Below are 57,671 nucleotides of genomic sequence, written 5' to 3' on the forward strand. Positions count from 1 at the left end.
AAGAACTCCAGCGTCTCGTCATAGTTCGTGCTGGCGACGCTGTAGGCCCGCAGCAAGGGCTTCTCGCCGACCTTCAGCCCGATCATCGTGAACTGGCCGTTCTTGAACCGGAACGTCGTGTCGCGCGTCGTCGTGAAGCTGAACAGCGTATCCGTCCAGTGATGCACGCTCAGGACCTGTTCCTCGTAGAAATGGCTCATCGCATCGTCCTTGAAAGTCCGGCGGCGGGCTGGCGGGTGCCTTCACCGGCGGGTCGTGGGATTCGAGGGTTAAGTTGCTGCCGGATCTCCGTTTCCGACAGAAGAATTGCCGGCAAAGTAAATCCTATGCGTCGAGGGCCTCGGGCAGGAATTGCAGCTTGTCCGGGACGCCCTTCCAATCCTCGGCATCGGCGGGCGCGTCGCGCTTGTCGGTGATGCCGGGCCATTGCGCGGCAAGCCGGCCGTTGAGGGCGACCCAGCGGGCGGAACCCTCGGCCGTATCGGGGATGATCGCCTCGGCCGGGCATTCGGGCTCGCAGACGCCGCAATCGATGCATTCGTCGGGATTGATGACGAGCATCGTCTCGCCTTCGTAGAAGCAGTCGACCGGGCAGACCGCGACACAGTCGGTGTATTTGCAGCGAATGCAGGCTTCCGTGACCGCGTAGGCCATGAGGCTCTCCCTCCTGCTTGACAGGACGAAAAGGGTCCGACAAATTCGTTCGTGTACAAACGATATGACTCGCCGATATGGCTTTGTCAATTGGCGGCGCATAACGTGGAAACGATCAAACCGAGGCGGGCCGATGGCTGAACAATCGACGGCGACAATCACCCCCGACCACAAGCTCGTGGTCCGGAATATCGGCCTCATGCTCAGCGGCGATATCGGCAATCCCATTCTCGAAGCGGATACGCTCATTGCCATCGGCGGCAAGGTCGCGGCGGTCGGTCGGGCCAAGGATCTGGACACCGACAAGGCCGACACCGTCATCGATGCCAACGGCACGGTGCTCCTGCCGGGGATGATCGACAGCCATGTCCACCCGGTCGCGGGCGACTGGACGCCGCGCCAGAACCAGCTCGGCTGGATCGATTCGACCATGCATGGCGGCGTCACCACGATGATCTCCGCCGGCGAGGTCCATACGCCGGGGCGGCCGAGGGATGTCGTCGGGGTCAAGGCGATGGCGATCTATGCGCAGCGCTGCTTCGACGCCTTCCGGCCGGGCGGCGTGAAGATCCATGCCGGCGCGCCGGTGATCGAGCCCGGCATGGTCGAGCAGGACTTCAAGGATCTGGCTGATGCCGGTGTCAGGCTGCTCGGTGAGGTCGGGCTCGGTGGCGTCAAGGATGGCGCCACGGCGAAGCAGATGGTCGCCTGGGCGCGCAAATATGGCATCCAGTCGACAATCCATACGGGCGGCCCTTCGATCCCGGGCTCGGGGCTGATCGGCGCCGACGTGGTGCTGGAAGCCGATACCGACGTTGTCGGCCACATCAATGGCGGCCATACTGCCCTGCCGGACGCGGAGATCCGCTGCATCTGCGAGGGCTGCAAGCGCGGCCTCGAACTCGTCCATAACGGCAATGAGCGCGCCGCTCTCTACACGCTGCGCGTCGCCCGCGAGATGGGCGAACTCAACCGCGTCATCCTTGGCACGGACGGGCCGGCGGGCTCCGGCGTCCAGCCGCTCGGCATCGCCCGCATGGTCTCGCTGCTCTCCTCGCTGGGAGAGGTGCCGGCCGAGATCGCCTTCTGCTTCGCCACCGGCAACACGGCGCGGATGCGCAATCTCGATTGCGGTCTGATCGAGGTCGGGCGCTCCGCCGACTTCGTCTTCATGGACAAGGCCCAGCACTCCGCGGGCAAGAGCTTCCTCGACAGCATCCAGCTTGGCGACCTGCCGGGCATCGGCATGGTGGTGATCGACGGCCTCGTCCGCTCCGGCCGCAGCCGCAACACGCCGCCGGCCGAGAAGGTGCCCTCGGTCCAGGGGCACTGAACGGCCTCGGCTTGGTCACGCCGCCCATCGGCCGATGAGGTTTTCAACGATATAACGATTGCGGCCGATCCGGAATCGTTGTTGTCTCGTTCGTATACGAATGACTTTCGGGGCAGGTGGGTGTCGCGGGACTTGCATTCTCCAGGCGCGGATAGGGTGGGATGAGGCCTGTCGCGCGCGCCTTCACCTTGACCGTCAACGGCGCCGAGCATCGCGTCGAAGGCGAGCCCGACACGCCGCTGCTCTTCTTCCTGCGCAACGACCTTGCGCTCAACGGCCCGAAATTCGGTTGCGGCCTCGGTGAATGCGGTGCCTGCACTGTTCTGCTCGACGGGGTCGCGGCCAGAAGCTGCGTCTATCCGGTTCGCCTCGCCGCCGGCCGCGCCATCGTCACGCTGGAAGGGCTTGGCACGCCGGAAGCCCCGCATCCGATCCAGCAGGCCTTCATCGACGCCCAGGCCGCCCAATGCGGCTATTGCATCAACGGCATGGTGATGACCGCCAAGGCCTTCCTCGACGTGAAGCCTGCGCCGAGCGAGACGGAGGTGCGCGAGGCCCTGCGCTACAATCTCTGCCGCTGCGGAACGCATGTCGAGATCGTGCGGGCGGTGATGCTCGCTGCCGAACGCGGCTGGCGACCCGATGGGGCCGGGCAGTGACGGGCAGGGCGCCTCCACCCTCCCGGCGGGAGCTCTTGAAGCGTGGCGGCGTGATCGCCGTCGTCTCGCCGCGCAAGGACGCCCCCTCGGATGCGGGGCCCGAGGAGGGGCTGGACCTGCATGTCTGCGTGACCGGGGAAGGGCGGGTGTTCGCCTTCTGTGGCCATGTCGATCTCGGCACCGGCATCAGCACGGCTTTGGCGCAGATCGTGGCCGAGGAGCTCGATTTTCCCTTCGATGCGGTCGAGATGGTGCTGGGCGATACGGCCGAGACGCCCGACCAGGGCGCGACGATCGCGAGCGAAACGATCCAGGTCACCTCGATCCCGATGCGGATCGCGGCAGTGCAGATCCGCCGGCAGCTCGTGTCGCTCGCGGCTGCTGCCCTCGATTGCCCGGAAGAGGAGATCGGAATCCGTGCCGGCACTCTTGTCCGGCGCGGCGAGGCGGGCTCTTCGCTTAGTCTCGACGCGCTGCTCGGCAACCGGCGCATCCTGCTGCCGCTGGCCGAAAGCGCGGCCTTCAAGCCGGTCGAGCGCCACGCCATCGTCGGCAAGCCGGTCGAGCGGGTCGATATTCCGGCCAAGCTCACCGGGCGTTTCACCTATGTGCATGACGTACGCGTGCCGGGCATGCTGCATGGCCGGGTCGTGCGCCCGCCCTATGCCGGCCTCGATGGCGGGGATTTCGTCGGGCACAGCCTCGAAGCGGTCGAGCACGAATCCATCGCCGATATCCCCGGCATTCGCGCCGTGGTGGTCGAGGGCGATTTCATCGGCATCGTCGCCGAGCGTGAGGAGCAGGCGGCGGCAGCGGCGCAGGCCCTCAGGACGCATTGGAAGTACTGGCCGGCGCCGGCCGATCTGCGCGATGTCGAGAATGCGCTCCGCGCGCATCCGGCGACGCCCCGCAAGCTGGTCGACGAAGGCGATGTCGAGGCGGCGTTGCTGACCCTCGAGAAGCGGCTCGACCGGACCTATGTCTGGCCCTATCAGATGCATGGCTCGATCGGGCCGTCCTGCGCCGTCGCCGATGTGCGGGAAGACGGCATCACCGTTTGGGCCGGCAGTCAGAATCCCTATCCGCTGCGGGCCGACATCGCCTTGCTGACCGGCCTGCCGGCGGAGCGGATCGAGATCGTTCGCCACGAGGCGGCGGGCTGCTATGGCCGCAACTGCGCCGACGACGTGGCGGCCGATGCGGTTCTGCTGTCGCGGGCCGTGGGCGCGCCGGTACGGGTGCAGCTCACCCGTGAGCAGGAGCATCTCTGGGAGCCGAAGGGCGCGGCTCAGCTCATCGACATCGCCGGCGGGCTCGGGCCGGGCGGTTCGCTCGCGGCCTATGATTTCCATACGCGCTACCCCTCCAATGCGGCGCCGACGCTGGCGCTGCTGCTGACCGGGCGCATCCCCAACACGCCGGCGACGCTGAAGATGGGCGACCGCACCGCGATCCCCTCCTATGCCTATGAGAACATGCGGATCACGGCCTATGACATGCCGCCGATCGTGCGTGCCTCCTGGCTGCGCGGCGTCTCGGCTATGCCCAACGTCTTCGCGCATGAAAGCTATATCGACGAGCTGGCGCATGAGGCGGGCGTCGATCCGGTCGAGTTCCGCCTGCGCCACATCACCGATGCGCGTGCCGCCGAGCTGGTCGAGGCGACGGCCGCCCGCGCCGGCTGGGAGCCGCATGTCGGGCCGCGCCTGCGGGCCGAGGGCGATGTCCTGCACGGGCGCGGCTTCGCCCAGGCCCGCTATGTCCATGGCAACTGGCCGGGCGTGGGGGCCGCCTGGTCGGCCTGGGTCGCGGATGTCGCGGTCAATCGCGCGACCGGGGAGGTGACGGTCAGCCGCGTCGTGGTCGGCCAGGATACCGGGATGATGGTCAACCCGGCTGGCGTGCAGCACCAGATCCACGGCAATGTCCTGCAATCGACCAGTCGTGTGCTGCGCGAGGAGGTGACCTTCTCGGAGACCACGGCCGTCGCCGCGCGCGACTGGGGCGCCTATCCGGTGCTGAGCTTCCCGGAGCTGCCGGCCATCGATGTGATGCTGATGGATCGGCAGCAGGAGCCGCCGCTCGGTGCCGGCGAATCCGCCTCGGTGCCGAGTGCGGCGGCCATCGTCAACGCGGTCTATGATGCGACGGGAGTGCGCTTCCGCGAATTGCCGCTGACGCCCGAGCGTGTGCTGGCCGGGCTGAACGGGCGCCCGGCACTGGCCCCGCCGCCCGCCCGGGGAGGCCGACGCGGCCTCGGCTTCTGGGCCAGAATCGGCGGCATGGCTGCTGCCGCCGCGACGTTTGCGGCTGTCTCGCTGCCGCTCGCGCCGGAGATCGCACCCATTGCCCGGCCGGACCCCGCGACATGGTCCGCAGCCACCATCGAGAAGGGGCGCCAGCTCGCCGCGCTCGGAGCCTGCGCCGTCTGCCATACGGGCAGGGACGGCGTGCCCTATGCCGGCGGGCTCGCGCTGGAGACGCCCTTCGGCACGGTGACGAGCACCAACATCACGCCCGATCCCGAGACAGGCATCGGCAACTGGTCCTATCCCGCCTTCGAGCGGGCGATGCGCGCCGGCATCCATCGCGGCGGGCGCCATCTCTATCCCGCCTTTCCCTATGCGAATTTCGCGAAGACGAGCGATGCCGATCTGCAGGCGCTCTATGCCTTCCTGATGTCCCAGACGCCGGTCATGCGGGTGAATGAACCGAGCCGGCTCATCTTTCCCTTCAACCTGCGCCCGCTGATGGCCGGCTGGAACCTGCTGTTCAACCGGGGCAAGGAAGCGAAGCCGGAACCGGCCCGCACGGCCGAATGGAACCGGGGGCGCTATCTCGTCGACGGGCTCGGCCATTGCGGCGCCTGCCATTCGCCGCGCAACGCGCTCGGCGCCGAGAAGGGCGGCATGGCCTATCTCGCCGGTGGTGAGGCCGAGGGCTGGGAGGCGCCGGCGCTGACGGGCGCCTCGCATTCTCCGATCCCGTGGAGCGAGGCGGATTTCTACACCTATCTGCGCAGCGGTCATGCCGCGAACCACGGCACGGCATCCGGTCCGATGGCGCCCGTCATCGCGGAACTCAAGGAGTTGCCGGACGCCGATATCCGCGCCATGGCCATCTATCTCGCCTCGCTCGGCGCCTCGCCTCCGGAGCCCGAGATCGCGGCGCGCACCGAGGCGATCCTGAAGGCGACGGCATCGGCCGCCAATCCCGGCACGTCGCGGGCCGCGCGACTCTATGAGGGGGCCTGCGCCGCCTGTCATGAAACCGGGCGGATCGCGCCGCTGGCCAATCAGGGGCCGGCGCTGGGGTTGAGCTCGAAGCTTCACGCCGCGACGCCGGCCAATCTCGTCAACCTGCTGCTGCAGGGCGGAAGTCACGGCATGGGCCAGATGCCAGCCTTCGGAAACGCGCTCGACGATGGGCAGGTCGCTGAACTCGCGAGCTATCTGCGCAGCCGTTTCGCGCCGGAGAAGCCGGCTTGGAACGGGGTGGAAGCGGCTATCGCAAGGGCACGCAAGGCCCCTTAGGGGACCGCGCCCCTTACCCCAGCCCTCTCCCGCAAGGGGAGAGGGAGATAGGTGTACCGCCTCAGCGCAGCCCGTCCTCGCCCTTGATCTCGTCGGTCTTCAGGCCGCCGACGCGCGGGAGCGGGCGCCCGGCGCTGGTCAGCACGATCGCGACCATGATCTCGTTGGCGCGCGGCGCGTCGGGAATGCGCACCTCCATGCCGTCGAAATGGCTGCGGACATAGGCCGCCGCCTTGTGGCCGAGCGGCACGTCCAGCACCACGCCGAGCGAGCCGCGCTTCTTGCTGGACGGGATCAGGGCAGGGGCCTTGCCGAGGAGCTTGCGCAGCGGCGCGCCGAGCTTGGGATGCAGGATCGCGGCGGCGTGCTCCAGCTCGCCATCCTCGCCGACGGCGGCGGCCTTGCCGTAGCCTTCGACCTGCTCGCCCGGAATGCCGAGCGCCGCCAGCGCATGGCGGCCGAGCAAATCGCCCAATTCCTCGCCGATCTCGATCAGCGGCGCGAGGTCCGCCTCGTAGCGTCCGGCGAAGGGGTTGGCGATCACCGCGACGGCGGCGGCCCGGCGCACGGCCGGTTCCACCGGGCGGCCCATCTCCGAGCGGGTCTCGTCGAGGATGGTGACGAGCTTGCGGATTCTGGCGCTCATCGCAGGCCGTCCTCCCCCTTGATCTCGGAAGCTTTCAGGCCGCCGACGCGGGCATGGATGCGCGCGCCCGTCGTCATCACCAGCGCGAGCAGCATTTCATCCGCCTTCGGCGCGTCGGTCAGCCCGACCTCGAAGGCGTCGAAATGGCTGCGGACATAGGAAGCATTGATATGGGTGACGGGGATGTCGAGGCGCGTGCCGGGCCCGCCGACCTTCTTGGTCGAGGCGACGATCGCCTTGGCGTCGCCGAGGATCTCGCGCATCGCATAGCCGCCCGGCACGTGCCAGAGCGCGCCGTGCTCCAGCTCGCCGGCCGCGCCGACGATGGCGCCCTTGCCGTAACCCTCGATCGCCTTCGGATCGCCGCCGAGCGCTTCGAGAAGCTGCTTCGCCAGCGAGAGGCCGAACGGCTTGAGATCATCCATGAAACCCTGGATATCCGCGACGTAACGCCCGGCGAAGGGGTTGGCGATGACGGCGAGCGCCGCGCCGCGTCGCAGCGGCGTGGCCGGGGCAGGGCCGCCCTCATGGAAGATCGTCTCGACGACAACGGCGAGCTTGCGAATGGCGATCTCAGGCATGGGCCAGTTTCCTCCGGGTGATATCGGCCAAGGTGGGCAAAGCGAGCGTGCGGGTCCTGCCCTGGAGATGGATGGCGCAGGAGCGGATGAGCCGGCGCGCCTGCAATCCGGCGGCCTGGTCCAGCCCGGCGGCGAGCGCTTCCGCGATCTCCGCTTCGGTGAGCCGGCCGACATGGCGCGTCACGGGAATGTCGCCGAGGTCGCTGTCCGACTGGATCGTGTCGGCCGGAACCCGGACGACGGCCGGATGGCCCGGAAGATCGACGGCATTGGCGATGACGGTCGCCGCCGCATCGGCCATGGCGGCGGTGGGCGCCAGCACCGTCACCGCTTCGGCGATGCCGCGCGAGAAGCTGCGGCCGGGATAACCGCTGGTCGCGACGCCGCCGATGCCGTCGGCGGCCGAGATCGTCGTGGTTCCGAACAGGTTCGGCCGGTCGGGCCGGTCGACGAGACCGATGCGGAAATGCTCGCCTTGCGCCAGATGCAGCGCGATGTCGCCGCCATTGTTGACGAAGGTGCGAGTCAGCGGCGCGGCCGCGAGCATGGCGCCGAGAATCTCCTCGGCGACGGACCCGGCCACGGCGGCCATCGGCGTGATGAAGCCGGCTCCGGCGAACGGAGCCACGGCCGCGTGCATGCGCTGCGCGACCACGCCCTCCGGCGTGGGGCTTGCCTCCGTCACGGGCATGCGCAGCAGAGTGAGCTCGCCGCAGAGTTCCGCCAGAAGCCCATCGAAACGATGCAGAGCGGCCTCATGGGCCATCCGCACGGCGTCGGCGCTGCCCTCCGCCTGAATGACCAGATCGATCGGCCCCTGCTGGAGCAGCAGGCGCTTGCCGTCCGGCAGGAAGCGCGCTGAGGGCCGCTCGAACATCGCGCTACCCGTGCGAGTGCCGCGTGGAATGCGGTGCGAACGGCCAGGGATTGTCCTGGTGCTGCGGCAGCTGGAGGCGCCCGCCGCGCTTGAGCTCGCTCAGCGGCTGGACATGGTCCATATGGCCGCCGAGCTCGCGATAGTCCGAAAGCTTCATCGTGAACTCCAGCGGTGCGACCAGCGCCGGTGTTGGCACATAGCCGAAGGCATTCTCGGGCAGGCGCGTGACATCCACCATGAAAGTAATGCCGCCGCCCGGCCAGATATAGACCGGCGCGCCGCCGCAGGTGACATAGGTCAGCGAATCCTTGACCGAGCGCGTCAGCCGGACCGGGTTCTCGGTCACGCCCGCCCGCAGCGAGCCGCCGGCGCCGCCGATGAACAGCACGGTCGACAAGGCGGGTTCGCAATTCTCCGCGATGCGCTCGACCGGCTCGCGCAGCGGCACCGGGATGTCCATCTCGACCGGCCGCAGATTGTCGTCCAGCTCGTAATAGGCGGCGTGCTCGCCCGTGGTCGAGACCATCAGCAGGCGCAGGCCCGGACGGGCGGTCTTCGGATCGAAGGGGCCGAGGATGGCGAGCGGGTCGCTGATATTGGTGCCGCCCCAGCCGGTGCCCGGTTCGGCGACCTGGAAATAGCGGCCGGGCGTCGAGCGCCGCCCCTTGAGCTTGATCCCGGTCGGCTCCATGCCCAGCAGCTTGCCGGCCTGATGCTCGGAGAGCACGCCCGTGATGTGGTCGTCGACGACGACGACCTCGTCGACCTTGCCATGCCATTGCTTGGCGAAGATGCCGATGGTGGCCGAGCCGCAGCCGACCCGCATCCGGCTCTCGGCCACGCCGTTGACGATCGGGGCCTTGCCGGCCTGGACGACGACCGTCTCGCCGCCGTCGATCGCCATCTCCACCGGCTTGCCGTTGCAGAGCGACAGCAGCGTGTCGCAGGTGACGCGGCCCTCCTTCTTGGAGCCGCCGGTGAGGTGGTGCACGCCGCCGAGCGAGAGCATCTGCGAGCCGTACTCGCCCGTCGTGACATGGCCGACGGCCTCGCCCTCGACCCGCACCGTCGCGGTTTCCGGGCCGAGGAAGCGGTCGGTGTCGATTTTGATCTTCACGCCGCAATAGCTGAAGATTCCCTCGGTCACGACCGTGACCATATCGACGCCGTCGACCTCGGAAGAGACGATGAAGGGCGCCGGCTTGTAGTCGGGATAGGTCGTGCCAGCGCCGATGGCGGTGACGAAGGTGCCCTGCGGGTTGAGGATGTCGCCGCTCCATTCGCGCTCGCCCGCGAAAGACACGACGTCGCCGCCCTGGCCGATCCTGCGGTCGAGCACGACATGCGGATCGACCCGCACCAACGTGCCGTCGACATTGCCGTAGCGATCGCAGGCGCCGACCGCTCCGGGTTTGATGAAGCACATCACCGGGCAGGCATCGCAGCGAATCTTGTCGTCAACGGCCAATGTCGTCGCGTCGGAGCTCATGCTCGCACCCCTGGCGCCGGAAACGCGCCGCTACATTATTTGTATGCAAACAATTTAGCCCTGCAAGCCCGCGCCCGTCAACACGATCGCTGCGCGGGAAGAGCGGGGCTTTCGCCGCTCAAAGCGCGCGAAATACCGGGCGCGGCAATAATGCGGCGATTTTAATCACGCCCTGCCTTCACAAGCCGCGAAACCGAGTTGACACGCTGCTTCGAACTCATCAACTTCGTAGGTATACAAACATTAAAACCATAAAACTTGGAACGGAACGGCGCAACGGCTAATGACGAACGGCTGACCCTCGGCGACAACGCCGAGTCCCGGCAGCCGGATCGCGAACGGGGGAGATTGGCATGACAATGGATCGCAGGCGTTTTCTGGCAGCCGCTTCCGGAGGGGCTGCCGTGCTCGCCGCTCCGTCGCTGGTCCGGGCGCAAGGCGCCGGCTCGATCAAGATCGGCGAGATCAACAGCTATACCGCCCAGCCCGCCTTCCTGAAGCCCTACCGCCAGGGCTGGGAGCTGGCGCTAGAGCAGGTCAACGCCGGCGGCGGCGTGCTTGGCCGCAAGATCGAGACGATCTTCCGCGACGATGCCGGCAAGCCGGAGGATGCCGTGCGCCACGCCGGCGACCTGATCAACGCCGAGAAGGTCGATCTGCTTTCGGGCGGCTTCCTCTCGAATGTCGGCCTCGCGCTCACCGATTTCGCGCTGCAGAACAAGCGCCTCTATGCGGCTTCCGAGCCGCTGTCGGATGCGCTGGTCTGGGCGAAGGGCAACCGCTACACCTTCCGCTTGCGACCCTCGACCTATATGCAGGCGGCGATGCTGGTCGAGGAAGCGGCCAAGCTCAAGGCGCGGAAATGGGCGCTGGTCGCGCCGAACTACGAATATGGCCAGTCGAGCATCAAGTGGTTCAAGGAACTGCTGAAGAAGGCCAGGCCCGATGTCGAGTTCGTGGCCGAGCAATATCCGGCGCTTGGCCGCATCGATGCCGGCGCGACCGTGCAGGCGCTCGAGGCCTCCAAGCCCGAGGCGATCTTCAACGTCACCTTCGCCGTCGACCTGACCAATCTCGTGCGCCAGGGCAATACGCGCGGCCTGTTCGAGGGGCGCGACGTCGTCTCGATGCTGACCGGCGAGCCTGAATATCTCGACCCGCTCGGGGCGGAGACGCCGACGGGCTGGATCGTCACCGGCTATCCCCATGCCGATCTGGCGACGCCGGAACACGTCAAGTTCCGCGACGCCTACAAGGCCAAGTACAACGACTATCCGCGCCTGGGCTCGGTGGTCGGCTTCGACACGATGAACTCGATCGCGGCGGCCCTGGCCAAGGCCGGCACCACCGACAACGAGAAGCTGATCGACGCGATGGAGGGGCTGAAATTCCCCTCCGCCTTCGGTTCGGCCGAATATCGCGCCGTCGACCATCAGTCGACGCTCGGCGCCTTCGTCGGCAAGACCGCCCTCAAGGACGGCAAGGGCGTGATGGTCGACTGGCGCTATGCCGACGGCGCCAAGTACCTGCCATCGGACGACGTCGTGAAGACGATGCGGCCGGCAGGCTGAGTTCATCGCGTTTCCGGCATATGAACCTCCGTCATCCCGGACAAGCCGCGAAGCGGCGCTGATCCGGGATCCATCGGAGGGGGCTGTGCTCTACAATGGATCCCGGATCGACCTGCGGTCGTCCGGGATGACGGCAGAGCTTTGACCTGGACATCGGCAGAATGTTCGACCTCATTCTCACGCAGACATTGAACGGGCTGGCTTCGGCCTCCTCGCTGTTCCTCGTCGCCTCCGGGCTGTCGATCATCTTCGGCGTCACCCGGATCGTGAACTTCGCTCATGGCTCGCTCTACATGCTGGGCGCCTATATCGGCTGGACGCTGGTCACCTGGCTGGGTCCGACGAGCGGGCTTGGTTTCTGGGGTGGTGTCGGGCTGGCGGCACTGCTCGTCGCCATCATCGGCGTGGTGATCGAGGTCGCGATCCTCAGGCGGATCTATCAGGCGCCGGAGCTGTTCCAGCTTCTCGCCACCTTCGGCGTGGTGCTGATGATCCAGGACATCGCGCTGGCCACCTGGGGCGCAGAAGACAAGCTCGGGCCCCGCGCGCCCGGCTTCAAGAGCTTCGTCATCCTGTTCGACAACCGCTTCCCCACCTATGAACTCCTGCTGATCGCAATCGGCCCGCTGGTGCTCGCGCTGCTCTGGTTTCTGTTCCAGAAGACGCGCTGGGGCACATTGGTGCGAGCGGCGACGCAGGATCGCGAGATGGTCGCGGCGCTCGGCGTCAACCAGCGCCTGCTCTTCACCTCGGTCTTCGCCTTCGGGGCCGGCCTCGCCGGGCTGGGCGGGGCGCTGCAGCTCCCGCGCGAGGCGGCAACCTTGCATATGGACCTGTCGATGATCTCGGAGGCCTTCGTGGTCGTGGTCGTCGGCGGGCTCGGCAGCGTGACCGGGGCCTATCTCGCGGCGGTGCTGATCGGTATCCTGCACGCTTTCGGCATCCTGATCTTCCCGAAGATCACGCTCGTGCTCGTCTTCCTGGTCATGGCCGTGGTGCTGGTGGTCAAGCCCTACGGCCTGATGGGCAGGCGCCCCGTCGGCGCCGCGCGCGGGACGGCGACGGCCGAGCCGCTGCTGCGGCCGGCCGACCGGGCGGCCAAGCTCGCCGGCCTCGTCGCGCTCATCCTGCTTGCCGCCGCGCCGCTGGTGACGCCGGACTACCTGCTGCTGACGCTGACGGAGCTCGTGATCTTTGCGCTGTTTGCCGCCTCGCTGCATTTCATGATGGGGCCGGGCGGCATGGCCTCTTTCGGCCACGCCGCCTATTTCGGCCTCGGCGCCTATGGCGCTGCGCTCGCCGTGAAATGGCTGGGCGCGCCGATGGAGCCGGCGCTGATCTTCGCGCCCTTCCTGGCCGGCATCGCGGGCGTGGTGTTCGGCTGGTTCTGTGTCAGGCTGTCCGGCGTCTATCTCGCCATGCTGACGCTCGCCTTTGCGCAGATCGCCTGGGCGACGGCCTTCCAATGGGTCGAGCTCACCGGCGGCGACAACGGCATCCTCGGCGTCTGGCCGTCGCATTGGGCAGTGTCGAAGACGGCGTTCTACTATCTCGCGCTCGCTATCTGCGCGGCCTGCGTGGTCCTGCTCAGGGTCATGGTGTTCTCGCCGCTGGGCTATGCGCTCCGCGCCGCGCGCGACAACCCGCTCAGGACCGAAGCGATCGGCATCGACACCATGCGCGTGCAATGGGTCGCCTTCACCATCGCCGCCTTCGCGGCCGGCATCGCGGGAGCGCTCTTCGCCTTCTTCAAGGGCTCTGTCTTCCCGACCTATATGGCGATCCCGCGTTCGGTCGACGCGCTGCTGATGGTGCTGCTCGGCGGCGTGCAGACCGTGTCGGGTCCGATCGTCGGCGCCTTCGCCTATGCAGGGCTCAGCGAACAGCTGATGAAGATGACGATGTACTGGCGCTTCACGCTGGGGCTTTCGATCGTGCTCCTCGTCGTGCTCTTCCCGCGCGGACTCGTCGGCGGCTTCCTCGCCCTGCGCGAGCGGCGCGATCGAAGCGACAAGGACGGTGCCGTCGTAACCCGGCTCGCGACGGAGGGCGCGCCATGAGCGCCGTCGTTTCTCCCCGGGCGGCAGTCGCCGACGAGGCCGTGCTGGTCGCGCGCGATCTCGCGAAATCCTTCGGCGGCGTCCATGCGGTGCAAGGCGTCTCCTTCTCGGTCGAGGCTGGCCGCATGGTCGCGCTGATCGGCCCGAACGGCGCCGGCAAGACCACCTGCTTCAACATGCTGGGCGGCCAGCTCAAGCCGGATCGCGGCGAGGTCATCCTCGCCGGGCAGGCGATCACGGGGCTCAAGCCCCGCCGGGTCTGGCGCCTGGGTGTGGGCCGCACCTTCCAGATCACCGCGACCTTCACCTCGATGACCGTGCGCGAGAACGTGCAGATGGCGCTGATCTCGCAGGAGGATGGCGTCTGGAATCCGTTCCGGCCCGCCCGGACGCGCCATGTCGCTGCGGCGGACGCCCTGCTCGCACAGGTCGGCATGCGCGAGCAGGCGGAGCGGGCCTGCGGCGTGCTCGCTTACGGCGACCTGAAGCGCGTCGAGCTTGCCGTCGCGCTCGCCAACCGGCCGAAGCTCCTGCTGATGGACGAGCCGACCGCCGGGATGGCCCCGCGCGAGCGCGTCGAGCTGATGGCGCTGACGGCGCGGATAGCGGCGCAGAAGCAGATCGCCGTGCTGTTCACCGAGCACGACATGGACGTCGTCTTCGCCCATTCCGACCGGGTGATCGTGCTCGATCGCGGCCGGCTGATCGCCGACGGCACCGCCGAGGCGGTGCGCCAGGACCCGCAGGTGCGGGCGGTCTATCTCGGCTCCGGCGCCACCTCGGGAGGCCATTGATGAGCGCCCTTCTCGAAATCTCCGGGCTCGACGCCTATTACGGGCGCGCCCATATCCTGCAGGGCGTTGGCTTCGGCATGGGCCGGGGCGAGGTGCTGGCCCTGATGGGGCGCAACGGCGCCGGCAAGTCGACGACGATGAAGGCGGTGATGGGGCTGGTGCCCCCGGCGCGCGGCGAGATCCGCTTCGACGGCCAGCGCATCGAGGGTCGCGAGCCCTTCGAGATCGCGCGCATCGGCATCGGCTACGTGCCGGAGGAGCGGCGCATCTTCTCCGAGCTTTCGGTGATGGAAAACCTCTCCGTCGGCCAGCGCCCGCCGCGCGAGGGCGTGCCGCACTGGACGCCCGAGCGGCTCTTCGCGCTCTTTCCGAATCTCGGGCGGATGCGCGACCGGCCGGGCGGGGCGATGTCGGGCGGCGAGCAGCAGATGCTGACCATCGCGCGCACGCTGATGGGCAATCCGCGGCTCGTGCTGCTGGACGAACCCTCGGAGGGGCTGGCCCCGCTCATCGTCGAGGAGATGGCGAAGACCATCCTGGCGCTGAAGGGGGAGGGGCTGAGCATCCTGCTCTCCGAGCAGAACCTGCATTTCGCCGGCAATGTCGCGGATCGCGCCGCGATCATCGAGAAGGGCATCATCCGTTTCACCGGCACCATGGCCGAGCTCAAGGCGGATGAGGCGATCCGGGCGCAGTACCTGTCGGTCTGAGCGGCCGTCCGGATTTACAGCGTCAGCAGAGCTTCGCCAGTAGCAGCGAGAGTTGCTGCGCTTCCTTCTCTGTCAGGGGCTGCAAGGTCGCGGCCGTGATCGCCGCTGCCCGGGCGAAAAGCTCCGGCATGAGCGCGCGTCCCTGGTCGCTCAGCCGGATCAGAACGCGCCGCTGGTCGTTGGGGTCGGGCAGGCGCTCGACCAGGCCGCGCTCGGCCAGCCGGGTGATCACACCCTTGATCGTGGCGGGGTCCATCGCGGTCAGGCGACCGAGCTGGTTCTGGGAGATCTCCTTGCTCGCGGCGAGCCTGCTCAACGCGGCGAACTGGGTCGGGGTCGGGCCTCCGGGCCCGATCGTCTGCTGGAAGATTGCGATATGGCGCTGCTGCGCCTTCCGCATGAGAAAGCCGACCTGCTCGTCGAGGACATATTTCGCGTTTTCTTTCGACTGAAGCGACGCGTTTTCCGCCACGGCTGAACGCTTCCGCGTCGACATCGGGGCTGCCTCCCAAAAACTCTTGCGTATCACATTTCCGGCGGTGGCCTCCGCGCCACGACCTCGACCGTGAATCGATAGCCCGATTCCGCCTTGTTGGACATTCGACCTTGGCCTGTCTCTATCCATTGGCGCCGCACGCGGCATCGAGACGGGAGTGTCCGCGGAAGGCGTCCGGTTCCGGGGCCGGACCCGGTCAGGTTGAACCAGCCTGACCGACATATGCGTTAGCGATAGCCCATTCTCCGGTTGAGCAGGAGGAGCAGGCTGTTGCACGTCACCGCGACGATGGTCAGCAGCAGCGCCACCGCCATGATCGTGTCGATCTGGCCGATGTTGATGGCGCTGATCAACATGAAGCCGAGACCGCGCTGGGAGGCGAACATCTCGCCGATCAGCACGCCCAGCAGCGTGAGCGAGAACCCCAGCCGCACGCCGGAGATCACCTCGGGAAGGATCGCGGGCAGGATAACCGTGAAGGCCGATTGCGCAGAGGACAGCCGCAGCACCTGCGCGGTGCGCCGATAGACCGGCTTCATCTGCCGGATCGCGTTCATCGAGAACAGGGTGATCGGGATCAGCCCGTGCATCACGCCGAAGGCGATCTTGGCCGAGATGCCGAGGCCGAAGCAGAGCAGCACCAGCGGGTAGAGCACCACCTTGGGGATGGAATAGAGGTTGACGAGGATGGGCTCGGCGACGTTGCCGGCAAGCCGGCGCACCCCGAGCAGGATGCCGAGCGCGATGCCGCCGACCAACGAGATCAGGAAGGCGGCGGCGAAGGCGCGCATGGTCTCCGCGACGTTCTGCCAGAATTCGGCGGTCGCCAGCAGCGAGCCCAGTTTCACGACCGTCTGGAAAGGAGAGGCCAGCGAGGAGGCGCCGACGAGGAGATGGAGCGTCTGCCAGAGCAGCAGGCAGAAGAGCAGGACGAGGGCGGTACCGGTGATCCTCGGCATGGCGATCACCGCTGCCTGCGCGCCTGAAGGCGCTTGTCGACATGGTTGAGCGCCGTGTTGACGATCGTGACGGTCACGAGGATCAGCAGCATCAGCGCGTACATGTGCCGGTTCTCGAAGTTGTTGTAGGCATAGGCGATCGCATAGCCGAGCCCCGAGCCCGACAGGATGAATTCCGAGGCGATCACGCCGATGAAGGCATAGGCGACCGACAGCTTGACGCCGGTGAAGAGGTAAGGGGCCGCGGCCGGCAATTCGATGAGCAGCGCCGTCTTCCAGCGCGGCATGCGATAGATCCGGGCGGTCTTGCGCAGGACGCGCGGGATCCTGTCGATGCCGTTCAAGGTGGCCGTGATCATCGAAACGATCGCCAGCAGCACGGCGATGGCGATGATGGAGGCCGAGCCGACGCCGAAAAGGGTGATGAACACCGGATAGAACACGAAGGTCGGGATGGCGTAATAGCTCGCCAGCAGCGGCTCGAGCGCGTCGCGCAGGCCAGGCCAGGCGTGGATCGCCAGCCCCGCGACGAAGCCGAGGATCACCGAGAGCACCGCCGCGACGACGACATTCGTCAGGCTCACCACGATGTCGGAGGCGTATTCGCCCGAGGCGAGAATCCGGCCGAGCTCCACCACCATCTGCGACGGCGGGATCATGACCGCGAGCGGAATGATGCCCACCCGGCACATCAGCTCGACGGCGCCGATCAGCAGAGCGACGACCAGGACCCGCAGGCGCTTCTCCGACATGGCTCAGGCCTGTCCCGACGACATGATCTTCAGCGCCTCGACCCGCAGCTTGTCCCAGAGGCGGGCGGTGATGTCGCCGAAATGCGGGGTCGAGACGACGCGGCTGTCGCGGTCCCGCTCCCAGCCGGTCTCGACGAAATCGATGAAGGTTCCCGGCCGCGTCGACATCACGCCGACCCGATCCGACAGCATCGCCGCCTCGTCCAGCGCGTGGGTGATGAGCAGCACCGTCGCGCCGGTCTCGCGCCAGAGCCGCAGCAATTCGTCGCCCATCAGCAGCCGCGTCTGCTGGTCGAGGGCGCCGAAGGGCTCGTCGAGCAGGATCAGCCGGGGCTGCATCACGAGTGTCCGTGCGATGCAGACGCGCTGGCGCATGCCGCCGGACAGCTGTGCCGGGTATGAGGCGGCGAAGTCGCGCAACCCCATGAAGCCGACGGCGTAATCGACGCGCCGGGCGATTTCCGCCGGGTCGATGCCGGCACGACGCAGACCGAAGGCGACGTTGTCGCGAACGCTGAGCCAGGGGAAGGAGGCATCTTCCTGGAAGACTACGCCGACGCCGTCCGGCACGTCCCGGATGGGCGCGCCCTCGAATTCGGCGACGCCCGCCTGCGGCCGGCTCAATCCCGCGAGAATGTCGAGCAAGGTGGATTTGCCGCAGCCGGAAGGACCGACGACGGAGAAGAACTCGCCCCTGCCCAGGTCGAGGTCCACGGGGCCGAGCGCATGCAGCTTGCCCTTGGGAAGGTCGAAGACCCGGGTGACGCCGCGGAGCCGGACGTGAACGGCGGCGGGAACCTCGGATATCGCCAAAGAGTCGCTCCGTGCCTTCACCGCCGCGCCGATCATGACTTCGCCTGCAGATCGGGCGGCAGGTAGGATTTGTCCAGGATCGTGGACCAGTCGATGTCGCTCTTGACCTCGCCGATCAGCTTCAAGCCCTCGACCATGCGGTTGAGCTCCTCGACACTGAACTCGCCCTCGCTCCACATATGCGGGCCGATCATGTTGTCGACGGCCTCCCTGGCGATCGGCGGGTCGAGCTTGTAGATCTTTTCGATGATCTTCGCAGTGCCCGCAGGGTCCTGGTAGACGGCCTGCACGCCGGCCCTGCGGCCCGCGATGATGGCCCTCAGCTTCGCCGGCTGCTCCTGCGCGAATTTGCGTGTGGTGATCCCCACCGATGTCGTCATCGGCTTGAGGACCTCGCCGGCCTTGTAGACCGTGCGATACTTGTCCTTGCGGATGATCGACAGCGGCTCGATGAGCACGGAAGCGGCAACGCCGCCCTGTTCCATCATCGTCAGGGCCGGGACATAGCCGCCGGCGGCGACCCGCTGAACCTTGCCCGGATCGATGCCCTTCTCGCGAAGGACCATCAGGAAGAGCATTTCCGAAACGGATTTCGGCGAAGTGATCGCGACCTTCTTGCCGATCAGATCCTCGAGGCTCCTGATGCCGGAATCGGGCATCGTCACCATCGAGGCCTCGGCCACGCTGCGCGTGCCCGTGTTGACGATGACGACGTCGAGGCCTTGCGCCTTGGCGGCGAGCGCCGCTGAGACCGCGACTTCGCCATAGGGCGTGTCGCTGGCGAGGATGTTGCGGACCGTGGTGCCGCCCCCGCCGGAGCCGAGAATGCCGGTGATGTCGATGCCGGCCTGCTTGAACAGGCCCTTCTCCATGGAGACCGCATAGGGGGCGCCGTAGAGGCTCGCGCCCCATTGCGTCACCGAGATCTCTTCTGAATTCGCACTGGACTGAATAAAGAGTGTCGCCAGGGCGACCAGGGCACTCCGCACCTTCCGGTCGGATACGAATTTCATGGCTCTCTCCCGGCTCATCCGCGGCCGCCTTTTGACGTTTCCGCGGGTCTGAAATTCATTTGTATGCCAATAAAAACGCCGATCGGGCGCCTTGTCAATCGAAGGATTCGAGGCCGACTTGGGCCCAGCTTGGGCTCACCTTGCCGGGCCACCTTGGGCGGCCGCGCTGGCGAGGAAAAAATCGACATGAGACGGGAAAGCCTTCCGGTTTCGGCGGCCGGCTCGACATGACGGGCCCGGGCGATGGATGGTCGATCAGGTCGCCTCGACCTGGTCGGTGCGGCTTCCCGGCAATCCCTGCTCCGACGGACGCCGGCGGGCACTCAGCTTGCTCATCCAGAGATAGATGATCGGGGTCGTGTAGAGCGTCAGGATCTGGCTGAGGATCAGGCCGCCGACGATGGTGATGCCGAGCGGGCGGCGCAGCTCCGCGCCGGGGCCTGTCGCGATCATCAGAGGGACCGCGCCGAGCATGGCCGAGAGCGTCGTCATCAGGATCGGCCGGAAGCGTTCCAGGCAGGCGTCGAAGATCGCCTCGCGCGGGGTCTCGCCGCGCTGCCGCTCGGCGCTGATCGCGAAATCGACCAGCATGATGCCGTTCTTCTTGACGATGCCGATCAGCAGGATGATGCCGATGAAGGCGATGATGGTGAGATCGGCGCCGGCGATCCGCAGCGCGATCAGCGCGCCCAGGCCCGCGGAGGGCAGGGTGGAGAGGATCGTCACCGGGTGGATCAGGCTCTCATAGAGCACGCCGAGGATGATGTAGACGGCGAGGATCGCGACCAGGATCATCATGCCCTGGCTGCCGGCTCCTTGCGTGAAAGCCTTGGCGTCGCCGGCGAATTCGGCGCGCAGCGAAGCCGGCATATGCAGCGCCTCGACCGCGGCGACCACGGCATCGCTCGCCTCCTGCAAACCGACGCCGGGGGCGAGATCATAGGTGATCGTCACCGCCGGGAACTGGCCCTGATGGTTGATGACCAGCGGCGCCGTGCCGCGCTCGACCTTGACGAGGCTGCGCAGCGGCACCTGCGCGCCGTTGCGGCCGGGCACGTAGAGATCGAGGATGTCGCCCGGATCGCGGCTGCGTGAGGGCGCGACCTCGAGGACGACCCGGTACTGGTTGCGCGCGCCGTAGATCGTCGAGATCTGGCGCTGGCTGAAGGCGTCGGACAGGACGTTGTCGATGTCCTGGATCGCGACGCCGAGCTGCGACGCCTTGTTGCGGTCGATCACGACATTGGCCTGCAGACCGCCCTGTTCGCGATCGGTCGCGACGTCGACGATCTCCGGCAGCGTGCGCAGGCGCTCCAGCACCTTGGGCACCCATTCCTCCAGCTCGGGCAGGTTCGGGTCCCAGAGCGTGAACTGGTATTGCGAGCGGCCCTGCCGCCCGCCGGCGCGGACGTCCTGGATCGGCGTCAGGAAGATGCGCAGGCCCGGAATCGAGCCCAGGCGCCCGCGCAGGCGGTTGACCACCTGCGCCGAGCTCAGGCCGCGCTCCTCCAGCGGCTTCAGGCTGACGAAGAAGCGCCCGGTATTGACCGAGCCGCTGCCGCCGCCGATGAAGGAGGCGACGCCGAGCACCGCGGGATCCGATGCAACGACGGCCGCGCCCCGCTGCTGGAGCTGCGCCATCGCCGGGAAGGAGATGTCGGTCGAGGCCTGGGTGAAGCCGATGATCAGGCCGGTGTCGTCCTGAGGGAAATAGCCCTTCGGCGCGCTGCGGAACATCTGCACGGTCAGCGCGACCGTCGCGATCATCACGATCAGCATGAACCAGCTATGCTGCAGCACGACCCTGAGCGTGCTGGCATAGAAGCGCGTCATCGCAGAGAGCACGCTCTCCACCGCCCGGTCGAAGCGGCTCGGCACATGCGGCCCGGTCTTGAGGAAATGCGCGCAGATCATCGGCGTGACGCTGAGCGAGACCGCCGTCGAGACCAGGATGGCGAAGGTCAGCGTCAGGGTGAATTCGCGGAAGAAGCGGCCGGCCACTCCGTCCATGAAGAAGAGCGGAATGAAGGCCGCGATCAGCGACAGGCTGATCGAGACGACGGTGAAGCCGATCTGGCCGGCGCCAAGCAGGGCGGCGCGCAGGGGCGACAGGCCGCGGGCGACGTTGCGCTCGATGTTCTCGATCATGACGATGGCGTCGTCCACGACGAAGCCGACCGAGATCGTCACCGCCATCAGCGAGAGATTGTCGAGCGTGAAGCCGGCGAGCCACATCGCCGCGAAGGTGCCGGCGATCGAGAGCGGCACGGTGACGCCGGCAGCGACGGTCAGCGTCGTGCGCCGCAGGAACACGAAGACGACCAGCATCACCAGGGCAATGGAGATCAGCAGCGTGTGCTGGATATCCGCGATCGAGGCGCGGATCGTCACCGTGCGGTCCGACATGATCGAGAACTGGATGCCGGCGGGCACCCATTTCTGGATCTCTGGCAGCAGCGCCTTCACCCGGTCGACCGTGTCGATGACGTTGGCATCGGCCTGCTTGGTCATGGTGATGAGGATGGCCGGCTTGCCGTTGTACCAGCCGGCGGCGCGGCTGTTGCGTACGCCGCGCTCCACCGTCGCGACATCGGCGAGCCGGACCACGGTGCCCTTGGCCGAGCGCACGACGATGTCGCCGTAATCCTCCGGCTGCCGGATCTGGTTGTTGGCGGAGAGCGTCTCGCTCTGGTGCGTCCCGTCGAAGGAGCCGACCGCGGACACCGTATTGGCGTTGACGATGGCGGTGCGGATCGTGTCGAGGCTCAGGCCCATGGCGGCAAGCTGGGCCGGGTCGAGGCGCACGCGGATCGCCGGCTGCTCGGCACCGGCGACCGTGACCTCGCCGACGCCTTCGACCTGGGAAATGCGCTGGGCGATGACGGTGTCGGCCGCGTCGTACATCGCGCTCGGCGTCATCGTGTCCGAGGTCAGCGCCAGGATCAGGATCGGCGCGGCGTTGGGATTGGCCTTGCGGAACTGCGGCAGCGTCGGCAGGTCGCCCGGCAGGTCGGTCGCGGCGGCGTTGAGCGCGGCCTGCACGTCGCGGGCGGCGCTGTCGGTGTTTCGCGTCAGGTCGAATTGCAGCACGATCTGGGTCGAGCCGAGCGAACTCGTCGAGGTGATCTCGGTGACGCCGGGGATCGAGCCGAGCCGCCGCTCCAGCGGCGCGGCAACGCTGCCGGCCATGGTCGCGGGGTCGGCGCCGGGGCGGCCGGCGAAGACGCGGATCGTCGGGAAGTCGACGCTCGGCAGGCTCGCCACCGGCAGGAACATGTAGGCGACCATGCCGACGAGGAAGAGGCCGATCGCCATCAGCGCGGTGCCGACCGGACGCAGGATGAAGGCGTCGGAGAGACCGCGCACCGTCTTCCAGCCCTTGTCCTCCTCGGGCGCGACGCTCATTCGGCCGCCTCCGGCCCCGGATAGGGCACGACGCCGTCACGGCCGCCGCCGAGGCGCCGGCGCAGCCGTTCCAATGCCAGGTAGATCACCGGCGTCGTGTAGAGCGTCAGCAACTGGCTGAGCAGCAGGCCGCCGATGATGGTGATGCCGAGTGGCTGGCGCAATTCGCTGCCGGTTCCGGTCGCCAGCGCCAGGGGCAGGGCGCCGAAAAGAGCCGCGAGCGTCGTCATCATGATCGGGCGGAAGCGCAGCCGGCAGGCCTTGACGATGGCGTCCTCCGGCGAAAGGCCCTCGTTGCGTTCGGCATCGAGCGCGAAGTCGATCATCATGATCGCGTTCTTCTTGACGATGCCCATCAGCAGGATGATGCCGATCAGCGCCACGATCGAGAGCTCGCGGCCTGTCACGATCAGCGCGAGCAGGGCGCCGACGCCGGCCGAGGGCAGGGTCGTCAGGATCGTGAAGGGGTGGACATAGCTCTCGTAGAGCACGCCGAGCACCAAATAGATCGTCACGATGGCGGCCAGGATCAGCCAGGGCTGGTTGGCGAGCGAGCGGTTGAACTCGGCCGCGTCGGCGCTGAAGCTGCCCGAGATCGAGGTCGGCATGCCGATTTCCCGCTCGACGGCGGCGATCATCGTGACCGCATCGCCCAAAGCCGCGCCCGCCGCGAGGTCGAAGCTGACGGTCGCGGCCGGAAACTGCTCCTGATGGGCGATCGAGAGCGGCGCCGTCTCGCGGATCAGGCGCGTGAAGGAGGAAAGCGGCACCTGCACGCTGTTCTGCGTTACCGTGGTGTTGCCAGCGCTGTTGGTCTGCCCCTGCGTGTTGGTGTTGCCGGTGACGTAGAGCTTCGTCAGCGACGAGGGATCGCGCAGATATTGCGGCGCGGCCTCCAGGATCACGCGGTACTGGTTCGACTGCTCGTAGATCGTCGCGATCTGACGCTGGCCGAAGGCGTCGTAGAGCGTGTCGTTTACCGCCTGAATGGAGATGCCGAGCCGCCCGGCCTTGGCCCGGTCGATCTCGACATGGGCGCGCAAGCCCCCGTCCTGCGTCTCGTTGGCAACGTTGCGCACCAGCGGCTCGCGGCGCAGCGCTTCCGAGAGCTTGCGTGCCCATTCCATCACCTGCGCCTGGTCGGCGCCGGTCAGCGTGTACTGATATTGCGAGCGGCTGGCGCGTGTCGTGATCTGGATGTCCTGGACCGGCTGGACATAGGTCACGGCGCCGGGGATCGCGGCGGCCGCGGCCCGGAGCCGTTCGGCGATCGTCACGGCGTCGTCGCGGCGCTCGTCCTTGGGGCGCAGCGTCACGGTCAGGCGGGCGGTGTTCAGCGTGGCGTTGGCCTGGCCGATGCCGAGCACGGAGACGATGCCGGTGACATCGGGGTCCCGCTCGAAGGTCTGCGTCACCTGCTCCTGCAGCCGCTTCATCTCGTTGAAGGAGACGTCGGGTGAGGCTTCGAGGACGACGCTGAGCTGGCCGGTATCCTGGCTCGGCAGGAAGCCCTTGGGAATGACGATATACATCCACACCGTCAGCGCGAGGGTCGCGACGGTCGCCAGCAACACGAGGCCGCGCGCCTTCAGCGCCCAGCCGAGCGTCACGTCGTAGAGCCGGGCCATCGCCGAGACCGGCCATTCGGCCGCGCGCATGAGCCAGTTCTCGCGCTCATGCCCGGTATGGCGCAGCAGGCGGGCGCACATCATCGGCGTCAGCGTCAGCGAGACCACTGCCGAGACCACCACCGCGATGGTCAGCGTCAGGGCGAATTCGCGGAACATCCGGCCGACGAGACCGGTCATGAACAGCAGTGGGATGAAGACCGCGACGAGCGAGACGGTGAGCGAGATGACGGTGAAGCCGATCTCTCGCGCGCCGTCATAGGCGGCCTGCAGCGGCTTCTTGCCCTGCTCCATGTTGCGCACGATGTTCTCGATCATCACGATCGCATCGTCGACCACGAAGCCGGTGCCGATGGTCAGCGCCATCAGCGAGAGGTTGTCGAGGCTGAAGCCGGCAAGCCACATCACCGCGAAGGTCGCGATCAGCGACAGCGGCAGTGCGACGCCGGCGATGATCGTCCCCCGGACCGTCCGCAGGAACAGCAGCACGACCAGCACCACCAGCGCACAGGCCAGCACCAGGGTGAACTGCACGTCGGCGATCGAGGCGCGGATCGTCTCGGTGCGGTCGCTGACCACCTGCAGATCGACGCCGGCCGGCATGCCGTTCTTCAGGCGCGGAATTTCCTGCTTCACCTGCGCGACCGTGGCGACGATGTTGGCGCCGGGCTGGCGCATGACGTCGATCACCACCGCCGTCTTGCCGCGGAACCAGGCGCCGATGCGGCTGTTCTCGAGGTCCTCCAGCACCACCGCCACATCGCGCAGGAAGACCGGGGCGCCGCTGCGATAGGCGACGACGATGTCGCGATAGGCCGCGGCGCTGCCGATCTGGTCGTTGGCGCTGATCGTGTAGGCCTGATGGTTGCCGTCGAGCGCGCCCTTGGCGCCGGCGACATTGGCGTTGACGATGGCGGTGCGCAGATCCTCCATGCCGAGCCCGTAGGAGGCGAGCCTGGCAAGGTCGGCCTGGATGCGGATGGCGGGACGCACGCCGCCCTCGATCGAGACATGGCCGACGCCGGAAACCTCGGAGAGGCGCGGGGAGAGCAGCGTGTCCGCAAGATCGCTGAGCTGGCGCAGCGAGACGGTGTCCGAAGTCAGCGCCAGCACCATGATCGGCGCGTCGGCCGGATTGATCTTCGCATAGGTCGGCGGGTAGGGCAGGGTGCGCGGCAAGGTGGAGCCGGCTGCGTTGATCGCCGATTGCACGTCCTGCGCGGCGGCGTCGATGTCGCGGTCGAGGTCGAATTGCAGCGTGATCTGGCTGAGGCCGAAGGAGCTCTGCGAATACATCGTCGAGAGCGAGGGGATCTGCCCGAACTGGCGCTCCAGCGGGGCGGTGACCAGCGAGGCGATGGTCTCAGGGTTCGCGCCCGGCAATTGCGTGGTGATCTGGATCGTCGGGAAATCGACCTGCGGCAGGGCCGAGACCGGCAGGCGCAGATAGCCGAGGATGCCGCACAGCAGCACGGCGACGCCGAGCAGGGAGGTCGCGATGGGCCGGCTGATGAAAGGCGCGGACACGCTCATCGCGGCTGCCCCGTCATGGCTGCGCTTGCGGTCTTTGTGCCCCGGATCCGCTGCCGGGGGAAGCCTCGCCGTTCGGCCGGCCACCCTCGCGGCGCGTGCCGCCGGGCGCCGCCCCGTCCCGCCGCGGCCGCGGCTGACCGTCGGCCGAGGGCGCAGTAGCCGGTGCGGACGGCGCGTCCGGCGCCGGAGCCGCGGAACCTGCTCCCGCGCCCGCGGCATTGCCGCCGGCCTGATCGCCTTGCCGGCGCTGCCCCTGTCCTTGCCCGGGCTCGCGCACGCCGCGTCGGCCGGGCGCGGTGGCCGGCGGCTGGGCAGCGTCCTCGGGGGTGGTGACGCGGACCTTGGCCTTGTCGGTCAGGCGTGCGAAGCCGGTGGTGACGAGCTTCGCCGGTGGCTCGACGCCCGAGGCGATCACGGCCGTCGTCTCATTCTGCTGGCCGACCGTGACATTGACGAGGCGGACCGTCTCGTCGTCGTTGACCACGAAGACGTAAGCTCCGTTCGGCCCGCGCTGGACTGCGGCGGTCGGCGCGACGACGACGTTCTTCAGCATGTCGACGAAGACCCGGACATTGACGAACTGGCCGGGCCAGAGCTGGAGCCGGTCGTTGGGGAAGCGCGCCTTGACCTTGATGGTGCCGGTGGTCTGATCGACGACGTTGTCGATGACCTCGACGACGCCCCTGTCGATGATCGTCGTGCCGTCGGAGTCGAGCGCATCGACCTCGACCGGCCCGCGCGCGACGGCCGCGCTGACGGCGCGAAGCTGCTGCTGCGGCAGGTTGAAGATCATGGCGATCGGTTTGAGCTGGGTGATGACGACGAGGCCGTTCGTGTCCGAAGCGCGCACGATATTGCCCTGGTCGACCTGCCGGATACCGAGGCGGCCGTCGATCGGCGCGCGGATCGTGGTGTAGTCGAGAATGGCCTTGGCGTTGTCGATTGCGCCCTGGTCGGAGCGAACCTGCGCCTCGAGCTGCGCCACCGTGGCGCGCTGGGTGTCGGCCTGCTGGCGCGAGCCGTAGTCGGTCTGGGCGAGCTTGGCGTAGCGTTCGAGGTCGGCGCGGGCATTGGCGAGCTGCGCCTCGTCCTGCGCCTTCTTGGCCATGGCCTGGTCGTACTGCGCCTGATAGGTCGCAGGGTCGATCTTCGCCAGCACGTCGCCCTTCTTGACGTCCTGGCCGTCCTTGAAGGCGATTTCGAGCAGCCGGCCATCGACCTGCGTGCGGGCGGTCACGGTGTTCAGGGCCTGGATCGTGCCGACCGCATCGGCGGTGACCGGAACGTCGTCACGGCGGGCAGGGGTCGCGATGACGGGGATGGCCCCTTCGTTGCCGCCCAGACGAGCGCCACGCCGCCCGCCGCGCTGGCCCTGGGCCGCCTCGCTGTCCCCGCTGGAAGGCAGCCAGCCGCCATTGTAGCTGTGCCACCCCCAGGCGGCCGCGGCGAGCAGCAGGATGAGCAGAAGCCGTTTCATGGCGCGGTCTCGGTGGCGGCGATGGCGGCCTTGCGGTCGGCGTCGGTCCAGCCGCCGCCCAGCGCCTTGAACAGGTCGACATAGGAGATCAGCTTCTGGAGCTTGATCTGCGAGAGCTGGTCCTGCGCCTGGAACAGGGTCTGCTGGGTGTTGAGCAGCGTCACGATGTCGATGGTGCCCTCGCGCAGCCTCTGCTCCGTGATGGTGTAGGCGCGCCGGGCGGAGGCGACCGTGTCCGCCTGCAGGCGTTCGTGGCGGGTGTTCTCCTGGATGGCGATCAGGGCATTTTCGACATCGGCGAAGGCGCTGACGATGGTCTTGCGATAGGTCGCGATCAGCTCGTCGGCCGTGCCCCGCTCCAGTTCCACCCTGGCTTTGAGATTGCCGCCATCGAGAATCGGCTGCACCAGCCCTGCCGCGGCAGAGGCGAAGGCCGCGTCGGGGCGCAGCAGGTTCTTCAGCAATGCGCTTTCGAGGCCGCCCTGTCCGGTCAGGCTGATGCTCGGGAACAGCGCCGCGCGGGCGGCGTGGAGCGTCGCTTCCTGCGAGGTCAGGCGCGCCTCGGCCTCGGCGATGTCCGGCCGGCGCTGCAGCAGCTGCGAGGGCAGGCCGGCGCGCACGGAGGGCACAGCGACCGCGTTCAGGCTGCCGCCCTTGATCGCGACGGCGGCCGGCGTCTCGCCGACCAGCACGGCAAGCGTGACCTTGGCTTGGCGCAGGGAGAGTTCCAGCGGGGGCACCGAGGCCTTCTGCTGCGCGACGACACTCTCCTGCTGGGCGATGTCGAGCTGGGTGGCGGTGCCCACAGCGAGCCGGGCGCGGATGACGGCGAGCGTCCGCTCAGCGGCCGCGATGTTCTCGCGGGCGATGGTCAGCCGGTCCTGCGCCGCCAGAACCTGGAAATAGGTGCTCGCTACGCTGGCGACGGCGGTGAGCGCCACCACGTCGCGGTCGAAGCGCGTCGCCTCGGCGGCGAAGCGGCCCGCATCGGCGGTCGCGCGGTTCTTGCCCCAGAAGTCGAGTTCATAGCTCGCCGAGAGGCCGAGGCTGAACTGATTGCCGACGCTCTCGCTGAACGGTCCGCGCTTGGAGCTCAGCGTACCCGGCCGCAGGCTGCGCGAGCCGTCGACCGAGCCGCTCAGCGTGGGGTAGAGCGCTGCGGCCGAAATGCGTGACTGCGCATCGGCCTGCCTGATTCGCGTCATGGCGATGGCGATGTCGAAATTCTCCCCGAGCGTTCGATCGACCAGCCTGTTCAGCTCGCTCGACCGGAACAGGCGCGGCCAGTCCGGCGAGACTGCCGGCGCGGCACGGCGCTCTCCCGCAGCGTATCCGGGCGTGACGGCGACGCCCAGCTCCGGGCGCTGATCTGCCGGCAGGCAGGCTCCCAGGCCGATGGCGGCGGCAGCGGCGCAGGCGAGGCGGGAGAGGGAACGTCCGACCGCGTGTCCCGCAAGATCACGCCTGTAGCCCGGCACCATTCCGCTCTTCTCCAGCCTCGATCAAAAAGAACGCGGAACACGACGCAACAGAGGCTGCTTCTAGTTTGAACGGCCGACAAGAGAAAGTGAATTTCTCTTCATGTTCGCGCCTGCGACTGCGCGGCGGGCGACCAGAGGTGGAGAATTCGACCGGAGCAGTGCCCGCGATCCGGAAAATCGCCGGTTCGCCTGAGAGCTCTCAGTAGATTCGCCGTGGATCGAGCGCGTCGCGCAAGCCGTCCCCGAGCAGATTGACGGCGAGGACCGTCGCCGAGAGAAACGCCGCCGGGATCAGGACGATATAGAACTTGAGCTGCCAGAGTGTGCGCCCCTCGGCCATGATGTTGCCCCAGGAGGGCGTGATCGGCGGCGTGCCGGCGCCGATGAAGGAGAGCACGGCCTCCGTGACCATGGCGGCCGCGCAGATATAGGTCGCCTGGACGATCAGCGGCGACAGGGAGTTCGGCAGGATGTGGCGGACGATGATTCTCGGCGTGCTCGCCCCGGCGGCGATCGCGGCCTCGACATAGGGCTGTTCGCGCAAGGAGAGCACCGTCGAGCGGACGAGCCGGGTCACGCGCGGGATCTCGACGATGGTCAGGGCGACGATCACGTTGATGACCGAGCCTTTCGTCAAAGCCATCAGCGCGATCGCCAGGAGCATGGAGGGGATCGACATCAGGCCGTCCATGATCCGCATGACGACGACGTCGACCCGCTTGATGAAGCCCGCGATCAAACCCAGAAAGAGCCCTCCGATCGAGGAGAGCACCGCGACGGAGAACCCCACCAGCAGCGAGATGCGGGCGCCATACAGAACGCGCGAATAGAGATCGCGCCCGAGCATGTCGGTGCCGAAGAGGAACTGGGCCGAGGGCTCGCGCAGCCGGCGCGCCAGCGACGTCGCGGTCGGGTCGATCGTGCCGAGCAGGGGAGCGAAGATCGCGATCGCGACCATGGCGACGAGCACGGTCGCGCCGAACGGGATCGTCGGATGCCGCTGCATCTGCTTGAGGGCCGCCGAAAGCCGCGAGCCCTCCGCGCGCATGGATGCGGCCCCGGCGTGAAATGTGGACGAGCTCAATAGCGGATCCTCGGATCGACGAGCGTGTAGATGAGGTCCACGGCCAGGTTGACGAGCACGTAGACGAAGGAGAACACCAGCACGAGCCCCTGGATGACCGGGTAGTCGCGGCGGAGGATGGCATCGACGGTCAATCGCCCCATTCCGGGGATGGTGAAAACGGTTTCGGTGACCACCGTGCCGCCGATCAGGGCGGCGAAGCCGATGCCGATCACGGTAATGACCGGGACCGCGCCATTCTTGAGCGCGTGGAGGAAGAGGACCTTGCGAGGTCCCAGCCCCTTGGCGCGGGCCGTCCGGACATAGTCCTGCTGCAGCACTTCGAGCATGGATGCCCGCGTGATCCGGGCGATCAGGACGATATAGACGAAGCCGAGGGTGATCGCGGGCAGGATCAATCGCTGCAGCCAGGGCCAGACGCCCTCGGAAAGCGGCGTGTAGCCCTGCGGTGGCAGCCATTGCAGCTTCAGGGCGAAGACCCAGGCGAGGATGTATCCGACCACGAAGAGCGGCACCGAAAAGCCGACGACGGAGACGCTCATGATCGCGCGGTCGATCCAGCTTCCGCTCTTCCAGGCCGCAACGACACCGAGCGGGACGGCGATCGCGATCGACAGGATGAGTGTCAGCAGCATCACCGACAGCGTCGGGCCGACCCGCTCCGCCATCAGCGACGTCACCGGCTGGCCGGTGAAGACCGAGTTGCCGAGATCGAAATGGGCGAGGCGCCAGAGCCAGCTGCCGAACTGGACCAGGAAAGACTGATCCAGCCCCAGGCTCTGCCGGATGCGGTCGATATCGGCGGCCGAGGCCTGGTCGCCGGCGATCATCGTGGCGGGGTCGCCGGGCGCCAGGAACAGCAACGAGAACACCGTCAGGGCGACGACCAGCATGACCGGAATCGTCGCCAGGATGCGCTTCACGATATAGGCGAGCATTGGATCACCTGCTGCACGCCGGGGAGAGTGACCGCGTCAGCCACGACGGATGTTCCAGAACACGGTGGCGCTGCGCACGCGATCGACGAGGTCTTTCTTCAGCGCGGTCTGCCGATAGATGGCGCCGAGCGGGATCGCCGGCAGCTCGTCCATGCCCACGACCTGCATCTCCTGGGCGATGCGCTTGCGCTCGTCGGGCGAGGGCGAATTCAGCCAGGCGTCGCGGAGCTCCTCCAGCTTGGGGATCGTCGGCCAGCCGAACCAGGCGTTGCGGCCGTTGCCGCGCAGCATGATGTTCGTACCGGGATCGACGAACCAGCTGCCCGGGAAGAGCCAGCAGCTCATCGACCAGCCGCCCTTGTCGACCGGCTCCTCCGAGCGACGGCGCTGCGCGACCGAGGCGTTGTCGAGCAGCGCGATATCGAGGTTCAGGCCGAGCTTGCCCAACATGTCCGCCGCAACCTGGGCCAGGGGCGTGGTCGAGGCCGGGCTGTCGGCGGCGCCGAGCAGCCTGACACGCTCATTGGCGTAGCCGGCCTCCTTCAGCAGCTGCCTGGCCTTCTCGATGCTGCGCGGCCCTTTCAGAGGGTCGAGCCCGGCTTCGCTGGCCAGTGCGGTTCCGGGCGGGAAAAAGCCGGTGCCCGTCGCGAAGTTCTGCGGATTGGTGCCGGCCACCGCCATGCAGAATTCCGCCTGGTCGATGGCCGGAAGCAGCGCCTGACGGATCTTCTTGTTGTCGAACGGAGCGTTGAGGGCGTTGAGCCGCATCATCGCCATCGAGGGGATGTCCTCGAGCCGTGGCAGGTCGATATCCTTGAAGCCTGCAAGCAGCTCGACCGTCTCGGAGGTCGGGCCGCCGATCCAGTCGACATCGCCCGTCTGGAGGGCTGCGGCGGCCGTCGCCGCATCGGGGATGCGACGCCATTCCACCCTGTCGAAATGGACCATCTTGGGTCCGGCGGTGAGGCCGCTCGCGGTGTTCGGCGTCGGCTTGTAGCCCTGGAATTTCTCGAAGACGGCGAGATTGCCGAGCTGGAACTCGTCGGCCTTGAACCTGAACGGCCCCGATCCCGTGCGGTCGGTGATCTGCGTCTTCACATCCGTCTGCGCGACGCGCTCGGGCATGATCAAGGGCACCGGTGCGCTGAGCTGCCCTAGGATCGCCGGGAGGATCGGGAAGGGGCGCTTCAACCGGAAGCGCAAAGTGCGGTCGTCGACAGCGACGAGCTCGTCGGTCAGCGCAAACAGCGTCGCGCCCATCGGGGCGGCCTGCGACCAGCGTTTCAGGCTCGCGACGCAATCGCGGGCCCGGATCGGCTCGCCGTCATGGAAGGTGATGCCGCTGCGCAGGGTGATCGTGCAGCTGCGGCCTTCATCGCCCCACAGGAAGCCTTCGGCGAGCTGCGGCTGCGGCTGGAAATTCGCGTCCAACCCGAACAGGGTGTCGTAGATCATGTAGCCGTAGTCGCGGGTGATATCGACGGTCGACCACATCGGATCGAAGATGGTCAGGTCCGTGTAGGGCACGAAGCGCAGCACCTTCTGCCGGGATGACTGCGAAAGCGCAGGCGCGCTGATCCCCGCCAGAGCCGCGGCGGCGCCGGCCTTCATGAAACTGCGTCGGTCCATGATGGTCCCCTTGTCGCACCGCGTCGAACGCGGCTGTCATTGGATCAAAATCGGAACATCAGAGCGCTTTGCCGGCCCTGCCTTCGATCAGCTCGATGGCGCGCGAGAGCCCATGGGCAATGCGGTTCGCGCGTTGCCGCAATTGCACCCGCGCCATCCGCGCGGTGTCGGGCTCCAGGCGAGCGAGCGTCAGGGCTGGCGCCAGTCCCGGCAGGATGCGGCTGGCCCGGCCGAGATCGAACTCGAAGGCGCTGCGCGCATGATAAAGCACCGGGTTGAGATGGCGCCCGAGCCGCAGCAGCAGCGGATCATCGGCGCCGGTCGGGTGCCAGCCGCGCAGCGCATCCGTCAGCCGCTCGGCGAGGCCGGTCAGGCGTGCGATGTCCTCGCAGTCCGGCGCGGCCTCGCGATAGGCGCGCAGGCCCGCGAGCACGTCCTCGGCGATGGTTGAGGGCCTGAACGGAAGCGCCGGCGCATTCACCAGACCTGCGACGAGATTGCGATAGATCAGCGTGTCGACCGCCAGGATCTCGGCATCCATATGCTCGATCGTGTCCTGATCGGTATGCCACCACCAGGCCAGCCCGCTGCCGTGCAGGTGCTCGGGGCTGGCGGCGGGCAGGAAGGCGCTGACCTGGGCGGTCGCCAGGCCGATGCCGCTGAAGCTCTGGTCGGAATTGCGGGCCGAACGACGCGGGTCGATATAGGGGTCGAGGCGCTTGACCGAACGGTCGACGAATTCCTCTTCCTCCGGCGTCTGCTGGCCGATCGTCGCATCGAGCACCTGCCGGACATAGGCGGCGAGCTCGGCCGTGGTGTTCCGCAGCGCCTTGGTCGTGCCACCGCGGCTGCCGACGATGTCGACGTTCAGATAGGCGATGGCGTCGTTGTAGAGGGAGTCGCGGAACGCATCCGCATACCAGGACGAGCCTGCATAGCCGCCCTGCTCATGCCCGGTCCAGAACGCGAATTTGACGCCGTAGCGGGGTTTCGGCTGCTGCTTCAGGAGACGCGCGAGCTCGATCAGCAGGGCGACGCCGGCCGTGTTGTCGGTCGCGCCATCGCCCCAGGTGCAGTAATGCGCGCCGAGCAGGATATAGCCGGGCTCGCGGCCTTCGATCTCCGCCACCGGCTGCTTTACCGGGCGCCATTCCGTGCGGATCTCGCTGTCCATCGTGACGGGCGTGCCTGCCGCGACAGCACGCTCGATAATCTCCGCCGCGTCGCGGGATACCTGAATCGCAGGAACGGTGGGCAGCAGCGCAAGATCGGCCGGACCTGTCGGGGCTCCCCAGAGCGGCGAGGCCTGGACGTAATGACGCTGCGGACCGTGCGAGAGGGCGATGACGCCGAGCGCGCCGGCTCGCTGCGCGCTCATGCAGGCGTCGTAGCGCGGCAAACCGTCGATCAGCAGGAAGGCACCTTGCAGTTCGCCGGGCTCGAGCGAGCGGGTGACACGGCCGGTGAGGCCTCCGGGTTGCGTCGAGGCCGTGAAGGCCGCGCCATTGGCGGGAAGCGTCTCGCCGCCGACAGTCAGCGACGCCTTCTCCGGCCAACTGATGAAAGCATCGAATTCCAGGACGTCCTGCGTGATGTCGGACGACGCCAGTTGCGCGCTGATATAGCGGCAGGCCGCATCGGCGCGCTCGGAACCGGGCAGTTTCCGGCCCAGCGCGGCCAGATTGACGACGATCCGCTGCAATCGCTCGGATGAAATTCCAGCAGCCGCCGGGTTGGTCAGTATCGTGCTCGTCATATGGCCCTCGGCCGGTATCGTGATAGATTCGCGAGGTCACGGCCTTGCCGCGACCTCGGCTTCGGCGGCCGTCAGGGGGTGACCGAGACGTTCCAGTAGCGCGGCTTCTGACCGGGCCAGGGCTGGAAGCCTGAGACGTTCTTGCGGACGGCGATCGTCGTGGCGCGCGTGCCCCAGACGATCAGCGGCGCCTCGCTCATCTGCAGGCGATGCACCTCGTCATAAAGCGCCTGCTTGTCCTGCTTGTCGTCGGCGAGGACGAGCTTCTTCAGCAGCTCCTTCGAGGCCGGGCTGTCCCAGACCTTGTCGGGCTGGCGCGCCTTGTCGCCGGTGAAGCGCTCGACGATGAAAAGCGGGTCGAGATAGGGCGTGAGGTTCCAGACCATCATCTGGTAGCGCCCGCTGTAGAAGCGCTCGAACTGGGTGGCGAACTCCATGATCTCGACATCGACATTGAGGCCGACGGCCTGCAGCATCGACTGGAGATAGATCGCCGTATCGCTCATGATCGGCGAGGCCTTGCTCGTGATCAGGACGATGCGATCGCCCTTGTAGCCGGAGGCCTTGATCAGGGCGCGCGCCTTGTCCGGATCGTATTCGGCGCCGTCGCGCTCGACCTGGCCATAGAAGCGGCTGGTCAGCGGGATCAGCGAGGGGGAAGCAATGCTTTTATCGTCCAGAACGGCCTTTGCCAGGCTTTTCCGGTCGATGGCGTGGCTGATCGCCTGGCGGATCCGAGGATCGGCAAGCACCGGATCGCGCGACTGGAGCGGGATCGTATAGATGCCGGCGACCGGCGTGGTCGTCACGGTGACGTTCTTGTCGTTGGCGAAATCCTTGATCGAGGCCGCGTCGACATCGGTCCAGAGGTCGAGCTGGCCCTGCAGGATGCCGAGCTTGGCGACCTGCGCGTCGGGAACCAGATTGATCCTGACCTTTTCGACCTTGGCTTCCTTGGCGCCGGCGAGCCCGTCCGATGGCTCGCTGCGGGATTTGTAGTCGGCGAAGCGGCTGAGCTCGACATATTGGCCCTTGCGCCATTCCGTCATCTTGAACGGGCCGGTGCCGATCGCCGTCGTCCAGTTGCCATTCGCGTCGACCGCGTCCGGATGGGCGATGCCGGCGGAGTCGCAGTCGGCACGCGCCATCGCGCTCAGGAACGATCCGCTTCGTTCGGCGAGCTGGAACGCGACGCGGCGATCATCGAGCGCCTTCACCGACTCGATCTTGGTCGCGTTGGTGCCGTTGAAGGCGCCACGGCAGGGCCACGCGGATTTGGGATCGAGAAAGCGTTCCCAGGTCCAGACCACTTCCTTGGCTGTCAGCGGGGCGCCGTTATGGAATTTCACGCCCTCGCGGAGAGTGAAGGTGTAGGTCTTGCCGTCGTCCGAGGTCTCGATCTTCTCAGCCAGCATCGGAGCGACGCTGCCGTCGGCCCGCCAGGCGACCAGCCCCTCATAGATGTTCTGAAGGACGCTGCCGGTCGCGGTGTCCGGGCTGCGTCCCGGCATGACGCCGCGAATGTCGGAGGTGAGCATCGTCCGCAGCGTCTGGGCATGCGCCCCGCTTCCGGCTGCCGCGAAGGCGCTCAATCCGAGGGTCAGAACCGCAATAGCTCGCATCTCAGTCTCCGACGTTCTCGATCTGGTTTGCCGCGCGTCCGGCGTGGATTTGCTCCGCCAGCTGACCGCAGAGGCCGGGTCGGGCACCCTGCTTTTCGGCCAGTCTGGCGAGGCGTTCGATCAGGGGCAGGCGGGCAAGCCGGCCGACCCCGATATCGGCGCGCGGATGGAAGGTGAGGCAGGCATAGCCATCGACCGCGAGAAGCGCCGCAAGCTCCTCGCGCATGAGGTCTTCCGCCCGGTCCTGCGTGACGCGCCGGCGGAAATGCGTCGCGTCGGTCAGGCCTTCCGAGACCGGAAGCTCGACCATGCCGTACCCGCCATATTCAGCGAGCGCGTAGGGGGTATCGTCGTCGAGGAAGCTCGAATCGTAATGATATCCAAGAGCTTGCAGGATCGGGATCGTGTTCTGCGAGAGCGTGCCGGTCGGGGCCCGGAAGCCGCGCGGAGCGACGCCGCTCAGGCGCCTGAGCGTTTCATGCGCCTCGCCGATCACCGATGCCTCCTCGTCGCGCCCGAGCTTGGCGTGATCCTCGAAGGCCCGGCCATGGCTGGCGATCTCATGACCCTCGCGGAGGCAGCGCTCGACCAGCCGAGGCAGTCTTTCGGCCTCCATGGCCGGCCAGAAGAGGGTGGCGGGCAGACGGTATTCGCTGAGCGCGTCGAGCACCCGCGCAAGGCCGATCCGATAGGTGTAGCGACCATGCGCATCGCGGCCGAACAGCTCGGCCTCGGGCGCGCCGGCCGCCTCCGGCCCGATGCCGTGCACGTTCACGGTGATCAGGAGGGCGCCGCTCATGAGCGCGCATCCCGCCAGCGCGCGGCATCGCCCAGGCAATATTCCGCCAGTTCGCGGCAGGTCATGAAACGCACGCCGGGCGTCGCCTTGGCATAGGCGAGGAAGCGGTCGACGGCAGCTGCCCGTGCCGGGGTTCCGGAACCACCGCCTGCGCGCGGATGGACCGTCAGGTGGACGTAACCGTCGCGGCCGAGCGCGGCGTCGAGTTCCTGGACGAAATTGCGCTCGACTTCCGCCGCCGAGGCGCCGCCGGTGAAGTACATCGGGAAATCGTCGAGCGAGACGGTGTTGTTCGGCAGGATCATGAAGCCATCCTCCAGCAGATAGGGGATGTCCTCGTCCTTCTCGCTCGCATCGTAGATGTAGCCGAGGCGGCGCAGCGTCGGCAGCGTCAGGCGGCTCTTGCGTCCCGAGGGCGAGCACCAACCCACCGGGGCCTGACCGAGGGCCGCGAGGATGTCGTGGGTCTTTTCGAGAAGCTCGGGCTCGCGCTCGCCGAGGTCGAAGCCCTCATGCTGGTAGCCATGCGCCGCGATCTCGTGACCGGCCCGGTGGATCTCGTGAAACGGTTCCGGCCAATGCTCGGCGTCATAGCCGCAGCAGAAGAAGGTCGCCTTGATCGCATGGCGGTCGAGCATGTCGAGATAGCGGCGGATACCGCGCCGCAGCGCGTAGCGACCGCGGCTGTTGACGCCCAAATCGTTCTGCCCGCGACCGGCTTCGACCGCCGGGCCGTCGACATGGATCGTGACGCAGACGATCGCGCGGGCCCGGTCAGGCCATTCGATCCCGCGGACGGGTTCTGTTGCGTGTGAAGCCATCGGCTTTCGTTCCCCTCCGATCCCTTTGACTGCGGCCATGTTCGGGCTGCCGCCAAAGGTCGAGTTCACGAGACCTTGCGTCGGTGAGGCGCTGATGTCAAATTATTGAACCGATGGTTCATTGAGTGAACCAATCGAACTGTGCTATGGCCGGATTCGTCGAATCCGCCGGCCCGGAGGCCGGGCAAGCCGAGCAAGAGGAGAGCCGATGGCGAGCGCGGCACCGCCCAGGGAGATCGAGCAGTACCGGGTCGATGCGGTCGACGCGGCGCTCGGACTGCTGATGCTGATCGCGGAAACGCCGGATCTCGGATTGTCGGAGATCACGCGCCGATCCGGCCAGAGCAAGGCTCGCGTGTATCGACTCCTGTGCAGCCTCGAGGCCAATGGCTTCGTCAGCTGTTCGACCGAAAAGCGCAGCTACCGATTGGGCCTCGCGGCCGTGGCCGTCGGCAATGCGGCGGAACGGCAGATCGACATCGCCAGAGTGGCGGCCCCGATCGTCGCCAGGCTCGGCAGCGATACCGGCGAGACGGTTCAGCTTCGCGTCCGGGACGGCCGGAACAGTCTCTGCGTCGCCGGTTGGGAGCCCGACAGGGCGGTCAAGGTTCTGGCGAATATTGGCGGCAGCCGGCCGATGCATGCCGGTTCAGGCGTCGTTCTCCTGGCGTTTCAGGACGAAGCGTTTCGCGAATCGGTGCTCGGCGAGCCGCTGAAGGCGTTCACCGAGCGGACCTGCGTGGATCCCGAACGTCTCAGGCAGATTCTCGCGACGGTCCGCGAGCAGGGCTATTACGTCAGCCATGGCGAGGTCAGCCCGGACCTGATCTCGATCTCGGCCCCCGTGATGGGGCGCGATGGAAAAATCATCGCCACCATCCATATCGGGGCGCCGACCGGACGCGTCAGCGACAGCCTGCTGCCGAACCACATCGAAACCGTGCGCCGCGCCGCGCGCGAGCTTTCCGCCCTGCTCGGCGGGGCACGGACTGCAGTTTGATGCGGCTGAAACCAGCGATTTCCACGATCGAACCCGCTTACAAAGACAAGGATGCCATCGACATGGCCCTGGCAACACAATCCGATGGCGCCGTCGAAAGCGCGGTTCCGGGCGCGGTCTCCGCGCAACGCATGATGGCCGGGCTGAAGACGCTCGCCCAATGGTCGAAGGTCGCGACGACCCCGGGCGAAGCCTCGAGCTTCGCTTGGCTCAAGCAGCAGCTCGACGAGATCGGGTTGAAGACCCGCCTGATCTCTCACGACGCCTATATCAGCGTTCCCGGCCCGGCCCGGCTCGTTATCGGCGAGCGAACGGTTCCTGCGATCACGCATGCGATGTCGCTGTCCTCGCCGCAAGGCGGCCTGACGGGCCTCCTCGTCGATCTCGGCGACGGTTCTCCCAAAGCCTTCGCGGGGAGGGACGTCGCTGGGCGGATCGTTCTGGTCGACGGTATCGCCAGCCCGGCCGTCGCTGCGCTGGCTTCAGCGGCCGGCGCGATCGGGGTGGTCCAAATCAGCCCGCATCATCTCCTGCACGAGATGTGCATCTCGCCGATCTGGGGGAGCCCGTCCACACAGACGCGCGCGGCCCTGCCGCAGGTGGTCGCCGTCACTGTCAGCAACGACGATGGCCGCGCCTTGCGCGAGGGGCTGAGCGCAGGCGCGAGCGAGGTGACGCTCTACGCCGAGGTCGATACCGGCTGGCGCAAGACGCCCCTTCTCGTCGGCGACATGCCGTCTTCCGGGAAACCCGAAGAGCCCTTCATTCTGCTCTCCTGCCATGTCGACACCTGGTTCCAGGGCGTCATGGACAACGGCTCCGCCAATATCGCGATGCTGGAAGTCGTGCGCCTGTGCATGGAGGCGCGGCGGGACTGGAAGCGCGGCCTGCGCATCTGCTTCTGGTCGGGCCATTCGCAGGGGCGCTATTCGGGCTCGGCCTGGTATGCCGACAACCACTGGACGGAGCTCGACGCCCGCTGCGCTGCCCATGTCAATCTCGACAGCCCCGGCGGCATCGGCGCGCAGGACCTGACCCGGACCGGTTCGGCCGGCGGTCTCTACGACATCGCGGCGGCGGCGATCGCGGCCGAAACCGGCCAGAAACTGGCCGGACGGCGCAAGGCCCGTTCCGCCGACGATTCCTTTCCCGGGGTCGGGATCCCCTCCGTCTTCGGCAGCCTCAGTCTGCAGGAGCCGGGCGAGGTCAAGATGCGGAACGATCTCGGCTGGTGGTGGCACACCGAGCACGATCTCATCGACAAGATCGACCCGGATTTCCTCGTTCGCGACACCCGGGTCGTGCTACGGGTGGTCCTGAACCTGCTTACCCAGTCCAGGCTGCCGCTGGATTACTCCGCCCAGATCTCCAGGCTCGCGCAGGAACTGGAGGATCTCTCGGGCCGCTTGGGCGGTCGCTTCGATCTTGGCGAGACCTTGGAGGCGGCGGGGTCGCTCGCCGATGCTCTCGTGCGATTGAGGCGGGGAGAGCTGGACCCGGCGACGCATGATCAGGTCCTGATGCGCCTGAGCCGCGTTCTGGTGCCGCTGGATTACACGGCCGGCGATCGCTTCGTTCACGATCCCGCGCTCGCGCTTTCGCCCTGGCCGGTTCTGGATGCGATCAGGCGCCTGGCTTCGACCCCCGAGGGCGACGAGGGCCGTTTCGCGGCTGTCGATGCCGTGCGGGCGCGCAACAGGCTGAGCCATGCTTTGCGGGAAGCCCTGTTCGTGGCGCGCGGGTCGGCGTGATCGGGCGAGAGCGGGTTCTTGCCGCCGATGATGTCGCGTTGCTCCTCGTCGGCATCTTGCCGGCGTCGGCGCCCGCGAAGGGGCCTTTACAAGGATAGGTCGAGCACCTTGCCCTCGAAGAGACGGTCGTAGGAGCCCTGGATGTGCCGGCGCATCGCGTCGCGCGCTTCGTCCTCCTTGCGGTCGCGTATGGCGGCGAAGATCGCGTCGTGCTCGTCGAGCACGCCGATCAGCCCGCCTGACGGCCCCAGCAGCGACAGGCCGTGCAGCTTCATGCCGACATTGATGTGGTCCTTCAGCGCCTGCATCGAGGACAGGAAGAAATAGTTGTTCGCCGCCTCGGCGATGGCGATGTGGAAGGCGTAGTCGGCATCCTCGCGATGGCCGTGGGCGCGCGTCGTGTCGCGCATCAGCTCGAGCGCGTTGCCGATGGCCGCCAGCGCTGCCTCGTTGTGCCGCTTGGCGGCGTAGAAGGCGTTGGCGGGCTCGACCTCAAGCCGGAACTCGTAGCAGCGCTGCACGTCGGCGATGGTGCCGACAGGCGCGAAGGCCAGCGCCTTTCCGGGCTCGGGCTCGCCGCCGCGGACGAAGGTGCCGGCTCCCTGCCGCGAGAACACCAGCCCGTCGTCGCGCAGGCGCCGCAGCGCCTCGCGGATGACGGGGCGGGAGACGCCGTAGAGCGCGGCGAGATCATGTTCGCCCGGCAAGCGGGTGTTCGCCGCGTATTCACCCGAGGCGATGCGGGCGCGCAACTGATGATGCACGCGCTGCACCAGCGGGGAGGGCGGGGCGCTTGCGTGATCCTGCGATCTTGCGAACTGGTCCATGCTGCGATGTTTACAAGCAATTACAACTTGGTCAAGGGCTATTGCGGGCGGCAGTGTTTTCTAGATTTTTGGCGATCTGTGCGCTGATAATTACAACATGTTGACATGTTTCCCGGGTTGCGCTTCGATGGAGCCAAGGTCCGAAGAGGCCAGCGACAGGAAACGCTCTGGTGCCGTTCGTCTCGGCGGCTTCGCATCCGACGTGCTCCTGCCTCGCTCTCCGGATCCCGAGCAGCAGGTGGATGATGGCCGAAATTAGAACGAATCGTTTCAAGCGCGATCTGGGCAAGCGACAGCAGCTCGGCATCTTCTCGACCTTCGCGAGCCCGGCGCTCACCGAGATGTTCGCCCAGCTCGGCTTCGACTGGCTGCTGCTGGACACCGAGCACAGCCCCAACGAGCCCTCCGAGATCGTGGCACAGCTTCAGGTCATGGCGGCGCTGCCGGCCGAGCCGATCGTGCGGCCGGCCTGGAACGACATGGTCATGGTCAAGCGCTGGCTCGATTTCGGGGCGCAGACCCTGCTCTTCCCTTACGTCCAGAATGCCGAAGAGGCGGCCCGCGCCGTCAGCTATACGCGCTATCCGCCGCATGGCGTGCGCGGCGTCTCGGGCTCGTCGCGGGCGGCCGCCTACGGGCTGATCCCGGATTATTTCGCCAAGGTCCAGAAGGAGATCTGCGTCATCGTGCAGATCGAGACGGCCGAGGCGCTGGCGCAGATCGAGCAGATCGCGCAGGTCGACGGCGTCGATGCGGTCTTCATCGGCCCCGCCGACCTTGCCGCCTCGATGGGCCATCTCGGCAACACGCAGGCGCCCGCGGTGCAGGCCGCGATCGATGACGGCTTCAAGCGCCTGAAGGCGATCGGCAAGCCCGCCGGCTATCTCACCAACAATGAAGGCGAGGCCGTGCGCCGCGTCGCTCAGGGCATCGACTTCGTCGGCGTCGCCAATGACACCACCATCGTCGCGCGCGGCGCGCGCTCGCTGCTTTCCGCGGTCAAGGGCGGCTGAGATGGCGATACGCCGGCAGCCCCTGCGCCTGCTCGCCGACGACCTGACGGGCGCGCTCGACGCGGCCGCCGCCTTCGCGTCGCCGTCCGAGCCGGTTCCGGTTTGCTGGCGCGAGGCAGTGCCGACAGCTGGCGCCGTCGCGCTCGACAGCCGGACGCGCGAAGCCTCGGCCGAGGAGGCGCGCACTGCCGTTGCGGCCGTGGCGGGGCGGCTGTTCTCTCCCGGTTCCGGCCTGGCCTTCAAGAAGATCGACAGCCTGCTGCGCGGGCCGCAGGGGGCCGAGATCGCGGCAATCCTCGAGGTGCTGAAGCCTTCGCGTTGCGTCGTCGCGCCAGCCTTCCCGGCGCAGGGGCGCATCACGCGCGGGGGCCGTCAATGCGTGCTGATCGAGGGCGCGGCGCGGCCTGTGCCGGCCGATCTCGGCGACGAGCTGCGGCGGGCCGGCCATGAGGTCATCCAGGCCCGGCCGGGCGACGCGGTTCCGGCGGGGGTGAGCCTCTGGGACGCCGAGAGCGATGCCGATCTCGACGCGATCGTCGCGGCGGCTGGTGGGGCCGAGGAGGTTCTCTGGATCGGCAGCGCCGGCCTGGCCGCGGCGCTGGCGCGGGCGATGGGTTTCGAGGGCGAGGGGCGGGCTGCGGCTTTGCCGGCACCGGTCGTCGGCTTCGTCGGCTCGGAGCACGAGACGATGCGCGCCCAGCTCGCGGCGATGGGGGCCTGGCATTTGCGCCTCTCCGCACAGATGTGCGGAGAGGCTGCCGAGATCGGCCGGCGGCTGGCTGCCGACGGCGTCGTCCTCGCCAGCGTCGACCTTCCTGCAGGCATCTCCCGGGACGAGGCTGCGCGGGCGATCGAGGCCCGGTTCGGCGCGCTCTTGGCGGAGCTCGACCGGCCGGGCACGCTCTTCGCCGCCGGTGGCGAGACGCTGCGCGGTCTCTGCGAGGCGCTGGGCGCCGAGCGTCTCGACGCTGTCGGCGAGGTCGCGCCGGGCGTGCCGCGCTCGATCCTGCGCGGCGGGCGCTGGGACGGTGTCACGGTCGTCTCGAAATCCGGGGCCTTCGGCGGTCCCGATCTTCTCAACGATATCTTCGCGGGCAGATCCGCGGCACTGGCCGGAGCGGCAGCATGAAACCCCATCTCGCCATCACCATGGGCGATCCGGCCGGCATCGGCCCCGAGATCATCGTCAAGGCCTGTCTCGAGCTGAAGGAGCGGATCGCCAGGGGCGATCTGCGCCTGCTCGTCATCGGCAGCAATCCGGCGCTTTACGCGGCGCGTGCGATGCTCGGCGCCGAGATCGCGATCCCCGAGGTCAACGAGACCGGTGCATGGCCGAACCTCGCCTGCCTCCAGGCGGGGCCGGAGGGCGAGCCGATCAAGCCCGGCGTGCTCAGCGCCGATGGCGGGCGCTTCGCTTATCTCGCCGTCGAGACGGGGGTGCGCCTGGCGCAGGCGGGTCGCATCCAGGGCATCGTCACGGCGCCGCTGAACAAGGAGGCACTGAACAAGGCCGGCTACAAATTCGCGGGCCATACCGACATGCTGGCGAGCCTGACCGCCTCGAAAGGCTCGGTGATGATGCTCGCCCATGGCAATATGCGCGTCAGCCACGTCACCACCCATGTGGCGCTCAAGGATGTGCCGGGCAAGCTCACGCCCGAGCGGCTGCGCTATGTCATCGAGCGCACCGACGAGGCGCTCAAGGCGCTCGACCTCGGACGGCGCAAGATCGCCGTCGCCGCGCTCAACCCCCATGCGGGCGAGGGCGGCCTGTTCGGCAAGGAGGATGACGAAGTCTCGGCCCCGACCATCGCCAGGGCGGTGGCTGATGGCTTCGACGTGGTCGGCCCCGTGCCGGGCGACACCGTCTTCGTGAAGCTGCGCGCCGGGCAGTACGACGCCGTGGTCGCGATGTATCACGATCAGGGGCACATCCCGGTCAAGCTGCTCGGCTTCAACGTCAATCCCGAGACCGGGACATGGGATGCGCTGTCGGGCGTCAACATCACGCTCGGCCTGCCGATCGTGCGCGTCTCGGTCGATCACGGCACGGCCTTCGACATTGCCGGCAAGGGCATCGCCAACCAGCTCAGCCTGATCGAGGCCATCGAATACGCCGAGAAGCTGGCTGCGGCGCGCAGCACCGCCGCCCCGACGAACACCGTCGACACCGCAGCGTAAGGGAGGCTCCCATGAACATCCACAGCCCCAAGCCGCTGGCGACCACAAGCCTGGCGACGCCGATCACGATCCAGCGCCCGCACATCATCGAATTCGGCGCCGGGACCGCGCCGCTGGCCGGCCGCTGGGCCGCCGCGCAGGGCTTCACGCGCATTCTCGTCGTCGCCGACGCCTTCAACGCGAATCGCGTCGGCGTGCTGGAGCTGCAGGGCGAGGTCGCGATCTTCGGAGATGTCCGTCCCGAGCCCGATGTGCCCAACCTCGAAGCCGCCCTGGCGCTGGCCGGTCAGGTGAAGCCCGATCTCGTCATCGGCTTCGGCGGCGGCAGCGCGATGGACCTCGCAAAGCTCATCGCGGTGCTGCCGGGCTCCGGCCAGGCGCTTCATGACGTCGTCGGCCCGGAGAAGGTCGCGCGGAAGGGCGCGGCGTTGATGCAGGTGCCGACGACCTCCGGCACCGGCTCGGAAGCCGGGACGCGCGCGCTCGTCACCGATCCGGCGACGCAGAACAAGCTCGCGGTGCAGAGCCTGCATATGCTCGCCGACATCGCCATCATCGACCCGGTGTTGACGCTGACCCTGCCGCCGGCGGTGACCGCGGCGACCGGCGTCGACGCGATGGCCCATTGCGTCGAGGCCTTCACCAGCAAGAAGGCCCACCCGCTGATCGACATGTACGCGCTGGAGGGCGTGGCGCTCGTCGGCCGCTTCCTGGCGCGGGCCATCGCGGACGGCTCGGATGTCGAGGCGCGGGCAGGGCTCTCGCTCGCCTCGCTCTATGGCGGCTTCTGCCTCGGTCCGGTCAACACGGCCGCCGGCCATGCGGTCGCCTATCCGCTCGGCACGCGCCACCATATCGCCCATGGCGCGGCCAATGCGCTGATCTTCCCGCACACGCTCGCCTTCAACACCCCGGCCGTGCCGGAGAAGACGGCGGCGATCCTCGCTGCGCTCGGCCTGAAGGGAGGCGCACGCGAGGAGGACGTCTTTGCGGCTGCGCATCGCTACTGCGCCGATCTCGGCTGCGAGATGACGCTCTCCGCGCTGAAGGTGCCGCGCGACGACCTGCCGGCCATGGCGAGCGAGGCCCACGCCATCCGCCGCCTGCTCGACAACAACCCCCGCGACATCAGCCGCGAGGAGATCCTCGCCATCTATGAGGAGGCCTATTGATGGGCGCTCATTCGACCGTCATCGAGCCCGCCGGCCTCGCCGAGCGCAGCGGAGCCTTGCATCCGCGTGAGGGCGATGCCGCGCGCGTCGAGGCTTATCTGCCGAGCCCTTGCGTACAGAACCATGCTGCCAATCTCGCCGTGCTCGGCAATGGCGATCTCGCCTGCGTCTGGTTCGGTGGCACGCAGGAGGGCATTCCGGACATCTCGGTGTATTTCTCGCGGCTGACGAAGGGGAGCTCGCGCTGGAGCGCGCCGGAGAAGCTCTCCGATGATCCTGGCCGCTCCGAGCAGAACCCCGTCCTGTTCACCACGCCGAAGGGCGAGCTCTGGCTGATCTGGACCGCGCAGATCTCGGGCAATCAGGACACTTCGTTGGTCCGCAAGCGCGTGTCGCGCGATCATGGCGTGACGTGGGGGCCGATCGAGACGCTGTTCGAGGCGCCTGAGGGCCATGGGCTGTTCGTGCGCCAGCCGCCAGTCATGCTGGACGACGGCGCCTGGGTGATCCCGGTCTTCCATTGCGTCAGCGTGCCCGGTCGGAAATGGGTCGGCGATCGCGACGTCAGCGCCGTGCGGGTCTCGACCGACGAAGGCAAGAGCTGGAGCGAACATGTCGTACCGGGCTCGCTCGGCTGCGTGCATATGAACGTGCTGAAGACGAAGGAGGGGCTCGTCGCGCTCTACCGCAGCCGCTGGGCCGACCATGTCTATATCAGCCGTTCGGCCGACGGTCGCGACTGGTCCGCCCCGGAGCCGACCGAACTGCCCAACAACAACTCCTCCGTGCAGGCGACGGTGCTGGCCGACGGGCGCATCGCGCTGGTCTTCAACAAGGCGAGCCGGCTCGACGCCACCGATCGGCGCACCGGCCTCTATGACGACATCGAGGATGAGAGCGAGCCGGTCGTCGCGGCCGCCGAGTCGCCCGCACTCTCGGCCTCCGGGCGCACCGCCTTCTGGGGCGCGCCGCGCGCGCCGATGACACTCGCGATCTCCGCCGATGGCGGCCGGACCTGGCCGGTGCAGCGCAATCTGGAAGAGGGCGACGGCTACTGCATGACCAACAACTCGAAGGACGGGCTGAACCGCGAATTCTCCTATCCCTCGATCACGCAGACGTCTGACGGCGAGCTCCAGATCGCCTTCACCTATTGGCGCCGCGCCATCAAGCATGTCCGTGTCACGCCCGCCTGGGCGGAACGCGGCTGAGCGACATCAGAAGAAACACGAACAGGGAGACGCCCATGGCCGCCCTCGCTCAAGTCCACCCCATCTCGGAGGCAAAGGCCCAGATGCCGCGCGACCTCATCCGGATCAGCGGGCTCGAAAAGACCTATGCCGACGGCTCGGTCCACGCGCTGTCGAACATCGATCTCAGCATCAAGGACGGCGAGTTTGTCTGCGTCGTCGGCCCTTCGGGCTGCGGCAAGTCGACCTTGCTGCGCATCCTCGCCGGGCTCGACGATTACGACAGCGGCGAGGCCGCGCTTGACGGGAAGGCCATCACGGGCCCGTCGCGCGATGTCGGCGTCGTCTTCCAGGCGGCGAACCTGCTGCCCTGGCTCACCGTGCGCGAGAATGTCGCGCTGCCCTTGCGGGTCGGCGGCAAGCAGGTGGGGCAGGCGGAGGATGTCGACCGGCTGCTCGATGTCACCGGCCTCAAGGATTTCGGGCACCGCTACCCCTATGAGCTTTCGGGAGGCATGCAGCAGCGCGCCGGCATCTGCCGGGCGCTCGTGCGCAGCCCCCGCGTCCTGCTGATGGACGAGCCCTTCGGCGCGCTCGACGCGCTGACCCGCGAGCGGATGAACCTCGAACTGCAGCGCATCTGGCAGGCGAGCCGCAAGACCGTGATGCTGATCACGCATTCGATCTCGGAAGCGATCTTCCTCGCTGACCGCGTCGTGGTGATGTCGGCGCGCCCCGGCCGCGTCATCCGCGAACTCGAGGTGCCGATCCCGCGCCCGCGCTCCAATGACAGCATCATCAGCCACCCGGCCTATCCGGCGCTCGCCAAGGAAATCCGGGGCCTGCTCAACGCCCAGGGAGACGAATGATGAGCCAGGCACAGACCACCATCATCGCCGATTCCGCCGCGATCGAGAACGCCGCGCCCCGGCCCAAGGCCACCGCCGGCAAGCGCCAGCGGAAGAAGGGCGTCAACGGCACCGCGATCACGCTCGTCGGCCTCGTCATCCTCTTCGCCGGCTGGGCGGCGGCGGTGAAGTATCTCGACGTTCCGTCCTACATCCTGCCGACGCCGCTCGCGGTGTGGAAGGCGCTCTGGTCGGGCCTCGCGGTCAGCCCGTCGAGCCCGCTCGGCTATTACCTGCCGCTCTGGGGCACGCTGAAGAACGCCGCGATCGGACTTGCCATCGGCTCGGGCCTCGGCCTCACGCTCGGCTCGCTGATGGCCGAGAGCCGGCTGATCGAGAAGCTGGTGATGCCCTATGCCTTCGCGCTGCAATCGCTGCCGAAGGTGGCGATCGCGCCGCTGGTCGTGATCTGGTTCGGCTTCGGCGACGGCTCGAAGATCGCGATCTCGGCACTGCTCGCTTTCTTCCCGATGCTGATCAACAGCTTCACCGGCCTGCGCGCCGTCGAGCCGGAGCGCATCGACCTGATGCGCTCGCTCTCGGCCTCGCGCTTCGAGACCTATCGCATCGTCAAGCTGCCCAACGCCGCGCCCTATATCTTCGCCGGGCTCGACATGGCGGTGGTCTACGCGCTGCTCGGCACCATCGTCGCCGAGTTCCTCGGCGCCCAGCAGGGCATGGGCGTCGTCATCACGCAGGCCCAGGCGGTGACCGACGTCGCCGGCGTCTTCGCCGCGCTCGTCATCCTGGGTGCGATGGGAATCCTGCTCCACGGCATCGTCCGCGGGCTGGAGGCACGCATCGTCCATTGGGGCGATCGCGGCCGCAAGTGAAACGACCACAACCATAAGCAAGCAAGGGAGAACGTCATGATCACCCGCAGACAATGGCTCCAGGCCAGCAGCGTCTTCGCAACCGCGCTGGCGCTTGGCCCGCGCTCCGCTTTCGCGCAGCCGGCCAAGACGGTGAAGGTCGGTGTCGGCCTCAAATCGATCAACGCCAGCGTCATCAACCTGCTGGTCGGCGAGGCGCTGGGCTACAATGCCGAGGAAGGCTTCAAGGTGCAGGGGCTGGCGCTCGGCGGCAACGCCAACGTCCAGGTCGCGACCGACAAGGGCGATGTCGATGTCGGTATCGGCGTGCCCTCCTACGCCCTGCCCATCCTCGCCCGGGGCGAATGGGGCCAGTCGCAATGGTTCTACCAGTACACCTATCCCTATAAATGGGACGTGGCGGTGAAGCCGGGCTCGGCGGTGAAGGCCTATGCCGACCTGAAGGGCAAGAATATCGGCGTCTCCGATTTCGGCGGCACCGAATATCCCGTCACCCGCAACGTGCTGAAGTCGCTCGGCATCGACCCCGACAAGGACGTGAAGTGGACGGCGGTCGGCGCCGGCGTGCCGGCCGGCGTCGCACTCCAGCGCGGCGCGATCGATGCACTCGCCTATTACGATACGGGCTTCGGCATCATCGATGGCGCGGGCATCCCGCTCGAATTGGTGAAGCGACCCGACAATCTGCCGATGATCGGCGGCCAGTTCCTGATGGGTCTGCGGCCGCGCATCCAGGCCGAGCGCGCCACCTTCGTCGGTTTCGGCCGCTCGACGGCCAAGGCTTCGCAGTTCATCCTCGAAAACCCGACGGCCGGCGCCAAGGCCTTCCTCAAGCTCTATCCGGAAACCGCCCCGCGCGGCTCTACCGAGGAGCAGGCGGTGAAGTCGGTGCTGGAGGCGATCAGCCGGCGCATCAAGCTCTACGAGCCGCCCTATCAGGGCGCCAAGATGGGCTCGATCCGGGTCGACGAATTCGTGACGGAAGCCAAGATGAACGACTGGGACATCAAGGACTTCTCCAAGATCTACACCAATGATCTGATCGGCGAGATCAACAATTTCGATGCCGAGAAGATCCGGGCGCAGGCGCGCGCCTATACCGGATGAGCGAGGCCTTCTCCGAAACCGACGGGCGCCTGAAACATGCGCTCGTCACCGGCGTCAGCTCGGGCATCGGCGCAGCGATCGCGCAGCAACTGCTCGACGAGGGCTGGGCCGTGACCGGCTTCAGCCGCAGCGCTCCGCCCTTCGCGCATGAGCGGCTCGCCCATGTGCCGGTCGACATCGCCGACCGGGCGGCGCTGGGCGGGGCGCTTGCGGGTCTGGCCGGCGTCGACGCCATCGTCCACGCCGCCGGCATCCTGCGCGTCGGCGTGCTCGGCTCCCTCGACCCCGCGAATGGTCAGGCGATGTGGCGGCTGCATGTGGACGCGGCCGAGCAGATCGTCGAGGCGCTGGCCGCATCGCTGCCGGAGGGCGCGCGCATCGTCTTCATTGGCAGCCGCACGGCGGCGGGCTCGGCCGGACGCGCGCAATATGCCGCGACGAAGGCTGCGCTCGTCGGCATGGCCCGCTCCTTCGCGATCGAGCTCGCGCCGCGTCGGATCACGGTGAACGTGGTGGCGCCGGGCGCGACCGATACGCCGATGCTGAGGGACCCGAACCGGGCCTCCGTCGCACCCAAGATGCCGCCGATGGGCCGGCTGGTGAAGCCGGAGGAGGTCGCCGCGACTGCCGCTTTCCTGCTCTCGAAAGGGGCCGCGAGCATCACCGGGCAGCAGATCGTCGTCTGCGGCGGTGCTTCGCTCTGAAGGTGGCGTTCTGAGGCCGAGACTCCGATTCAACCGGGCATCGTTCTGCTTCCCGGCACTTTCGACGCGTCAGTTCCTGAAATAGGTCGGGTGCAGCTCTCGCAGCGAGGGCACGAAGTCGAGTGAGCGGGAGAGGTGATCGCGCAGCGCGTCCTGGGCCGCGGCCGGATCTTCCGCCTCGACCGCATCGAGGATGGCGGTGTGCGCCGCCAGGATCTCGCGCATCTTGCCTTCCTTGGGCAGATGCAGACGCCGCAGCCGGTCGATATGGCCGCTCTGGCGCCGGACAAGCTCCCAGAGAACCGCCATATGCGCCGCATCGTACAAGCAGCGATGGAAGGCGTGGTCGGCGGCGGCGAAGGCCTCATGCTCGCCGAGATCGGCAAAGGCCGTCTGCTGCCGGACGAGGCTTCGCATCCTCGCCAGCACCGTCGGCTGCGGCGCGAGCGCAAGCGCCCGCACCAGCTCGAGCTCCACCGAGCGGCGCAGGAACTGGCCTTGCCGGGCGAGATCGAGGTCGATCGCGCTGACGACGGTGGCGTGCTGGGGGAAGACATCGACCAGCCGCTCTTCCTGCAGCTTCATCAGCGCGTCGCGGATCGGCGTCGAGGAGAAGCCGAAGCGCTCCTGCAATTCCTGCCGCGACAGCATCGTGCCCGGCGCCAGCGCCAGCGAGATGATCTCCTCGCGCAACAGGTCGAAGACGATGCCGGCACCGCCCTTGGTTGCCGGCTTGGGCGCTGCCGCAAATCTTTCGAGAAGGTCGCTCATCCTGTTCGCCTCTACCGCACCGGACCGAATACCGCATTCGGCGCGGCGTGACAGCTCCTTGCCGTGTTTCGCATTTTAGCAAGCGCCGATGCCCACGGGCTGGAACGCCGTCGTGCCGTTCGGATTTTAGCATGGCCGAAGGGTTGACGCACTAATGCATTAGTGGTTTGACTGATGCCAATCAAGGCGCATGGCCATCGGCCAAGGACGCGAACAAGAATCATCAGGGAGGGACTCATGCTCACACGCAGGCAGACGCTCGCGCTCGGTGCGGCGGCGGCAATCGGCGTTCATTCCGACGCAAGGGCGCAGGCGAAGACCGAGATCTCGCTGAGCCGCCAGCCCGGCATCCTCTACATGCCGACCCATGTCATCGAGAAGCAGAAGCTGATCGAGAAGCATGCCGAGAAGCTCGGCGTGGCCGGCGTCACCACGAAATGGGTGAACTTCTCGAATGGCGGGGCGCAGCAGGACGCGTTGCTCTCCGGCAGCGTCGACATCATCAACACCGGGACCGGGCCGCTGCTGGTGCTCTGGGACAAGTCGCGCGGCCGGGTGAAGGGGATCTGCGCCAGTTCCGCTCAGCCCGCGCTGCTGCTGACGCGCGACCCGCGGATCAAGACGCTCAAGGACTACAAGGAAGGCGACAAGATCGCGGTGCCGACCATCCGCGTCTCAACGCAGGCGATCCTGCTCCAGATCGCGGCCTCCGACCTGTTCGGTCCCGACAAGTGGAACCATTTCGACGCGATGACGGTGCAACTCGGCCATCCCGATGCGCTGATCGCGATGAAGAACCCGAGCCACGAGGTGAAGAGCCATTTCGCGGCGCCGCCCTTCCAGTTCTACGAACAGCAGCAGATTCCGGAGGTGCGGGTCGTCGCGAGTTCAGCCGACATCATGGGCTCGCCGCTGAGCCAGGGCCAGTTCATGACGACGACGGGCTTCGCGGAGGCCAATCCGAAGATCGTCCAGGCGCTGCGCAATGCGGCCGAGGAGGCGAAGGGCTTCATCGAGTCCAACACGCCCGAGGCGGTCGAGATCTATCGCGAGGTCACGGGCGACAAGACCCCCTCCGACCAGATCCTGACGATGCTGAAGCAGCCCGGCATGATGGAGTGGAACATCTATCCGCAAGGCACGATGAAGTTCGCCGAGCACCTCGTCCGCACCGGCGGTGTCAAGACGACTCCGGCCTCGTGGAAGGACTATTATCTGCCGGTGGCGCATGACCTCTCAGGGAGCTGAGTTGGCCTCGCCGCGCCCGCCCGTGCCGGTCACGGACGTGCCGACGTCGCAGGTTGCGGCCGTGGCCGAGCCCTTGCTCGACGTGTCCTCGGTCACCTTGCGCTACAAGCTGCCGGGACGGGTGATCACGGCGACGGAGCGCGTCTCCTTTCAGGTCAACACCTCCGACCGCTTCGTGCTGCTGGGGCCGTCGGGCTGCGGCAAGTCGACCCTGCTCAAGGCGGTCGGCGGCTATCTGAAGCCGAGCGAAGGCAGCATGACGATCAAGGGCCGCACCGTGACGGCGCCCGGGCCCGATCGCATGATGGTCTTCCAGGAATTCGACCAGCTCCTGCCCTGGAAGACCGTTCTGGAGAACGTGATGTTCCCGCTGGTGGAGGCGCGCGGCCTGTCGCGCAAGGAGGCGGCCGAGAAGGCCAAGCTCTATATCGAGAAGGTCAACCTGACGCGGGCGCTCGATTCCTATCCGCATACGCTCTCGGGCGGCATGAAGCAGCGCGTCGCGATCGCGCGCGGCATGGCGATGGAGCCCGACATCCTGCTGATGGACGAGCCTTTCGCCGCGCTCGACGCGCTGACGCGCCGCACCTGTCAGGACGAGCTGATCCAGCTCTGGGAGGATACGCGCTTCACGGTGATGTTCGTCACGCATTCCATCGCCGAGGCGATCAGGATCGGCAATCGCATCCTGCTGCTCTCGCCGCATCCCGGCCGCGTCAAGGCCGAGGTGGTGGACGTCGATACAACGTCCGTCGCCGACGGCAGCGCCGGCCGGCTGGAGCGCGAGATCCACGACCTGCTCTTCGCCGATGACGGCGCGGCGGCGCATTAGAACCGGGACGATGGCCATGCCCCCAGTAACATCGTCTTCGACCGCCCGCATCGAGATGCGTCCCTCGTCCGGCCCGGCCAGCGCCGAGGTGGAGCGCAAGGTCGGCCTCATCGAGGCGCTCTGGGATGTCGGTGCCGTCCGCAAGACGGCGATCATCCTCGTCCTCGCCGCGATCTGGCAGGCCTATGGCGCCTATCTCGATAATCCCCTGCTGTTCCCGAGCCTGACCGAGACGCTGCGCTCGCTCTCCGAGAACATCGCCAGCGGCGTGCTGCCGGCCCGCGCCTGGGCCTCTCTCAAGGTTTTGCTGATGGGCTATGTCGTCGGCGTCGCCTTTGCCGGCGTGCTGACGATCGTGGCGATCAACACGCGCATCGGCTCCGATTTCCTCGAGACGGTGACGGCGATGCTGAGCCCGCTGCCGGCGATCGCGCTCCTGCCGCTGGCCCTGATCTGGTTCGGGCTCGGCAATGGCAGCCTCGTCTTCATCCTGATCCATTCGGTGCTGTGGCCGGTGGCGCTCAACACGCATTCCGGCTTCCGCGCGGTGTCGGAGACGCTGCGCATGGTCGGGCGGAACTACGATCTCCGTGGCTTCCGCTACATCCGCAAGATCCTGATCCCGGCCGCCTTTCCCTCGATCCTGACCGGTCTCAAGATCGGCTGGGCCTTCGCCTGGCGCACGCTGGTCGCGGCCGAGCTTGTCTTCGGCGTCTCGTCGGGGCAGGGCGGTCTCGGCTGGTTCATCTTCGAGAACCGCAACCTGCTCGAAATCCCGGCGGTCTTCGCCGGCCTGCTGACGGTCATCCTGATCGGGCTCATCGTCGAGAACCTGATCTTCCGGACCATCGAGGCCCGGACCGTCCTGAAATGGGGCCTCCAGCATTAATCCGGCCGGCAGATCGACCACGATGGCGCGAGGGGATTGACATGGCAAAGTGGAGCAGAAGGCAGTTCGGGGCGATGACCCTGGCGGGCATCGCTGCGTCACCCTGGTCCGGAGGAACCGAAGCGATGGCGCAATCCGCCAAGACCCGCACGGCCGAGACCGGCACGACCACGGCCGCCAACGTCTCGACCGCTTATGTCGCAGTCGGCCCGGAGCTGACGCAATATGCGGTCGACGGGACGACGATCAGCCCCGTGCCCGGCAGCATGGTAAGTGTTCCGGCACCGATCCAATATGTCTGGCAGCATCCGGGCAAGCCGATCGCCTATGTCGCGTCGAGCGATCGCTTCGCGGCAAAGCCGGCCGATCTTCACCACCTCAGCGCCTTCGCCATGGCACCGGGCTCGGGCAAGCTGAGCCTGATCGGAGCCCCACGGCTGTTGACGTCGCGGCCGATCAACATCTCGACCGATCGTGACGGACGCTTCCTCCTGGTCGCCTATAACGACCCGGCCTCGCTGACCGTCCACCCGATCGCGGCCGACGGCAGCGTCGGCGAAGCGATCAAGCAGGACGGCAAGCTCGATGCCGGCATCTATGCGCATCAGGTGCGGATGCTGCCGTCCAATCGCACCGTTCTTCTGGTGACGCGCGGCAACGATCCGGCTGGCGGCAAGCCGGAAGATCCCGGCGCGCTGAAGCTCTTCTCCTTCAACCAGGGCAAGCTCGCCGAGAAGCAGTCGGTTGCGCCGGGCAGCGGCTACGGGTTCGGCCCGCGTCATGCCGATTTTCACCCGACCAGGCCCTGGTTCTATGTGACGATGGAGCGGGAAAACCAACTCCAGATGTTCACGCTCGGAGCCGAAGATCGCATCGGCCCCGCGCCCGCCTTCGTGAAGACCACGCTGGCCGAGCCCGGCAAGGTCCGCCCGGGACAGGTGGTCGGCGCGATCCATGTTTCGCGCGGCGGCCGCTTCGTCTACGTTTCCAACCGTGCCGACGGCAAGACCGAGCTGGATGGCAGGAAGGTCTTCGTCGGCGGCGAGAACAGCATCGCCGTGTTCGCGATCGACCCGAAGACGGGTGAGCCCACCCTGATCCAGGCCGTCGACACGCGCAGCTACCATGTCCGTACCTTCGCCATCGATCCCTCGGGCAAGACACTCCTCGCCGCCAGCGTCGCTCCGATGGACGTCGCCTCGGGCGGCACCGTCTCGACCGTCCCGGCCAAGCTCACCGCCTTCGCGATCGGAGCCGACGGCAAGCTGAGCTTTACCGCAGAGCGGGCGGTGGACACGGCGAAGGGGCCGATGTTCTGGTGTGGATTTACGCCGCTGACCTGATCGGGCGAAGATCGGCGGCACCCTGGCGACACTGCGGAAGCGAAAGCTGACAATGACGAAGACACCGGAAAACCTGCGCAGCGCGCGCTATTTCGAGCCGGACGATTTCCGCTCCTTCGGCCATCGCTCGCGGATGAGCCAGATGGGCTACGCGCCGGAGGAGTATCGCGGCAAGCCGGTGATCGCGATCATCAACACCTGGTCCGACCTCAACCAGTGCCATGCGCATTTCAGGCAGCGCGCCGAGGATGTGAAGCGCGGCATCCTGCAGGCCGGCGGCTTCCCGGTCGAATTGCCGGCGATCTCGCTCTCCGAGAGCAAGGTGAAGCCGACGACCATGCTCTATCGCAACTTCCTGGCGATGGAGACCGAGGAACTGATCCGCTCGCATCCCGTCGACGGGGCGGTGCTGATGGGCGGCTGCGACAAGACCACGCCCGGCCTGTTGCTCGGCGCGACCAGCGCGGGCGTGCCGGCGATCTTCGTGCCGGCCGGGCCGATGCTGCGCGGCAACTGGCACGGCAAGGTGCTGGGCTCCGGCTCCGACGCCTTCAAATACTGGGACGAACGCCGGGCCGGCAACATCTCCGACAAGGACTGGTCGGAGATGGAGGTCGGCATCGCGCGCTCCTACGGCGTCTGCATGACCATGGGCACGGCCTCGACCATGACGGCGCTGGCCGACACGCTCGGCATGACGCTGCCCGGCGCCTCCTCGATCCCCGCCGCCGATTCGAACCATATCCGCATGGCGACCGCGACCGGGCGGCGCATTGTCGAGATGGTCTGGGAAGGGCTGACGCCGGAGAAGATCCAGACCGAGGCCGCCTTCCGCAATGTGATCAACGTGGCCATGGCGATGGGCTGCTCGACCAATGCGGTGATCCATGTCGTCGCCATGGCGCGCCGCGCCGGCCATGCCATCGGGCTCGAGGATTTCGACGCGGCGAGCCGCAAGGTGCCGGTCATCGCCAATGTCCGGCCGAGCGGCGACACATATCTGATGGAAGATTTCTACTATGCTGGCGGGCTGCTCGGCCTGCTGACGCGGTTGACGCCCTTCCTCGACCTCGACCAGATCAACGCCTCCGGCAAGAGCTGGCGCGAGAGCCTCGTCGGGGCCGAGATCTACAATGACGACGTCATCCGCCCGCTCGACAACCCGATCTATGCCGAGGGTGCGATCGCGCTGCTCAAGGGCAACCTCGCGCCGCGCGGCTGCGTGATGAAGCCTTCCGCCGCCTCGCCGAAACTGCTGAAGCATTCGGGTCCGGCGCTCGTCTTCGACGATTATCCGATGCTGAAGGCGAATATCGACCGCGACGATCTCGAGGTGACGGCGGACACCGTTCTCGTGCTGCGCAATTCCGGCCCGCTCGGCGGCCCCGGCATGCCGGAATGGGGCATGCTGCCGATCCCCAAGAAGCTGGTGAAGCAGGGCGTGCGCGACATGGTGCGCATCTCGGATGCGCGCATGAGCGGCACCTCCTACGGCGCCTGCATCCTGCATGTCTCGCCGGAATCCTATGTCGGCGGGCCGCTGGCGCTGGTGAAGACGGGGGACATCATCACCATCGACGTGCCCAACCGCTCGATCTCGATGGAGGTTTCCGACGAGGAACTGGCACGGCGCAAGGCCGCGCTGAAGCCCGAGCCTGCACGCTACGAGCGCGGCTATGGCTGGATGTTCTCGCGCCATATCGGCCAGGCCGACGAAGGCTGCGACTTCGATTTCCTGCGCACCGATTTCGGGGCGCCGGTTCCCGAGCCCGTTATTTTCTAGACCGGAGCGACGATCATGCTTTCCACCGAAACGCGCGAGAAGCTGAAGCGCGTCAGCACCGCGACGCTCTGCACGGCGCTGTTCAAGCGCGGCCTGCGCAACCAGTTCATCCAGAACGTGCACCCGCTCGGCTTCAAGGGCGAGAACATGGTCGGGCCGGCCTTCACCCTGCGCTACATCCCGGCGCGGGAAGACCTGAACCAGCTCAGCGTCTTCCAGGACAGGTCGCATCCGCAGCGCAAGGCGGTCGAGGAATGCCCGCCCGGCGCCGTCTTCGTCGTCGACAGCCGCCAGAATGCGCGCGCCGCGTCCGCCGGCTCGATCCTGGTATCGCGATTGATGGTGCGCGGTGTCGCCGGCATCGTCACGGATGGCGGTTTCCGCGACAGCCCGGAGATCGCGGAGCTCGCGATCCCCGCCTATCACCAGCGCCCCTCGGCGCCGACCAACCTGACCTCGCATCAGGCGATCGAGATCAACGGGCCGATCGGCTGCGGCGACGCGCCGGTCTTTCCGGGTGACATCGTCGTCGGGGACGGGGAGGGCGTCGTCGTCATCCCGGCGCATCTCGCCGACGAGATCGCGGAGGAGGCTATCGAGATGACGGCCTTCGAGGATTTCGTCACGGAGAAGGTGCTGGAGGGCCGCTCGATCCTCGGCCTCTATCCGCCGACCGACGAGCAGTCGAAGATCGATTTCGCGGCCTGGCGTCAGAATACGGGGCGATAAGCGCCGCGTCGAGGGGGGCCGGACCTTCAGTTCCGGCGCCCGTCAATGGCCTGCCCCTGAGCAAGCTCAGTGAGCGGGCAGGGGTCGAAACCGGGCCTGGGTTCCGTCATGCGCTCATGGCTCGGCGGCGCGCTTGCGAATTCACTTGTCCCGTTCCGGCCTCTTGGCGATAGATCGGGCATGACACATGCCGATGCCGCCGCCGCGCTCTCCGTCTGGGTTGCGCTCGAGAGTCCCACCAGTCATCCCGCCGGCGTGAACGGCATGATGGATCTGG

General features: G+C 67.4%; 48 protein-coding genes and 1 pseudogene (1 of these 49 running past the window's edge). 25 read left to right on the forward strand and 24 right to left on the reverse strand.

Translation table 11 applies throughout. The features are described 5' to 3' along the window. A pseudogene (locus GGC47_RS24730) lies at positions 1–200 on the reverse strand (ferredoxin--NADP reductase); the annotation flags it as partial. Positions 201–324: 124 nt separating this feature from the next. After that, complete coding sequence (gene fdxA, locus GGC47_RS24735; RefSeq protein WP_038365680.1) at positions 325–654, reverse strand: ferredoxin FdxA; 330 nt, start codon at positions 652–654, stop codon at positions 325–327. Positions 655–787: 133 nt separating this feature from the next. Here fdxA and GGC47_RS24740 point away from each other — a divergent pair, with 133 nt between their 5' ends. The 3 genes from GGC47_RS24740 to GGC47_RS24750 all read left to right on the forward strand — a co-directional run bounded on the left by GGC47_RS24740 (position 788) and on the right by GGC47_RS24750 (position 6,179). Continuing rightward, positions 788–1,987, forward strand: coding sequence for an amidohydrolase family protein (locus GGC47_RS24740; protein ID WP_142021039.1), 1,200 nt, complete (start codon positions 788–790; stop codon positions 1,985–1,987). A 161-nt stretch (positions 1,988–2,148) separates the two neighbouring features. Next, the gene (locus tag GGC47_RS24745) at positions 2,149–2,646 is read left to right on the forward strand and encodes a (2Fe-2S)-binding protein (protein WP_112762323.1); all 498 of its coding nucleotides are present in this window, start codon (positions 2,149–2,151) and stop codon (positions 2,644–2,646) included. 35 nt (positions 2,647–2,681) lie between these two features. Then, positions 2,682–6,179 (forward strand): molybdopterin cofactor-binding domain-containing protein, encoded by a 3,498-nt coding sequence (locus tag GGC47_RS24750; protein ID WP_142021038.1) that lies wholly within the window; start codon positions 2,682–2,684, stop codon positions 6,177–6,179. Positions 6,180–6,240: 61 nt separating this feature from the next. Here the strand turns inward: GGC47_RS24750 and GGC47_RS24755 are convergent, their stop codons facing one another. The 4 genes from GGC47_RS24755 to GGC47_RS24770 are packed head-to-tail and all read right to left on the reverse strand — an operon-like array spanning position 6,241 to position 9,772. Beyond that, positions 6,241–6,825 (reverse strand): amino acid synthesis family protein, encoded by a 585-nt coding sequence (locus GGC47_RS24755; protein ID WP_112762322.1) that lies wholly within the window; start codon positions 6,823–6,825, stop codon positions 6,241–6,243. Continuing rightward, positions 6,822–7,406, reverse strand: coding sequence for an amino acid synthesis family protein (locus GGC47_RS24760; RefSeq protein ID WP_142021037.1), 585 nt, complete (start codon positions 7,404–7,406; stop codon positions 6,822–6,824). Before GGC47_RS24760 ends, GGC47_RS24755 begins: the two co-directional genes overlap by 4 nt. Beyond that, the gene (locus tag GGC47_RS24765; protein WP_142021036.1) at positions 7,399–8,283 is read right to left on the reverse strand and encodes a UPF0280 family protein; all 885 of its coding nucleotides are present in this window, start codon (positions 8,281–8,283) and stop codon (positions 7,399–7,401) included. Before GGC47_RS24765 ends, GGC47_RS24760 begins: the two co-directional genes overlap by 8 nt. A gap of 4 nt (positions 8,284–8,287) precedes the next feature. Then, positions 8,288–9,772, reverse strand: a complete 1,485-nt coding sequence (locus GGC47_RS24770; RefSeq protein WP_142021035.1) for a 6-hydroxynicotinate reductase — start codon at positions 9,770–9,772, stop codon at positions 8,288–8,290. A gap of 353 nt (positions 9,773–10,125) precedes the next feature. On the opposite strand from GGC47_RS24770, the gene GGC47_RS24775 reads away from it, so the two are divergent. The 4 genes from GGC47_RS24775 to GGC47_RS24790 all read left to right on the forward strand — a co-directional run bounded on the left by GGC47_RS24775 (position 10,126) and on the right by GGC47_RS24790 (position 14,907). Next, on the forward strand, positions 10,126–11,343 hold the full coding sequence (locus GGC47_RS24775; RefSeq protein ID WP_113252244.1) for an ABC transporter substrate-binding protein: 1,218 nt from the start codon (positions 10,126–10,128) through the stop codon (positions 11,341–11,343). A 161-nt stretch (positions 11,344–11,504) separates the two neighbouring features. Then, complete coding sequence (locus GGC47_RS24780; protein ID WP_051988297.1) at positions 11,505–13,403, forward strand: ABC transporter permease; 1,899 nt, start codon at positions 11,505–11,507, stop codon at positions 13,401–13,403. Then, the gene (locus GGC47_RS24785) at positions 13,400–14,197 is read left to right on the forward strand and encodes an ABC transporter ATP-binding protein (protein WP_142021034.1); all 798 of its coding nucleotides are present in this window, start codon (positions 13,400–13,402) and stop codon (positions 14,195–14,197) included. Before GGC47_RS24780 ends, GGC47_RS24785 begins: the two co-directional genes overlap by 4 nt. Next, positions 14,197–14,907 (forward strand): ABC transporter ATP-binding protein, encoded by a 711-nt coding sequence (locus tag GGC47_RS24790; protein ID WP_210245594.1) that lies wholly within the window; start codon positions 14,197–14,199, stop codon positions 14,905–14,907. Before GGC47_RS24785 ends, GGC47_RS24790 begins: the two co-directional genes overlap by 1 nt. Positions 14,908–14,929: 22 nt before the next feature. Here the strand turns inward: GGC47_RS24790 and GGC47_RS24795 are convergent, their stop codons facing one another. The 16 genes from GGC47_RS24795 to GGC47_RS24870 form a co-directional block, all read right to left on the reverse strand. Next, complete coding sequence (locus GGC47_RS24795) at positions 14,930–15,403, reverse strand: MarR family winged helix-turn-helix transcriptional regulator (protein WP_142021032.1); 474 nt, start codon at positions 15,401–15,403, stop codon at positions 14,930–14,932. 227 nt (positions 15,404–15,630) lie between these two features. Then, positions 15,631–16,362, reverse strand: coding sequence for an ABC transporter permease (locus GGC47_RS24800; protein ID WP_112762387.1), 732 nt, complete (start codon positions 16,360–16,362; stop codon positions 15,631–15,633). Between the two features lie 5 nt (positions 16,363–16,367). After that, on the reverse strand, positions 16,368–17,114 hold the full coding sequence (locus tag GGC47_RS24805; protein WP_142021031.1) for an ABC transporter permease: 747 nt from the start codon (positions 17,112–17,114) through the stop codon (positions 16,368–16,370). Positions 17,115–17,117: 3 nt separating this feature from the next. Beyond that, entirely contained in the window at positions 17,118–17,927 is an 810-nt protein-coding gene (locus tag GGC47_RS24810; RefSeq protein ID WP_370955733.1) for an ABC transporter ATP-binding protein, read from the reverse strand. Between the two features lie 32 nt (positions 17,928–17,959). Next, positions 17,960–18,940, reverse strand: a complete 981-nt coding sequence (locus GGC47_RS24815; RefSeq protein WP_112762314.1) for an ABC transporter substrate-binding protein — start codon at positions 18,938–18,940, stop codon at positions 17,960–17,962. Between the two features lie 255 nt (positions 18,941–19,195). Next, positions 19,196–22,345 carry an efflux RND transporter permease subunit gene (locus tag GGC47_RS24820; protein WP_142021029.1) on the reverse strand — a complete coding sequence of 1,050 codons (3,150 nt, stop codon included), beginning with the start codon at positions 22,343–22,345 and terminating at the stop codon, positions 19,196–19,198. Beyond that, complete coding sequence (locus tag GGC47_RS24825) at positions 22,342–25,506, reverse strand: efflux RND transporter permease subunit (protein WP_038365703.1); 3,165 nt, start codon at positions 25,504–25,506, stop codon at positions 22,342–22,344. The genes GGC47_RS24820 and GGC47_RS24825 overlap by 4 nt, the downstream gene beginning before the upstream one ends. 13 nt (positions 25,507–25,519) lie before the next feature. Further along, entirely contained in the window at positions 25,520–26,983 is a 1,464-nt protein-coding gene (locus tag GGC47_RS24830; protein ID WP_210245592.1) for an efflux RND transporter periplasmic adaptor subunit, read from the reverse strand. Continuing rightward, positions 26,980–28,464, reverse strand: coding sequence for an efflux transporter outer membrane subunit (locus tag GGC47_RS24835; RefSeq protein WP_051988302.1), 1,485 nt, complete (start codon positions 28,462–28,464; stop codon positions 26,980–26,982). Before GGC47_RS24835 ends, GGC47_RS24830 begins: the two co-directional genes overlap by 4 nt. Before the next feature lie 199 nt (positions 28,465–28,663). Next, entirely contained in the window at positions 28,664–29,512 is an 849-nt protein-coding gene (locus GGC47_RS24840) for an ABC transporter permease (RefSeq protein ID WP_142021028.1), read from the reverse strand. Between the two features lie 32 nt (positions 29,513–29,544). Further along, a complete protein-coding gene (locus GGC47_RS24845) occupies positions 29,545–30,486 on the reverse strand; it encodes an ABC transporter permease (protein ID WP_142021027.1) in 942 nt (313 codons plus the stop codon). 36 nt (positions 30,487–30,522) lie between these two features. Continuing rightward, the gene (locus tag GGC47_RS24850) at positions 30,523–32,115 is read right to left on the reverse strand and encodes an ABC transporter substrate-binding protein (protein WP_142021026.1); all 1,593 of its coding nucleotides are present in this window, start codon (positions 32,113–32,115) and stop codon (positions 30,523–30,525) included. Between the two features lie 58 nt (positions 32,116–32,173). After that, complete coding sequence (locus tag GGC47_RS24855) at positions 32,174–33,871, reverse strand: M20/M25/M40 family metallo-hydrolase (protein WP_142021025.1); 1,698 nt, start codon at positions 33,869–33,871, stop codon at positions 32,174–32,176. Positions 33,872–33,942: 71 nt separating this feature from the next. Beyond that, positions 33,943–35,493, reverse strand: coding sequence for an ABC transporter substrate-binding protein (locus GGC47_RS24860; protein ID WP_142021024.1), 1,551 nt, complete (start codon positions 35,491–35,493; stop codon positions 33,943–33,945). A 1-nt stretch (position 35,494) separates the two neighbouring features. Then, positions 35,495–36,292 carry a polysaccharide deacetylase family protein gene (locus GGC47_RS24865; protein WP_142021023.1) on the reverse strand — a complete coding sequence of 266 codons (798 nt, stop codon included), beginning with the start codon at positions 36,290–36,292 and terminating at the stop codon, positions 35,495–35,497. Then, positions 36,289–37,113: a polysaccharide deacetylase family protein gene (locus GGC47_RS24870; protein ID WP_142021022.1), complete on the reverse strand. Its 825-nt coding sequence runs from the start codon at positions 37,111–37,113 to the stop codon at positions 36,289–36,291. Before GGC47_RS24870 ends, GGC47_RS24865 begins: the two co-directional genes overlap by 4 nt. Before the next feature lie 208 nt (positions 37,114–37,321). On the opposite strand from GGC47_RS24870, the gene GGC47_RS24875 reads away from it, so the two are divergent. Next, complete coding sequence (locus GGC47_RS24875) at positions 37,322–38,113, forward strand: IclR family transcriptional regulator (RefSeq protein ID WP_142021021.1); 792 nt, start codon at positions 37,322–37,324, stop codon at positions 38,111–38,113. A 62-nt stretch (positions 38,114–38,175) separates the two neighbouring features. After that, positions 38,176–39,864, forward strand: a complete 1,689-nt coding sequence (locus GGC47_RS24880; RefSeq protein ID WP_142021020.1) for a M28 family metallopeptidase — start codon at positions 38,176–38,178, stop codon at positions 39,862–39,864. 86 nt (positions 39,865–39,950) lie between these two features. Here GGC47_RS24880 and GGC47_RS24885 read toward each other — a convergent pair whose 3' ends face one another. Then, positions 39,951–40,691 carry a FadR/GntR family transcriptional regulator gene (locus GGC47_RS24885; RefSeq protein WP_112762301.1) on the reverse strand — a complete coding sequence of 247 codons (741 nt, stop codon included), beginning with the start codon at positions 40,689–40,691 and terminating at the stop codon, positions 39,951–39,953. Between the two features lie 245 nt (positions 40,692–40,936). Between GGC47_RS24885 and GGC47_RS24890 the strand changes: the two genes are divergently transcribed. From GGC47_RS24890 to GGC47_RS24930, 9 genes are read left to right on the forward strand one after another with little or no spacing between them, the layout of a single operon-like run. Next, positions 40,937–41,704: an HpcH/HpaI aldolase family protein gene (locus GGC47_RS24890; protein WP_208112915.1), complete on the forward strand. Its 768-nt coding sequence runs from the start codon at positions 40,937–40,939 to the stop codon at positions 41,702–41,704. A 1-nt stretch (position 41,705) separates the two neighbouring features. After that, positions 41,706–42,833 (forward strand): four-carbon acid sugar kinase family protein, encoded by a 1,128-nt coding sequence (locus tag GGC47_RS24895; RefSeq protein ID WP_142021019.1) that lies wholly within the window; start codon positions 41,706–41,708, stop codon positions 42,831–42,833. Then, positions 42,830–43,885: a 4-hydroxythreonine-4-phosphate dehydrogenase PdxA gene (gene pdxA, locus GGC47_RS24900; RefSeq protein ID WP_142021018.1), complete on the forward strand. Its 1,056-nt coding sequence runs from the start codon at positions 42,830–42,832 to the stop codon at positions 43,883–43,885. Before GGC47_RS24895 ends, pdxA begins: the two co-directional genes overlap by 4 nt. Before the next feature lie 11 nt (positions 43,886–43,896). Further along, the gene (locus GGC47_RS24905) at positions 43,897–45,057 is read left to right on the forward strand and encodes an iron-containing alcohol dehydrogenase (protein WP_142021017.1); all 1,161 of its coding nucleotides are present in this window, start codon (positions 43,897–43,899) and stop codon (positions 45,055–45,057) included. Continuing rightward, positions 45,057–46,268: a sialidase family protein gene (locus GGC47_RS24910; protein ID WP_142021016.1), complete on the forward strand. Its 1,212-nt coding sequence runs from the start codon at positions 45,057–45,059 to the stop codon at positions 46,266–46,268. Before GGC47_RS24905 ends, GGC47_RS24910 begins: the two co-directional genes overlap by 1 nt. A 35-nt stretch (positions 46,269–46,303) precedes the next feature. After that, a complete protein-coding gene (locus GGC47_RS24915) occupies positions 46,304–47,116 on the forward strand; it encodes an ABC transporter ATP-binding protein (RefSeq protein ID WP_081925537.1) in 813 nt (270 codons plus the stop codon). Continuing rightward, on the forward strand, positions 47,116–47,988 hold the full coding sequence (locus GGC47_RS24920; protein ID WP_370955724.1) for an ABC transporter permease: 873 nt from the start codon (positions 47,116–47,118) through the stop codon (positions 47,986–47,988). Before GGC47_RS24915 ends, GGC47_RS24920 begins: the two co-directional genes overlap by 1 nt. A gap of 36 nt (positions 47,989–48,024) precedes the next feature. Further along, a complete protein-coding gene (locus tag GGC47_RS24925; RefSeq protein ID WP_112762294.1) occupies positions 48,025–49,095 on the forward strand; it encodes an ABC transporter substrate-binding protein in 1,071 nt (356 codons plus the stop codon). Continuing rightward, positions 49,092–49,799 carry an SDR family NAD(P)-dependent oxidoreductase gene (locus GGC47_RS24930; RefSeq protein WP_142021014.1) on the forward strand — a complete coding sequence of 236 codons (708 nt, stop codon included), beginning with the start codon at positions 49,092–49,094 and terminating at the stop codon, positions 49,797–49,799. The genes GGC47_RS24925 and GGC47_RS24930 overlap by 4 nt, the downstream gene beginning before the upstream one ends. A gap of 69 nt (positions 49,800–49,868) precedes the next feature. Here GGC47_RS24930 and GGC47_RS24935 read toward each other — a convergent pair whose 3' ends face one another. Next, positions 49,869–50,570, reverse strand: a complete 702-nt coding sequence (locus tag GGC47_RS24935) for a GntR family transcriptional regulator (RefSeq protein WP_142021013.1) — start codon at positions 50,568–50,570, stop codon at positions 49,869–49,871. Between the two features lie 237 nt (positions 50,571–50,807). Between GGC47_RS24935 and GGC47_RS24940 the strand changes: the two genes are divergently transcribed. From GGC47_RS24940 to GGC47_RS24970, 7 genes are all read left to right on the forward strand, one after another. Next, entirely contained in the window at positions 50,808–51,818 is a 1,011-nt protein-coding gene (locus tag GGC47_RS24940) for an ABC transporter substrate-binding protein (RefSeq protein ID WP_142021012.1), read from the forward strand. 61 nt (positions 51,819–51,879) lie between these two features. Beyond that, positions 51,880–52,650, forward strand: a complete 771-nt coding sequence (locus GGC47_RS24945) for an ABC transporter ATP-binding protein (RefSeq protein ID WP_370955735.1) — start codon at positions 51,880–51,882, stop codon at positions 52,648–52,650. Between the two features lie 55 nt (positions 52,651–52,705). Continuing rightward, positions 52,706–53,539 carry an ABC transporter permease gene (locus GGC47_RS24950; protein ID WP_113252270.1) on the forward strand — a complete coding sequence of 278 codons (834 nt, stop codon included), beginning with the start codon at positions 52,706–52,708 and terminating at the stop codon, positions 53,537–53,539. A 125-nt stretch (positions 53,540–53,664) separates the two neighbouring features. Continuing rightward, positions 53,665–54,882 carry a lactonase family protein gene (locus GGC47_RS24955; protein ID WP_185747846.1) on the forward strand — a complete coding sequence of 406 codons (1,218 nt, stop codon included), beginning with the start codon at positions 53,665–53,667 and terminating at the stop codon, positions 54,880–54,882. A 52-nt stretch (positions 54,883–54,934) separates the two neighbouring features. Further along, the gene (gene araD, locus GGC47_RS24960; protein WP_142021009.1) at positions 54,935–56,665 is read left to right on the forward strand and encodes an L-arabinonate dehydratase; all 1,731 of its coding nucleotides are present in this window, start codon (positions 54,935–54,937) and stop codon (positions 56,663–56,665) included. Between the two features lie 15 nt (positions 56,666–56,680). Continuing rightward, entirely contained in the window at positions 56,681–57,394 is a 714-nt protein-coding gene (locus tag GGC47_RS24965) for a ribonuclease activity regulator RraA (protein ID WP_142021008.1), read from the forward strand. Between the two features lie 180 nt (positions 57,395–57,574). Next, a protein-coding gene (locus GGC47_RS24970) for a M20 family metallopeptidase (RefSeq protein WP_142021007.1) crosses the window boundary here: on the forward strand, positions 57,575–57,671 show its start. The gene runs 1,016 nt beyond the window's last position; 97 of the gene's 1,113 nt are visible here — the first part of the coding sequence; its start codon is at positions 57,575–57,577; the stop codon falls past the right edge of the window.

This window comes from Allobosea sp. OAE752 (assembly GCF_050433265.1).
Lineage (GTDB): Bacteria > Pseudomonadota > Alphaproteobacteria > Rhizobiales > Beijerinckiaceae > Allobosea > Allobosea spartocytisi.

Bases quoted from the DNA above. Each gene is read 5' to 3' on its own strand.
- fdxA (WP_038365680.1), bottom strand. From the start codon at position 654: ATGGCCTACGCGGTCACGGAAGCCTGCATTCGCTGCAAATACACCGAC.
- GGC47_RS24740 (WP_142021039.1), top strand. From the start codon at position 788: ATGGCTGAACAATCGACGGCGACAATCACCCCCGACCACAAGCTCGTG.
- GGC47_RS24745 (WP_112762323.1), top strand. From the start codon at position 2,149: ATGAGGCCTGTCGCGCGCGCCTTCACCTTGACCGTCAACGGCGCCGAG.
- GGC47_RS24755 (WP_112762322.1), bottom strand. From the start codon at position 6,825: ATGAGCGCCAGAATCCGCAAGCTCGTCACCATCCTCGACGAGACCCGC.
- GGC47_RS24760 (WP_142021037.1), bottom strand. From the start codon at position 7,406: ATGCCTGAGATCGCCATTCGCAAGCTCGCCGTTGTCGTCGAGACGATC.
- GGC47_RS24765 (WP_142021036.1), bottom strand. From the start codon at position 8,283: ATGTTCGAGCGGCCCTCAGCGCGCTTCCTGCCGGACGGCAAGCGCCTG.
- GGC47_RS24770 (WP_142021035.1), bottom strand. From the start codon at position 9,772: ATGAGCTCCGACGCGACGACATTGGCCGTTGACGACAAGATTCGCTGC.
- GGC47_RS24775 (WP_113252244.1), top strand. From the start codon at position 10,126: ATGACAATGGATCGCAGGCGTTTTCTGGCAGCCGCTTCCGGAGGGGCT.
- GGC47_RS24780 (WP_051988297.1), top strand. From the start codon at position 11,505: ATGTTCGACCTCATTCTCACGCAGACATTGAACGGGCTGGCTTCGGCC.
- GGC47_RS24785 (WP_142021034.1), top strand. From the start codon at position 13,400: ATGAGCGCCGTCGTTTCTCCCCGGGCGGCAGTCGCCGACGAGGCCGTG.
- GGC47_RS24790 (WP_210245594.1), top strand. From the start codon at position 14,197: ATGAGCGCCCTTCTCGAAATCTCCGGGCTCGACGCCTATTACGGGCGC.
- GGC47_RS24795 (WP_142021032.1), bottom strand. From the start codon at position 15,403: ATGTCGACGCGGAAGCGTTCAGCCGTGGCGGAAAACGCGTCGCTTCAG.
- GGC47_RS24800 (WP_112762387.1), bottom strand. From the start codon at position 16,362: ATGCCGAGGATCACCGGTACCGCCCTCGTCCTGCTCTTCTGCCTGCTG.
- GGC47_RS24805 (WP_142021031.1), bottom strand. From the start codon at position 17,114: ATGTCGGAGAAGCGCCTGCGGGTCCTGGTCGTCGCTCTGCTGATCGGC.
- GGC47_RS24815 (WP_112762314.1), bottom strand. From the start codon at position 18,940: ATGAAATTCGTATCCGACCGGAAGGTGCGGAGTGCCCTGGTCGCCCTG.
- GGC47_RS24820 (WP_142021029.1), bottom strand. From the start codon at position 22,345: ATGAGCGTCGCGCCCGAGGAGGACAAGGGCTGGAAGACGGTGCGCGGT.
- GGC47_RS24825 (WP_038365703.1), bottom strand. From the start codon at position 25,506: ATGAGCGTGTCCGCGCCTTTCATCAGCCGGCCCATCGCGACCTCCCTG.
- GGC47_RS24830 (WP_210245592.1), bottom strand. From the start codon at position 26,983: ATGAAACGGCTTCTGCTCATCCTGCTGCTCGCCGCGGCCGCCTGGGGG.
- GGC47_RS24835 (WP_051988302.1), bottom strand. From the start codon at position 28,464: ATGGTGCCGGGCTACAGGCGTGATCTTGCGGGACACGCGGTCGGACGT.
- GGC47_RS24840 (WP_142021028.1), bottom strand. From the start codon at position 29,512: ATGCGCGCGGAGGGCTCGCGGCTTTCGGCGGCCCTCAAGCAGATGCAG.
- GGC47_RS24845 (WP_142021027.1), bottom strand. From the start codon at position 30,486: ATGCTCGCCTATATCGTGAAGCGCATCCTGGCGACGATTCCGGTCATG.
- GGC47_RS24850 (WP_142021026.1), bottom strand. From the start codon at position 32,115: ATGGACCGACGCAGTTTCATGAAGGCCGGCGCCGCCGCGGCTCTGGCG.
- GGC47_RS24855 (WP_142021025.1), bottom strand. From the start codon at position 33,871: ATGACGAGCACGATACTGACCAACCCGGCGGCTGCTGGAATTTCATCC.
- GGC47_RS24860 (WP_142021024.1), bottom strand. From the start codon at position 35,493: ATGCGAGCTATTGCGGTTCTGACCCTCGGATTGAGCGCCTTCGCGGCA.
- GGC47_RS24865 (WP_142021023.1), bottom strand. From the start codon at position 36,292: ATGAGCGGCGCCCTCCTGATCACCGTGAACGTGCACGGCATCGGGCCG.
- GGC47_RS24870 (WP_142021022.1), bottom strand. From the start codon at position 37,113: ATGGCTTCACACGCAACAGAACCCGTCCGCGGGATCGAATGGCCTGAC.
- GGC47_RS24875 (WP_142021021.1), top strand. From the start codon at position 37,322: ATGGCGAGCGCGGCACCGCCCAGGGAGATCGAGCAGTACCGGGTCGAT.
- GGC47_RS24880 (WP_142021020.1), top strand. From the start codon at position 38,176: ATGGCCCTGGCAACACAATCCGATGGCGCCGTCGAAAGCGCGGTTCCG.
- GGC47_RS24885 (WP_112762301.1), bottom strand. From the start codon at position 40,691: ATGGACCAGTTCGCAAGATCGCAGGATCACGCAAGCGCCCCGCCCTCC.
- GGC47_RS24890 (WP_208112915.1), top strand. From the start codon at position 40,937: ATGGCCGAAATTAGAACGAATCGTTTCAAGCGCGATCTGGGCAAGCGA.
- GGC47_RS24895 (WP_142021019.1), top strand. From the start codon at position 41,706: ATGGCGATACGCCGGCAGCCCCTGCGCCTGCTCGCCGACGACCTGACG.
- pdxA (WP_142021018.1), top strand. From the start codon at position 42,830: ATGAAACCCCATCTCGCCATCACCATGGGCGATCCGGCCGGCATCGGC.
- GGC47_RS24905 (WP_142021017.1), top strand. From the start codon at position 43,897: ATGAACATCCACAGCCCCAAGCCGCTGGCGACCACAAGCCTGGCGACG.
- GGC47_RS24910 (WP_142021016.1), top strand. From the start codon at position 45,057: ATGGGCGCTCATTCGACCGTCATCGAGCCCGCCGGCCTCGCCGAGCGC.
- GGC47_RS24915 (WP_081925537.1), top strand. From the start codon at position 46,304: ATGGCCGCCCTCGCTCAAGTCCACCCCATCTCGGAGGCAAAGGCCCAG.
- GGC47_RS24920 (WP_370955724.1), top strand. From the start codon at position 47,116: ATGAGCCAGGCACAGACCACCATCATCGCCGATTCCGCCGCGATCGAG.
- GGC47_RS24925 (WP_112762294.1), top strand. From the start codon at position 48,025: ATGATCACCCGCAGACAATGGCTCCAGGCCAGCAGCGTCTTCGCAACC.
- GGC47_RS24930 (WP_142021014.1), top strand. From the start codon at position 49,092: ATGAGCGAGGCCTTCTCCGAAACCGACGGGCGCCTGAAACATGCGCTC.
- GGC47_RS24935 (WP_142021013.1), bottom strand. From the start codon at position 50,570: ATGAGCGACCTTCTCGAAAGATTTGCGGCAGCGCCCAAGCCGGCAACC.
- GGC47_RS24940 (WP_142021012.1), top strand. From the start codon at position 50,808: ATGCTCACACGCAGGCAGACGCTCGCGCTCGGTGCGGCGGCGGCAATC.
- GGC47_RS24950 (WP_113252270.1), top strand. From the start codon at position 52,706: ATGCGTCCCTCGTCCGGCCCGGCCAGCGCCGAGGTGGAGCGCAAGGTC.
- GGC47_RS24955 (WP_185747846.1), top strand. From the start codon at position 53,665: ATGGCGCAATCCGCCAAGACCCGCACGGCCGAGACCGGCACGACCACG.
- araD (WP_142021009.1), top strand. From the start codon at position 54,935: ATGACGAAGACACCGGAAAACCTGCGCAGCGCGCGCTATTTCGAGCCG.
- GGC47_RS24965 (WP_142021008.1), top strand. From the start codon at position 56,681: ATGCTTTCCACCGAAACGCGCGAGAAGCTGAAGCGCGTCAGCACCGCG.